Raw genomic sequence first — 56,310 nt, forward strand, 5'->3', positions numbered from 1 at the left:
CGGCATTCACCCCATCGTCGGGATGACGAAGGCGTTCGACCCATCGCCGCCGCCGTCGGGCCAGCGCTGGGTCACTGTCTTGACCTTGGTCCAGAACTTCAGCCCCTCGGTGCCGTACTGGTTGGTGTCGCCGAACGCGCTGCGCTTCCACCCTCCGAACGAGTGGTAGGCGACCGGCACCGGGATCGGCACGTTGATCCCGACCATGCCGACGTTGACGCGGCTTGCGAACTCGCGCGCAGCGTGCCCGTTGCGGGTGAAGATCGCCACGCCATTGCCGTACTGGTGTTCGCTCGGCAGGCGGACCGCCTCCTCGAAGTCCTTCGCGCGGACGATCTGGAGGACGGGACCGAAGATCTCTTCCTTGTAGCTTTCCATGTCGGGCGTCACGCGGTCGAGCAGCGTCGGGCCGACGAAGAAGCCCTTCTCGTGGCCCTGCAGGCTGAACCCGCGCCCGTCGATCACGACCTCGGCACCTTCCTTCTCGGCGGTATCGATCCACGCCTCGACGCGCGCCTTGTGCTCTGGCGTCACCACCGGACCGTAGTGCGCGTCCTTGTCGGTCGAGACGCCGACGCGCAGCGCGTTGATCGCCGGGATCAGCTTCTCGCGCAGCCGGTCGGCCGTGTCCTCGCCCACCGGCACCACAACGGGGAGCGCCATGCAGCGTTCGCCCGCCGAGCCGAACGCCGCGCCGGCGAGGTCGCCGACGACCTGGTCGAGATCGGCATCGGGCATCACGATGCCGTGGTTCTTGGCCCCGCCCATCGCCTGGACGCGCTTGCCCGCTGCGACGCCGCGTTTGTAGACATAATGCGCGATGTCCGACGAGCCGACGAAGCTGACCGCGGCGATGTCCGGATGGTCGAGGATCGCATCGACCATCTCCTTGTCGCCGTGGACCACCTGCAGCAGCCCTTCGGGCGCGCCCGCCTCGAGGAACAGTTCGGCGAGGCGCACCGGCACGCTGGGATCGCGCTCGCTCGGCTTGAGGATGAAAGCATTGCCCGCCGCAATGGCCATGCCGAACATCCACATCGGGATCATCGCCGGGAAGTTGAACGGGGTGATCCCCGCACCGATGCCGAGCGGCTGGCGCGCCGAATAGACGTCGATCCCCGGCCCCGCGCCGAGCGTGTATTCGCCTTTCAGCACCTGCGGGATGCCGCACGCGTATTCGATCACCTCGAGCCCGCGCTGCACGTCGCCGTGCGCGTCGTCGATGACCTTGCCGTGCTCGCTCGCGAGCAGGCGGGCGAGGTCGTCCTTGTTCGCCTCGACCAGCTGCTTGAAAGCGAACATGATCCGGGCGCGCCGCTGCGGATTGGTCGCCGCCCATTCGGGCTGGACCTTCTTCGCGGCTTCGACCGCCCGGTCGAGCAGCGCCGCATCGCCGAGCGCAACCTCGGCCTGGATCTCGCCGGTCGAAGGGTTCCAGATCTGGTGCCTGCGGCCCGACGAGCCGCCGGCGCCGCCGACGATGAAGTGATCGACCTGGCGCATCGGACATTCTCCCAATTTGTTTCCGCCTCTCTTGGGCGCAGATATTTTTGCAGACAACAGGCAATCTTGCAGATAACTCCTGCAATCATGCAGGATATGGACTGGAGCGACCTGCAGGTCTTCCTGGCGATCGCGCAGACCGGCGGGCTCGGCCGGGCGGGCGCCGCGCTGCGGGTCGACGCCACCACCGTCGGCCGCCGGCTGCGGCGGCTCGAGGCAAGGGTCGGCGCCAACCTGTTCGAGCAGACTCGCGAGGGCCAGGTCCTGACCGACGCCGGCGAAGCCCTGCTGCTGCGGGTCGAGCGAATGTCGCGTGCAGCAGCCGAAATCGGAGAGGGAACGCAAGGCCGGCCCGCCAAAGTTTCGGGTACCTTGCGCATCAGCGTGGCCGAAGGGTTCGGCAGCTGGGTTCTCGCGCGGCACCTGCCCGATTTCGCCCGCGCGCACCCGGGCCTGACCGTCGACCTCGTCGCCAACAGCGGTTTTCTCAGCATGTCGAAGCGCGAAGCCGACATCGCGGTCATGCTGTCGCGGCCCAAGGCCGGGCCGATCATCGCGGGCAAGCTGTCGGACTACGCGCTGGGCCTCTATGCGTCACAGACCTACCTGGCAGCTGCCGGCACGCCGCAACGCGGCGCCGACCTGCTCGCCGGCCACAGCCTGATCGGCTACATTCCCGACCTGCTCTACGCGCCCGAACTACGTTATCTTGACGAGATCCATCCCGGCCCCACGCCGCGACTGCGATCGTCGAGCATCAACGCGCAGCACCAGCTCATCGCCGGGGGCGCGGGGATCGGCGTGCTGCCGTGCTTCATCGGAAACGCCGATCCGTCATTGTCCCCCGTCCTTCCCGACAAGAGGATTTTCCGGGCCTTCTGGATGGTAACCCACAAGGACACCCACCAGCTGGCAAGGGTGCAAGCGGGCAAGGACTGGATCGTCGCGATGATCGATCGTTGCCGCGGCCTGCTCCTGCCGCGGTCATGACGTCCGCCGCGAGCGCGCGGATCAAGCCTGTTGTTCGAGCCGGAGCGCGTCTTCCAGCTCGCTGTCGGAAAACGGCTTAGCCAGCACCGAGACCGCCTGTGCCTGCAGTTCCTCGGGCACCGAGCCGCCGGATGCGATCACCAGCGTCATGTCGGGATACCGGGCCCTCATGTCGGCCAGGAACGGTGTCGCGTTCCCGTCCGGCAGCTTCAGGTCCGATATCACCGCGTCGAACACGTTCTCCTCGAGCAACGCTGCGGCTTCCTTCAGCGTGCTCGCTTCCCGCGTCAGGCAGCCGAGCGCCTCGATCGATGCCACCATCGACATCCGGATCAGCGGCTCGTCCTCGATCACAAGGACCCGAAGCGCCTTCGTGTCGCGGCCGTGCCTGGCGTCAGCGTCCGGTGCCGCCGCAGGCTCCGATGCCGCCTTTCCCGACCTGTTGCTGAGCACCTGCTTGATCTTCCTGCTCAGCTTCTCGACCGAATAGGGCTTGCTGATCAGCTCGATGTCGTCGTCGAGCTTGCCCGCGTGGACGATGGCGTTCTGCGTATAGCCTGACGTGAACAGGACCCCGATGTCGGGAATCCGCTCCTTCGCAAGACGCGCCAGTTCCGGGGAACGCAGCTTGCCGGGCATGACGACGTCGGTGAACAGGAGGTCGATCGGCATCCCGCACTGCAGGATCGCCAGCGCGCTATCGGCGTCCGATGCCTCGATGACCTTGTAGCCGAGGTTCGTCAGCAGCTCGACCGCGGTGGAACGCACGTCGGTATCGTCTTCGACCACGAGAATGACCTCGTCGTTCCCCTTCTCGGCGGCCCATCCACCTTGGGGCCGGCTGGCCATTTCCGCCTTTCGCGTACGGGGAAGGTAAATCCGGACCGTGGTCCCCTCCCCTTCCTCGCTGTAGATCGTGATGTGACCGCCCGACTGCTTGACGAACCCGAAGACCATCGACAGGCCAAGCCCGGTTCCTTCTCCTGGCGCCTTGGTGGTGAAGAACGGTTCGAACACCTTCGCCAGGTTTTCCTCGGGAATGCCGCAGCCCGTATCGGTCACCGCGAGCATGACGTACTGCCCGGTCGATGCACCGGGATGAGAGGCGACGTAATCCTCGTCGAGCGATGCATTCCCGGCCTCGAGCGTCAGCTTGCCCTCGCCCTTCATCGCGTCGCGCGCATTGATGGCGAGGTTCAGAAGCACGTTCTCCAGCTGGCGCGGATCCACCAGGCAGTTCCAAAGCCCGGCCGCGACGATCGTTTCGATCTCCACCGTTTCGCCGAGCGTCCGGCGGAACATGTCGTCCATGTCGCGCAGGATCCGGCCCGCGTTGATCGGCTTGGGCTTGAGCGGCTGCTGGCGCCCGAAGGCGAGCAGCTGTGCGGCAAGCTTCGCGCCGCGCTCGACGCCTGAGAGCGCGTTGTTGATCCGCCCGAGGCTGCGCCCGTCGAGCAGCGGGTCCTGCTTGATCAGCTGAAGGTTGCCGGCGATGACCTGGAGCAGGTTGTTGAAATCGTGCGCGACGCCCCCCGTCAGCTGGCCGATGGCTTCCATCTTCTGTGCCTGGACAAGCTGGGCTTCGAGCGCCTTGCGCTCCTCGATCGCCTCCTCCACCCGACGGCGCAGAGCCGCGTTGAACGAATCGAGCGCCTCGCGCGCCTTCAGTTCCTCGTCGATGTTGTGCGCCTCGATGACCGTGCCGACGGTCACGCCCTCGGCGTTCTTCATCGGCGAGGCGGTGAAGCCCACGTTGTAGAAATGACCGTCCTTGTGGACGAAGACCTCCTCGCCCTGGGTCTGGCTGTTTTCCGGGAAGGCGCGGTCGATCGCGCATTCCTCGATCGGAAACGGCCGGCCGTCGGGGTAGGTGTGATGGACCACGTCGTGGAGCGGCTTTCCCTGGGTCTCCGCGAAAGTGTAACCGGTCAGTTCCTCCGCGGCCCTGTTCATGAACGAACAGTGCTGCCGCTCGTCCATCATGAACACCGCCATGGTGGTGTTGTTCAGGATCGCGTCAAGACGGCCCGAAACCTCTTCCAGCGCCCGGCGGATTTGGCGCTGTTCGGTAATGTCCTGGATCGCCGCGTAGAATACCGGCAGGTCACCGGTCGAGATGAGCTGGAGCCGGACGCTCACGTCGTACGTCGATCCGTCCTTTCTCTGGTGGATCGTCTCGAAGTGAAGCTGCTTCACCTCGCCCTTGATGAGCGGCGCTACGAACGCCCTGAACTGATCTTCGGCGAATTCGGGCTTGAGGTCCCAAGGGTGAAGTCTGCTCAGCTCCTCCCTTGAATATCCGAGGTTTTCACGCGCGCCCTGGTTGACCAGCAGGAACCGGAAATCGTTCTGGCCGAAGATGAACACCTCGGCAGCAGCCTTTTCGACGATTTCGCCCAGGCGCTGGGTCGTCATCTGGTCCGCTGATGGCATGGTTTACCGACCCCCTGATGCCCTCAGACATGACCGCGAGGCGCACGTCCGATTGAAACGCGAAGAAAGGCAGATGGTTTCCGCGCATCGGCCGCAGCGGCAATCGCCGCAGATGCAGCCGTCACTCGACCGGGCATGGCAGGTCCGAGGCGAACGCGCGCGGGAGACTTCGGGAAAACTGGTAGCGGAGGAGGCGCTATAACTTTCGTCTCAGGCAATTTCAGAGCGTCTCCAACTACTCTGTAAAATCAGCGATTTATCTTGTAACGTGTTCGCGGTTGGTCGCCCTGAATCGCCTGAATTCCCGCTGAAATGTGGGAACGATTGTGGGACCAAATACCCCCGTTTTTGGTGGTATAACTCCCTGACAGGGACTCGAACCTGATGGCGCTGACAGTATTGAAAGTGAAGAACGCGAAGCCCGGTCGCCATGTCGATGGCAGGGGCTTGTGCTTGGTCGTAAAGCCCAGCGGCGCGCGCACCTGGGTGCTGCGGATGCAGTTGAAAGGCCACCGCCGCGACTATGGGCTGGGGTCGGCGCATGATGTTTCGCTATCCGATGCCAGAACAGCGGCAGCTGAATTGCGCCGCCGGGTTCGTGACGGCTTCGATCCTGTCGCCGAGCGGCGAAAGGCGCGCAAAGTTATTCCGACCTTCGAAGCGGCGACCCGAACCTGCCACGAAGCACTGGGTGACGGGTGGAAGGACGGGCATCATGCCCGATGGTTGTCCGGTTTTGAACGCCACCTCTTTCCACGTATCGGCAAGAAGCCGGTCGACAAGGTGGACAGCGCCTGCGTGGTCGACGCGTTGTCCCCGATGTGGCTGGAAATACCGGAAACAGCCCGGCGCTTGCTCCAGCGCATCGGCGTAGTGCTCGATTTCGCGCATGTGAAAGGCTGGGTGCCGGAAGAGGTTTCCTTGCGTTCTGTGCGCAAGGGCTTGCCCCGACAGAACGACAAGCGCGGGCATATGGAGGCCATGCCCTATGCCGATGTCCCGTCGCTGATGAAAAAGCTTGCCACCGCCGCACCGACGACCGGACGCGACGCCTTGCGCTTCACGATCTACAACGCCGTGCGGTCCAACGAGACGCGCCTTGCGGTATGGACCGAGTTCGATCTCGAAAAAGCGGTATGGACCATACCGGCTGAACGGATGAAGGCGGGCGAAACCCATGTGGTGCCGCTTTCGGCACCGGTTGTGGCAATGCTGCGCAAACGCTGGGATGAGCGGACCAGCGACACGGGTTTGGTCTTTTCGAATAATGGCAAGAAGCCGATCAGCGACATGACCATGACCAAACTGCTGCGCGACGATGGTTTCGCCAGCATCACGGTGCACGGCTTCCGATCTACCTTCACGGACTGGGCCGCCGAATGCACCGACTTCCCCAAAGAGGTTGCCGACAAGGCATTGGCCCACAAGCTGCCCAACAAGGTTGAAGCCGCTTACCGCCGAACCGATTTCTTCGAGAAGCGCCGCAGCCTGATGAAGCAATGGGCGGATTATCTGGGCAAAAGCGCCCCGACAGCCAAGAAGGCGGCAGTCGAGCCTAACTCGGCTCCCGCTGCCGCCTGACCAGTTTGTGCAGACTAGCAGTCGTGATGCGCGTCGATTTGCCAAGCTTGATGGCCTCAATCTCGCCCGACGCAATCAGCTCGTAAAGCTTGGTGCGACCGACGCCGATCATGCGCGCAGCTTCATTTACCTTCACGCAGATCGGCTCGACCGGCGGCGGCGTGGTCACTGCGTCGCGCCCTCATTCCGATACGATACCGGATCATCGATCCAGCGGTTCACGGCGGACTCCCGCCAGCCCGCGCCGTGAACGCTGATCTTCACTTGCGACGGGAAAGTCCCCTCGGCAATCTTGCGATACATGGTGGAGCGGGACAGACCGGTTCGGGCGAGAACGGTCTTGAGACGGATGATCTTGTCAGAGTTGGACATGGGACTTGCTTCCATTCGTTGGCAGTTACTGGTGCCCCCTGATCCAAGAATTTCGCCATGAGGCCTCAAGCGCAACAGAATTCGCGGTCCCTGGCATGGCCATCGCAAAAGCGGATAGAATAACTTGCGGAAGGGTAGAGACGGATACGGAAGAGTAGAGAAGCCAACGGACGCAAACACAGGACGACTAGCGGCGATCTTTGTCGCGCCAAATCCGGGCACATGCGAAGGCATGTCGGTGCAAGCGAGCCAGCACGACGGATATTTGCTACGCAATGAACGATATTTGCGCCTGAATCATTCGGATTCGGAAACCCTGCTCCACAACTGCCTCAGCAATTCGTGGAAAGCGCAAGGTCAGGCTGCTAAGCGGGCATCATGCTTTTGCCCGCCCTGCTCCTCCCCGCCGCATGACCCCCGCCCAATTCATCGCCAAGTGGCGCCATGTCGAACTCAAGGAGCGCTCCGCATCGCAGGAACACTTCCTTGATCTGTGCGAACTGCTCGACATTGAAAAGCCCGCCAGCGCCGACCCAAAGGGCGAATGGTTCACCTTCGAAAAGGGCGCATCGAAAACCGGCGGCGGTGAAGGCTGGGCCGATGTCTGGCGCAGGCATTGCTTCGCCTGGGAATACAAAGGCAAGAAGAAGGACCTCGACCGCGCCTTCGCCCAGCTCCAGCAATATGCCATCGCGCTGGATAACCCGCCGCTGCTGATCGTCAGCGACATGGACCGGTTCCGGATCCACACCAACTGGACCAACACGGTGCAGGAGGTGCGCGAGTTCGCGCTGGACGACCTGCTTGACGGTGCAACCCGCGATTTGCTGCGTGCCTGCTTCCTCGATCCAGAGCGGCTGAAGCCGGCCAAGACCCGCCAGATGCTGACCGAAGAGGCAGCGGAAGAGTTCTCGCAACTGGCGCAGCGCCTGCGCGCGCGCGGGCATGATCCCCATTCGGTCGCGCATTTCGTTAACCGGCTCGTGTTCTGCATGTTCGCCGAGGATGTCGGCCTGCTGCCCGATCACATGTTCACCAAGATGCTGAAGGCCAGCGCCAAGACCCCGGAGCGGTTCGAAGGCAACGCCGCCAAGCTGTTTGCCGCGATGCACAAGGGCGGCGATCTGGATTTCACCCCCATTGAATGGTTCAACGGCGGGCTGTTCGACGATGACAGCGCCCTGCCGCTGAAACGCGCGGACATCGACAATCTGCTCGCCGCCGCCGCGCTCGACTGGTCGGAGATTGACCCCTCGATCCTCGGCACGCTGTTCGAACGCGGGCTGGACCCGGACAAGCGCAGCCAGCTCGGCGCGCACTATACCGATCGCGACAAGATCATGCAAATCGTCGAGCCGGTCATCATCCGCCCGCTGACGACCGCGTGGGAGGCGGTGCGCGCAGAGATTGAAAGCCTGATCGCCAGCGCCCCCCGGCAGACGGCGGAAAAGCTGCTGAAAGGGGCCGAGCGGACGAGGCGTGACCGGGCCTTTGCCAAGGCGCAGGAACTGTTGCGCGGCTTTCTGGAGCGGCTGCGCAATTTCCGCGTGCTCGATCCCGCCTGCGGATCGGGCAATTTCCTCTACCTGTCGCTGCTCGCGCTCAAGGATATCGAGCACCGCGCCAATCTGGAGGCTGAGGCGCTGGGCTGCACGCGCGAGTTTCCCGCTGTCGGCCCAGAATGCGTGCTGGGGATCGAGCTCAACCCCTATGCCGCCGAACTGGCGCGCGTGTCGGTGTGGATCGGCGAAATCCAGTGGATGCGCCGCAACGGGTTTGAGGCGGCCAAGAACCCGATCCTGCGCAGCCTCGGCAATATCGCAAACCGCGATGCCGTGCTGGTGACGGACGGGCACGGCAATCCGGTGCTGGATGCCGAGGGCAAGCCGCAGCGCGCATCATGGCCCGATGCGGACGTGGTGGTGGGCAATCCGCCGTTCCTCGGCAACAAGAAGATGATCGGCGAACTGGGCGAGGATTACACCGTCGCGCTGCGCAAGGCATGGCCGCAGGTGCCAGGAGGGGCTGATCTTGTTTGCTACTGGTTCGCGGGCGCGTGGGACCGGATGGCGGCGGGCCGATTGCACCGCGCCGGGCTGGTCGCCACCAATTCCATTCGCGGCGGCGCGAACCGCGCAGTGCTCAAGCCCGTGGTGGAGCATGGCCGGATTTTCGAGGCGTGGAGCGACGAGGACTGGACCGTCGAGGGCGCGGCGGTGCGGGTGTCGCTGGTGTGCTTCGAGCGCGAGGCTGGCGCGGGAGCGGCGCTGCTGGATGGTCTCGAAGTTGCGCGGGTCCATGCTGACCTGTCTGGGGGCGGCTCTGGTGTTGATCTCACTAAATCAACGCGGCTACCGCAGAACCAGTCAGTCTGCTTTGAGGGGCTTAAGAAATACGGCGACTTTGAGGTTCCGGGCGAAGTAGCTCGCAGATGGTTGCAGCTTCCCCGCAATGTAAATGGCCTATCAAATTCCCATGTCCTAGCCCCTTGGGTCATCGCAATCGACATAGTCCGCCGTCCACTTGATCGTTGGGTGGTCGATTTTGAAGACGCCCTGAGCCTGGCTGAAGCGGCCTGCTTTGAAGCCCCTTTCGCCCACGTTGAAGCTAACGTGAAACCAACCCGCGCCAAGGATCGCAACACGCGAACGAGGGACTTCTGGTGGAGGTTCGAGCGAAGCCGTCCCGAGTTGCGGGTGCGTCTAACTGGTCTCAAGCGCTACATCGCGACACCGGTCGTGGCGAAACATCGCATATTTTCATGGGTGCCTAGTTCGGCTCTGCCCTCTAATCTGCTGGACGCCATCGCCCGCGACGACGACACCACCTTCGGCATCCTGCACAGCCACTTCCACGAGGTCTGGTCGCTGCGCATGGGCACCTCGCTGGAGGACCGACCGCGCTACACCCCTTCGACCACCTTCGAAACCTTCCCCTTCCCCGAAGGCCTGACGCCCGACATTCCCGCCGCCGACTATGCCGCTGACCCGCGCGCGCAGGCCATCGCCGCTGCCGCCGAGCGGCTCAACACCTTGCGCGAAAACTGGCTGAACCCGCCCGATCTGGTCGAGCGCGTGCCCGAAGTCGTCCCCGGCTATCCCGACCGCATCCTGCCACAGGACGAAGCCGCCGCGCAGGAACTGAAGAAGCGCACGCTCACCAACCTCTACAATGCCCGCCCCGCCTGGCTCGATCACGCCCACCGCGCATTGGATGAAGCGGTCGCCGATGCCTATGGCTGGGGCGAAGACTACCGCGCCGGCACCCTGACCGACGACGAAGTGCTCGCCCGGCTGTTCCGCCTCAACCAGCAGCGCGCGGGGCCAGCAAGATGATCGCCGCGCCGCCGAGGCACACCGCCCCGCCCAGCACATCCCACCGGTCTGGCCGTGCGCCTTCCGCCAGCCACTGCCAGCACAGCGCGGACAGGATATAGACCCCGCCATAGGCAGCATAGGCACGCCCGGCATAGTCGCTTTCCACCAGCGTCAGCAGCCAGGCAAACAGCGCCAGCGATGCCATGCCGGGGATCAGCCACCACACCGGCTTGTCAAGCCGCAGCCAGGCCCAGAAGGCAAAGCAGCCAGCAATCTCCGCCACGGCAGCACCAAGGTAGACCAGCAGGGAAAGAACGTTGGGCTGCAAGGCGATTCCAGACCGGATGACAAGTAGAGGCGTCTGCCGGTATGCCGACCCGCAGAGTTCGTGCAAGCATGATCGCCCTTGCCCCGGCGCACCCGATGCTGGAAGGCGCTGGGACTGGTGCTCGTGGTCGCGGGGTTGAAGATGATCGGTTTTTACTGATGCGAATGATAAGGCGCGGCATGCTGACACTGCCGTGTTACCGCTGCAATTGGACATGCTTGACGGGATGATGTCATGATCCGCCATACGCTCATTGTATTTCTGGGTGCAGGGCTTGGCGGTGCGCTCCGCCATCTGGCGAACTTCGCAATAACGCGCGCCCTTGGCTCGACTTTTCCGTCAGGCATCCTTGCGGTGAACATCGTCGGATGTTTCGCCATGGGGGCCATCATCGGCTGGTTCGCCCTGCGCCATGATCCGGGGCAAGACTGGCGATTGTTCCTGACGACGGGATTTCTGGGCGGTTTCACGACCTTTTCCGCTTTCGCGCTCGACAGCGCGACGCTGTGGGAACGTGGAGCCGAAGGCAGCGCGGCGGCCTATGTCCTTGTCTCGGTGATCGGCTCGCTCGTCGCCGTGGGCGCGGGGCTGGCGCTGGTGCGCAGCCTGTCGTGACGCTGGGTGGGCGGATATCGGCCGTACTGGCCCTTAAAGCCAGCCCCGCCGCTTGAAGTAGAAGAATGGCAGCAAGACCGAGATTACCATCAGCCCAAGCGCAAAAGGGTAGCCCATCGGCCACTTGAGTTCAGGCATGAATTCGAAGTTCATGCCGTAGATCGAGGCTACCAGTGTGGGTGGCAGAAAGACCACCGCGGCGACCGAGAAAATCTTGATGATGCCATTCTGTTCGATGTTGATCATGCCCAGCGTGGCGTCGAGCAGGAAGTTGATTTTCTGAGACAGAAAAGCATCGTGATCCGCCAGCGAGCGGATATCCCGTGCGATAGTCTTCATCCGCTCGCGGATGTCCTTGCGGCTCTTGCGCTGTAGCAGCAGCGTTGTGGCGAAGGTGCAAAGGCGCTCCAGCGAGACCAGGCTGTCGCGCACATTGGAGACGGCATTGGCGTGCCGGCCAAGATTGGCGAGGACCCTGCCAAAATCCTGCGGCACACGGGAATGGATATCGGTCTTGGCGAAAACCGTCTTGGACACGCCTTCGATTTCCTTGCCGTATCGTTCGAGGATATCAGCCAGGCGATCAACAATCGCTTCAAGCAACTGGACGAAAACCTCTTCACCATCGCTGGCGATTGCAAGGCCGCGATCGGAGCGCTGGAGCATCAGCGAGAAGACGCGTGGTTCGTGATGGCGCAAAGTGACCAGCGATTTGGCCGACAGGACAAAGGTAACGGGTGCCATCTCGGGCTCCTCCGAGTCACCGAAGGCAGGCAATATGGCGGTCATGAACGCCGTTGAACCCTCAAGATAGAGACGCGAGGAGATTTCGATCTCCTCCATCTCTTCCCGGTCAGGAATCTCGACGCCGAGCCAACGATTAATCTCCCGCTCTTCCTCTGCAGTCGGGCGCAGGAGGTCGATCCATGTCGCCTCGGTCTGGGGGTCCAGACTTGCCGCAACAGAGCGCAATCTGCCGCCTTGGCTTTCGAAAATATGCATTGCACTACCTATTCCGATTGAGTGCCCGAACAGCGTTGGGCAGGCCTATAGCCAGCCGGATTTCTTGAAGCGTACGAATAGCACGAGGCAGATCGCCGCAATCACGCCCAGCACCACGAAATAGGCGTATTCCATGCGCAGCTCCGGCATATTGTCGAAATTCATGCCGTAAATTCCTGCAATGGCTGTGGGAACGGCAAGGATTGCCGCCCACGAGGCCAGCTTGCGGGTGATGTCGCCTTGACGCTGCTGTTCGATAAGGGCGCTTGTTTCCATCACCGAGTTGAGCATTTCCCGATGGAGAGCCGCAAGCGAGGCAACCCGCCGCACGTGGTCAAGCACGTCACGGAAATAGGGGCGAACCTCGGCATCGATATTGGGCAAATCGAGGGTCGCAAGCTTGGCGCAAACATCCTCCATCGGGATCAGCATCCGCTGAAGCAGTAACAGGTCGCGGCGCAGATTGAACAATTCGCGCATCTCGGCCCGGGTCAACGCGGACTCCAGCGCGCTTTGTTCGAGCCTGCCGACGATTTCACCGGCCGCGTCGATGACCGGGAAGTAATTGTCAGCGATGAGATCGAGCACCGCGTGCAATACGTAGTCAACGCCATGCGCCAGTAGCGAAGGTCGGGACTCCAGCTTGGTGCGCAAGCCGGAATGGCCCTGATCGGAACCGTGCCGAACGGTCACGATATGGTTGGAACCCACGAATATGGCCGTCTCGCCATAAGCGATCTTCCCTTCCGCCATTTTCGCCGTGCGCACCACAATGAACAGCTGGTCGCCATAGATTTCCAGCTTCGGCAGCTGATGCGCGTGCAAGGCATCTTCGACCGCCAGCGGATGAAGGCTGAATGCGCTCGCGCAGGCGCTAAGTTCCTCGGCGGTGGGCTCGAACAGACCTACCCAGCTGAAAGCGTCCGGAGTCTCTTTGTGCGTTGCCTGGCCGATATTGTCAGGCAAGTCCCCGGCAGGGTGACCCGCCTTGTACTCACGCGCCGCAATGATTGCCATCGGCACTCCTCCTGCCCACCAGCAGCCCTTTGGCTCCCCCGCCCTCGAAAAGAAAATCGAAATCTTTCCATCTCTTGCGCCACCGCCGCGCAATAACCCGTTCTCCCGGCCGTGCGGCGTCATCGAGCATGATCGCGCCGCCGGGAGTGATCCGATCAAACAGGCGCTCGGCCATGCCCCTTGCAAAGGGATGCACCGCCCATGGCGGTCCATCGATCACCAGCAAATCGATCCGGGGGGGCAGATGGGAAAGCGCATACCAGAGACCCGGCCATGCGGCATCGCGGAGGGTGAGCGGGGCGTAATGAAACGCGGCTGACAACCCGTTCTCGTCAAGCCACGCATCCATCTGTCTCACGAAAGGCTCGTGCTGGTCGTAGCTGTGCAAACTGCCGCCGCCGTGCAGCAAGAGCGCCTTGGCGATGACCAGCGACGTCGCCCCCGAACCCAGTTCAACAACCACAGCTGGCTTGCGCGCCTCGATTTCATCGACAATCCGGTGAAGCAGATAGGTATCCGCCTTCCAGCTTCCGAGGTGCGGCAAGGCGTCGAGTTCCAGTTCGACCCGTTCGAGAAGGGCGCGCTTTTCAGCTTGCGTGCCGCCGTAAAGGCTCTTGAGCAACCAGGGCCACTGAACGAGCGCAAAACCGATTTGGAACAGCCTTTCACCGAACGTTCGTGTAGCGCTCCCATGGTCTGAAAGGTCTTTGGCCAGCAGGCCCGTGAGATGTTTTGAGGTCAACGTATATCAGCCTGATTGAATTGGGTGGTCGGCGTTGCGGTAGCGAAGCCTTGTTGCGATTGCGAACAGAAAAGGGTCGGCGGTCAGCAGGCGAATGCCGTTCATGCAAACGGATGGGATGTTACTCTATTGCCGGGTCACGGCTTGTGCACCATTGGGTAACATCGAGTCAGTCCTGCTGCGTTCGAACTTTTGCTTCCGCCTCAAACGCCCGCTTCCCCTTACGCTTCCACAGCACCAGCGCCTGTTCACGATCATCGCCGCGCATTTTGGCCGCGACGGTGAGGAACGCGCCGTAGAGCGTGGCGCGATCATCATCGGCCAGTTCGACCAGCCCGGCCTTCACCACCAAGCCGCCCAGTTCGATCAGTTGCCGCGTGCGTTCGCGGCGTTTGACCTGCCATTCGCGCATGTCGGTTCGCGCCTTTGCCGCCTCAAGCCGATGCCGCGCCGCCGTCAAGCGGGAGAGTGCCATCCGGCTAGCCTTGAGGTCCATCGCCACGCTTGCGCGCCTTGCTCTGAAAGAAGGCCGCGCCCCGCTTGCGCCACGCTTCCTTCCGTTGGGCTTCGCTGTTTTCCGCAATAACCAGCAGCGCACCGGCCAACGTTTCCGCATCGGTTGCATCGGCCCCTGTGGCGATCACCAGTTCGCCGAGTTGCTGCACGCGGCGTTCCTTCAGTTGCTTCGCCTTGTCGGCGAGCGCCTTCAGTTCCGAATCAAAGTCGCGGGGTTTGCGCATCGAAGTTCTCCATTGAGAGGTGATGCGCTGATGATAATATCGATGCTCCGCCAATGCTGTAGAGTCGTCGAGACGGCCTGATACTGGATAGTCCCGAGCAGGATTTTATCATGGGAGGGCGCGCTTATACGTCGTGCCGACGTGGCGCTCATGGCGTAGATGGATTGCCGTCATGGCGATCTTCCATCTCTCCGTCAAAGTCATCAGCCGGTCGAGCGGACGCAGCGCCGTGGCCGCCGCAGCCTATCGCACGGCCGAACGGCTGCACGATGACCGGCTCGACCGCGACCATGATTTCACCAACAAGGACGGTGTCGTCCATTCCGAGGTGATGTTGCCGGAAGGCGCGCCCGAAGAGTTCGCCGACCGCGAGAAGCTTTGGAATGCGGTCGAGGCCGCCGAGAAGCGCAAGGATGCGCAGCTTGCCCGCGAGGTCGAATTCGCCATTCCGCGCGAGCTGACCAAGGAACAGGGCATTGAACTGGCGCGGGAGTTTGCCGAGGCCGAGTTCGTCGAAAAGGGCATGATCGCCGACCTCAATGTCCACTGGGATATTGGCGCGGACGGCCAGCCCAAGCCCCACGCGCACGTCATGCTCACCATGCGCGAGGTGGGCAAAGATGGCTTCGGCCCGAAGGTGCGCGAGTGGAACAAGGCCGAACTGGTCGAGCAGTGGCGCGAACGCTGGGCCGATCATGTCAATCAACGCCTGGCCGAACTCGATATCGATGCGCGGATCGATCACCGCAGCCTGGAGGCGCAGGGCATTGCGCTGGAACCGCAGGACAAGATCGGCCCCGCCGCGTCGCGCATGGGGGTGCGCGGACTTGAGGCTGAACGGATCGAGGAACACCGCGCCGTCGCGCAACGCAATGGCGAGCGGATCATCGCAAATCCCGCGCTCGCCCTCGACGCGATCACGCACAGCCAGGCCACCTTCACGAACCGCGACCTTGCCATGTTCGTGCACCGGCACAGCGACGGGAAAGAGCAGTTCGATCTGGCGATGAGCGCGGTGCGCGGCTCGCCTGATATGATTGCGCTGGGCAAGGACGGACGCGGCGAGGACCGGTTCACCTCGCGCCAGATGATCGAGACCGAACAGCGGCTTGGCCGCGCATCGGAATTGCTCGCGGGGCGCGAGCGGCATGGCCTCGATCAACGAGGCCGGGAAGGTGCGCTGGCGCGCGCGGCGGAGCGCGGGCTGGCGCTATCCGGCGAGCAGCGCGCGGCGTTCGAGCATGTGACCGATAGTCGCGGCCTCAGCGTTGTTGTCGGCTATGCCGGGACCGGCAAAAGCGCGATGCTGGGCGTGGCGCGCGAAGCCTGGGAAAGCGCTGGCTATACCATTCGCGGTGCCGCCCTTTCCGGCATTGCCGCCGAGGGACTGGAGCACGGTTCGGGCATTGCCTCGCGCACCATTGCCAGCCTTGAACATCAGTGGGGCCAGGGCCGCGAATTGCTCACCTCGCGCGACGTGCTGGTCATCGACGAGGCAGGCATGGTCGGCACGCGCCAGATGGAGCGCGTCCTCTCCCATGCCGCCGATGCAGGCGCAAAAGTGGTGCTGGTTGGCGACTCGCAGCAGCTCCAGGCCATCGAAGCCGGGGCCGCCTTCCGCGCGATCCATGAACGGCACGGCGGCGTCGAAATCAGCGAAGTGCGCCGTCAGCACGAAGGCTGGCAGCAGGATGCCACACGGCACCTTGCCACCGGGCGCACCGGCCTTGCCATTCAGGCCTATGGCGAACGCGCCATGGTCCACACCGCCGAGACGCGGGAGGCAGCGCGTGGCGAGCTGATCGAGCGTTGGAATCGCGACCGCCAGGCCAGTCCCGGCGATACGCGGATCATCCTCACCCACATCAATGACGAGGTGCGCGAACTCAATGACGCGGCGCGTGGTAGGCTGCGCGCCAGTGGTGAACTAGGCAACGACGTGGCCATCCGTGCCGAGCGGGGCGAGCGTCATTTCGCCAGCGGCGACCGCATCATGTTCCTGCGCAATGAGCGGGGTATGGGCGTCAAGAATGGCACACTCGGTACTGTAGAACAGGTGACGCCGCAGCGCATGGTGGTCCGCACCGACGATGGTCGCAGTGTCGCCTTCGACACCAAGGATTATGCGCACATCGATCACGGCTATGCAGCGACGATCCACAAGGCGCAGGGGATGACGGTGGACCGCGCCCATGTGCTGGCGACGCCGGGCATGGACAGCCACGGTGCCTATGTGGCGATGTCCCGCCACCGTGACGGCCTTGCCCTGCATTATGGCCGCGACGACTTCGCCGATCAGTCGAAACTGGTCCGCACTCTAAGCCGCGAGCGCGGCAAGGACATGGCCGGCGACTACAAACCGGAGCAGCAGTTCGCCGAGCGGCGCGGCATTACCTTCCGCGAACGTATCGTGGAAATCGCCCGTCAGCTGCCGGAGCGCGCGAAGTCGATCTTCGCCGGTTTCCGCCCGCAGGCCAACCGGCTCGAAGCGCTGCCAAGAGATCAGGCTGGCCTTCCCGATCAGCGCCGGGCGGTCGAACGCTATGCCCGTGCCGCCGCAGACATCGGACAAATGCGCGAACAGGGATTGCCCGTCCTGCCCCACCAGCGCGACGCGCTGGAGAAGGCCGGGAAGGCGCTCGATGCGATAAGGCCCCATGGCGCAGCCGACCTCGCCAGCGCCTTGCAGCGCCAGCCCTCGCTGGCCCGCGAGGCCGCCGATGGTCGCAGTCAGGGTGCAATCCGCGCCATGCAGCTTGAAGCCGAAATCCGCGTCGATCCCGCGCAGCGTGCAGACCGCTTTGTCAGCGACTGGCAACGGCTCGGGCAGGCACGACAGGCCATGCAGCGCGATGGTGACACCAAGGGCGCGCAGAAGCTTACCAACCACATGACGGACATGGCGAAGGGGCTGGAGCGCGACGCGCAGGTTGAATCCCTTCTGCGCAGCCGCACCCGCGAGCTTGGCATCAAGACAGAACTCGGTCGCGATCTGGCCCGCGATCTTGGCGCTTCCATCTCAATGGAGCGGAGCCGGTCAATCGGCATGGGCCTGTAGGAGAAATGCGATGGATACCGATACGGATGACGTGGAACTGCCACTTGACCTTGAGCCGGAACCCGAACCCGAACCCGACCCAGCCACCCCGGATACCGCTGGCGATCCCGCCGCCGAGGCGTTTGCCCGCCTTGAGGGCGAGTTGGCCCTGATGCGCCGGGCGGTCCAGCACCTTGCCGCCGAGCGTGCAGACATTGTCATTCCCGACTACGGTGCGACCCTCACCGACATAACAAAGCGGATGGGCGCGATTAGCGAGAGCCTGCAGGCCATGGCTGGCCATCCGGCGATGCAGTTGACCCCCGACAGCATCGGCCAGCGGATTGCAGCCGCAGCCGAGGCAGCGCGGCGCTGCGATCAGGACAGGATCACTCAGGCCCGAAGTGACTTGAACCACGCCGCCCAGGAGATGCGCAGCGTCACGGCCCATGCGCGCACCGCCGCCGAACAGCGGCAGCAGCTCTACCAGTTAGCAGGCGGGGCTTTGCTGGCTGGCATCATGCTATGGTCCTTCCTTCCCGGCACCATTGCTCGCGCGATGCCGGAAAGCTGGCACTGGCCAGAGCGTATGGCGGCGCGGATCGTGAGCGCACCCTCACGCTGGGATGCAGGCGCGCGGCTGATGCAGAGCGACAACCCCGAAGCCTGGAATGCACTAGCGCAGGCGGCTGAGATCCAGCGCGACAACCGCGATACCATCGATGCTTGCCGCCAGAGCGCTGCATCTTCCAAGCGGCCGGTGCGATGCACCGTCAAGATTCGTCAAAGCAGTCAAGAAGGAGAAACAGCCGCAACGCCAGTGGGGGCCGCGCAACGATCCTACAGAGGAGCATAACAGCCCATTCCGACCCGCACAAAATGTGGGAACGAATGTGGTTTCGATTCTCCGAAAAAGTCATTTTATCCTTTGAAAACAAAGCGATAAATGACTTGAATGGTAGCGGAGGAGGGACTCGAACCCCCGACACGCGGATTATGATTCCGCTGCTCTAACCGGCTGAGCTACTCCGCCCCAAGGGCTGGCCTGGCGTCATTCGGGCGCGAGGCAGGCGGCGCCTTTAGGGCCGGCTCCGCGCCGGGTCAACCGGGCAAATGACCCGGCGAACCGGCCGAGCCACGGGTGGCCGCTGCCTCGTTCATCCGGCGGATCTTGGCGGCAAGGGCGCGGTTGAGCGCGCTGTCGAAAGCGGCGCCGATCTCGGGTGCGACCTCGGCCATCTGGGCGAGCGCGACCCGGTCGACCTCGGCGATGCGCATCGGGTTGGTCACCACGACGGCGGTCGACGCCGGCTCCCCGGTCGCCACGCTCATGTCGCCGAGAAAATCGCCTTCGCCCGCCACCCCCACCAGGCGTCCGTCGAGTTCGATCCCGGCCGCGCCCGACGCGATGTAGATCAGCGGCGGATGCGGCTGGCCCTGGCGGATCAGCACCTCTCCCGGCTCCGCATCGCGCCAGGTGAGCAGGCCGATCAGCCGCCGCTGGCGCGCCGGATCCTCGACGCGCAAGATGTCTTCCAGAAGTGCGCGCTCCTCGGCACGCATCGCGCCGATCCGCCGGCGCCGGGCCGCCAGCGCCAGCTGCGCCCCGTTCGCGGCAACGAACACCGCCGCCCAGGCCACCAGGGCGCCCGCGCCTCCGTTGACGAGCCCCCACCCGAGCGCGGCGATGCCCGCCGCGATCGCGAACAACCGCACGCCACGCAGCGAGCGCATCGCGGCCGAGCCGACGAGCAGCGCGGCGGCCAGGTGGAACAGCAGGTCGCCGGTTTCCATGTGCGAGCCCTCTTCTTAGCCCTTCGTGCGGTGACTACCCCGAAACGGCCAGCGATGCACGGCCTCCCACGGTCCCCCGCGATAGCGGTGCAGCGCAAGCCCGGCGAATGCAAATTCTCGCGGTTCGATCGCCGGCGCAAGCGCGGCCTGGAGCGCCTTGGCCACCGAGGGCGCGACCTTGTTCTGGATCGTCACGTGGAGCCGCGGAACCTGCTGGTCCTGCGGGGTCAGGAGTCCGTGAAACCGGCTCGCGAGGCGCTCGCGCAGGTCGAGCATCGCCGGGCTCGACAGCCGCAGCGCTGTGCCCCGGCCGAGGTTCATCAGGCCTTCGAGCCGAGCGCGAACGGGCGCCGCCCGCGCCTCGGCTGCAAGCGCGTCCCGAAGTTCGCCTTCCACCATCGGCGGGAGCGCGTGGAACAGGGTGACGTGGGCCTTCAGGTGATTGCGCTCGGGCGGGAAATGCGCCGCACGCAGCTGGTCGGCGCGCGATTGCAGCGCCTCGGGCAGTTCGGCGGTGACGATCAGCGGGGCGAGATCACCGCCGGGGTTCAATCGAGCTCCCCGCGCGCGCGGCGAATAGCGAACCACTTGCGCACGTTGGCGTTGTGCTCCGCGAGCGTTGTCGAGAAGACGTGCCCGCCTTTCCCGTCCGCGACCATGTAGAGGGCGTCGGTCCTGGCGGGGTCGAGCACGGCGGCGATCGATTCCCTGCCGGGATTGGTGATCGGACCATTGGGCAGCCCGCTCATGGTGTAGGTGTTGTACCCGTTGACCGCGGCGATCTCGGACTGGCGGATGCGCCGGCCGAGCGGCTTGCCCTTGGTGATCGGGTAGATGATCGTGGGATCGGCCTGCAGCGGCATCCCCTGCTTCACCCGGTTGGAATAGAGCCCGGCGACCATGCGCCTCTCGCTGGCGACACCGGTCTCCTTCTCGACGATCGAGGCGAGCGTCACTGCTTCCTGCGGACTCGAAACGGCGATGCCCGGCTTGCGGTTGGCCCAGGCCTCGGCGAGATAGGACTTCATCGCCGCCTGCATCCGCGCGAGAACCTTGGTACGGGCGTCGCCACGCTCGAAATCATAGGTGTCCGGCAGCACCGAGCCTTCCTCGGGCACCGGAATCGGGCCGGTCAGCAGCGGCTCGGCCATCAGGCGCTCGTAGACCATGATCGAAGGCAGCCCCTCGGGAACCGTCACGAAGCGGCGGATCGCCTGTCCGTGCTGAAGCGTATCGAGGATCGTCGCGGGGCTTGCGCCTTTCGGCAGCGCGAATTCGCCGCGCTGGACCGGATCGCCGCTGCCCAGAATCTTCGCGCGCAGCAGGAAGGCGTCCGACGAGCCGATCAGCCCTTCGTCTTCCAGCTTGCGCGCCACGCTCGTCAGGGTTGCACCATCGGGAACGGTGAACGCGGCCTCCTTCTCGACCGTGCTCGATCCGTACCAGCCGAACGCGAACCAGGCGAACGCCAGCGCGCCGACAAGCGCGGCGGCAAAGAGGAGGCGCTTCACCTCAGTCGACCTTCTTGAAGATCACGCTCGCGTTGGTTCCGCCGAAGCCGAAACTGTTCGACAGCGCCGCTTTAACCTCGCGCTTCCTCGCGTGGTGCGGCACGAGGTCGACGCCTTCGGTGCCCTCGTCCGGGTCGTCGAGGTTGAGGGTCGGCGGAACGACCTGGTCGCGGATCGCCAGCACGCAGAAGATCGCCTCGACCGCGCCGGCGCCGCCGAGCAGGTGCCCGATCGCGCTCTTCGTGCTCGACATCGACGCGCCCGAAAGGTCATCGCCCAGCACGCGCTTGGCGGCGGCGAGTTCGATTGTGTCGGCCATCGTCGAGGTGCCGTGGGCGTTGACGTAGTCGATGTCGCCCGGCTGCAGATCGGCCTTGCGCAGGGCCATCTTCATCGCGAGTTCGGCGCCCCTGCCTTCCGGGTGGGGGGCGGTGACGTGGTAGGCATCGCCCGACAGCCCGTAGCCGACGACCTCGGCATAGATCTTCGCGCCGCGCGCCTTGGCGTGCTCGTACTCCTCGAGCACGATGACGCCCGCGCCCTCGCCCATGACGAAGCCGTCGCGTCCCTTGTCGTAGGGACGGCTGGCCTTCTCTGGCTGGTCGTTCATGCTCATGTTGAGCGCCTTGGCCTGCGCGAAGCCGGCGATGCCGATCGGGTTGATCGTGCTTTCCGCTCCGCCCGCCAGCATCACGTCGGCGTCGCCGTCCTTGATCATCCGCGCCGCGTCGCCGATCGAGTGCGCGCCAGTGCTGCACGCGGTGACCACCGAATGGTTCGGCCCCATCAGCCCGTACTTGATCGAGACCTGCCCGCTGGTGAGGTTGATCAGGCGCCCGTGGACGAAGTGCGGGCTCACGCGGCCCGGGCCCTTCTCGGCCAGGACCAGCGATTCGCTCTCGATCCCCGGAAGGCCGCCGATGCCCGAACCGATCGAAACGCCCGCGCGTTCCTTTTCCTCGTCGGTCATGTTCTCGAGGCCTGCGTCCTCGATCGCCTGGCCGGCGGCGTCGATCGCGTAGACGATGAACGGGTCGACCTGGCGCTGGACCTTGAAATCGACGCGCTTGTTGGGGTCGAAGCCCCACGGATGATCGGCCGGCTTCACTTCGCCGGCGATCTTGGCCTTCTGGTCGCTGACGTCGAAGCGGGTGATCGGGCCGATCCCGCTCTTGCCCGCGATCAGGTTCGACCACGTCGTCTCGACGTCCGCCCCCAGCGGGGTGACGAGGCCCAGTCCGGTTACGACCACTCGGCGCATGCTACTCTCCGTAAACGCGACAGGCCCGAACCCCGCGAAGGGCCGAGCCTGTCGTTGCCCCGCCGACTGCCGTCAGGCGAGCACGGCGGGATGGGCGATCAGCCCTTGTGCTCTTCGATGTACTTGGTCGCATCGCCGACGGTGGCGATCTTTTCGGCCGCATCGTCGGGGATTTCGACGCCGAATTCCTCTTCGAACGCCATGACCAGTTCGACGATGTCGAGGCTGTCCGCGCCGAGATCGTCGATGAAGCTCGCGTCCTGGGTGACCTTGTCGGCCTCGACGCCGAGATGTTCGACGACGATCTTCTGCACGCGGTCGGCGGTATCGCTCATGAGTGTTCCCTCTGTGACTGGGGTTTTCGAATTGCCTGTCGCCCTAATGAACGCGGCTTGAGTGCGCAAGTGCCGGAGAGGTCCCGCTAGCCCGCGGCGGGATCGACCAGCTTGTCGGGATTGGCCGGAGCAGGTCCCTTCGGCGGGTCGATCAGGCGGATGTGGACGTCGCGCAGCTGCCGCGGGGACACCTGGCTCGGCGCGCCCATCATCAGGTCCTGCGCCCGCTGGTTGAGCGGGAAGGCGATGACTTCGCGGATGTTGGGTTCATCGGCCAGCAGCATGACGATGCGGTCGATTCCGGGGGCCGAGCCGCCGTGCGGCGGTGCGCCGAGCTTGAACGCCTCGATCATGCCCGAGAAGTTCGCGTCGACATCCTCGCGCGAATAACCCGCGATCTCGAACGCCTTGTACATGATGTCCGGGCGGTGATTCCGGATCGCGCCCGAAGACAGCTCGTAGCCGTTGCAGACGATGTCGTACTGCCAGGCGAGCACGTCGAGCGGGTCCTTTGTCTCCAGCGCCTCCATCTCGCCCTGCGGCATCGAGAACGGGTTGTGGCTGAAATCGACCTTCTTGGCGTCCTCGTCGTATTCGAACATCGGGAAGTCGACGATCCAGCAGAAGTCGAAGCGGTCGTCGGGAATCAGGCCCAGTTCCTCTCCCACGCGGGTACGCGCGGCCCCGGCAAGGCGGACGGCGTCCTTCTCCTTGCCCGCCGCGAAGAACAGCCCGTCGTTCGCGCCCAGGCCCAGATCGGCATAGAGCGCCTCCATGCCCTCGGTCCCGTGGTTCTTGGCGATCGGGCCGCCGAATTCGCCGCCCTTGCGGGTGACGTAGCCGAGTCCGGCAAAGCCTTCGCGGCGCGCCCAGTCGTTCATGTCGTCGAAGAACTTGCGGCTCTTCTCGTGCGTGGCCGGCGCGGGGATTGCGCGTACGACCCCGCCGGTGCCGACGATCTTCTCGAACAGGCCGAAGCCTGACTTCTCGAAATGGCCCGACACGTCGGAGATGATCAGCGGGTTGCGCAGGTCGGGCTTGTCGGTGCCGTACTTGAGCATCGCCTCGCGATAGGGAATGCGCGGGAAGCTGCCCGCCGGGGTCACGCGCTTCCCGTTCGCGAATTCCTCGAACACGCCCGCGAGCACCGGCTCGATCGCGTTGAACACGTCCTCCTGGGTGACGAAGCTCATCTCGAAGTCGAGCTGGTAGAACTCGGGGCTGCGGTCGGCGCGCAGGTCCTCGTCGCGGAAGCACGGCGCGATCTGAAAATAGCGGTCGAAACCGGCGACCATCAGCAGCTGCTTGAACATCTGCGGCGCCTGCGGAAGCGCGTAGAAGCGGCCCGGATGCAGGCGGCTGGGGACGAGATAGTCGCGCGCGCCCTCGGGGCTCGAGGCGCCGAGGATCGGGGTCTGGAACTCGGTGAACCCCTGCTCGATCATCCGCCACCGCAGCGAGGCGATAACGTTGGAACGCAGCATGATGTTGGCGTGCACGCGCTCGCGCCTGAGGTCGACGAAGCGGTACTTGAGGCGCGTCTCCTCCGGATAGTCTTCCGCCGAATTGACGATGAGCGGCAGCTCTTCGGCCCGGCTCTGCACGGTCACGTCGCGGGCGAAGACCTCGATTTCGCCGGTGGGCAGGTTCGGGTTCACCGCCGCCTCGGCGCGCGCCTTGACCGTGCCGTCGATGGTGACGACCGATTCGAGCTTCAGCTTCTCGAGCACGGGCAGCGCGGGGCTGTCGCTGTCGGCGACGACCTGCGTGATCCCGTAGTGATCGCGCAGATCGACGAACAGCACGCCGCCGTGATCGCGCTTGTTGTGCACCCAGCCCGACAGGCGGACGGTCTCGCCGACGTCGCCCTTGGTCAGGGCACCGCAACTGTGGGTACGATAGGCGTGCATCTAAATTCTTTCCATTTTCGGCTGTATGGCGCTAGGGGCGCGGCGCGCGCTGCCCATAGGCGGAAACGACGCGCGCTAACAGGGGAACGGGGTTGCTTTGTCAAGGCATCCAGGGCTCCCGAGGGCGGTACTCCGCCCGAGAGACAAGAAAAGTACGATGAAGATACACGACCTGATTACCACGACCGCCGCGCTCTCCGACCTTTGCGAGCGCCTTGCGAAATCCGATTTCGTCACGGTCGACACCGAATTCATGCGCGAGAACACCTACTGGCCGGAACTGTGCCTGGTGCAGATCGCCAACACCGAAGAGGCCGCGGCGATCGACCCGCTCGCCGACGGGATCGACCTCACTCCCCTGCTCGATCTCCTGTGCGAGAACGAGGACGTGCTCAAGGTCTTCCACGCGGGCGGACAGGACGTCGAGATCGTCTACAACCTCACGGGCAAGACCCCCCACCCGATCTTCGACACCCAGGTGGCGATGATGGCGATCAGCCAGTCGGAGCAGATCGGCTACGCCAACCTCGTCGAGAGCTGGCTCGGCTTCACGGTCGACAAGGGCGCGCGCTTCACCGACTGGAGCCGCCGCCCGCTGACCGACCGCCAGATCGAATACGCGATCGGCGACGTCACGCACCTGTCGGCAATCTTTCCCAAGATCCTGAAGAAGCTGTTCAAGACCGGCCGCGGCGCCTGGCTCGACGCCGAGATGGACAAGCTCGCCGACCCGGCGAACTATGCCAACGACGCAGAACAGGCCTGGCAGCGCATCCGCGCGCCGAGCCGCAACGCGACGGTCCTCGGCCGGCTCAAGGCGCTCGCCGCCTGGCGCGAGCAGGAGGCCCAGCACAAGAACATCCCGCGCGGCCGGATCATGCGCGACGAAACGCTCGCCGACCTCGCCAGCCATCCGCCCAGGCAGCAGTCCGACCTGGTCAAGGTGCGCGGGCTGTCGGCCGCATGGAAGGACAACGACATCGGCAAGCGGCTGATGAAGGTCCTCGAAAGGGCCGAACCGCTTCCTGCCAGCGAGATGCCCGACAAGCCCAAGAGGGGTGCGCCGCTCGGCAAGGAAGGCGCGCTGGTGGCCGACCTGCTCAAGCTCTTGCTCAAGATTCGCAGCCGCGAGATCGACGTCGCCGCCCGCCTTCTGACCCGCAGCGACGAGATGGAAGCGCTCGCCGCCGGCGTGCGCGACCTGCCGGTGCTCAAGGGCTGGCGCTACGAGGTGTTCGGCAAGGACGCGCTCGAACTGGTCGAGGGCAAGCTCGGCTTCGGAGTCGAGAACGGCCGCCTCAAGATGACCCGGATCGAAGTACCCGAGGCGCAGGCGCAAGCGGCGGAGTGACCACCTACCTGCCCACGATCAAGCAGCTCCAGTATCTCGTGGCGCTGCACGAACATGGCCACTTCGGCCGCGCGGCAGACGCCAGTTTCGTTTCGCAGTCGACCCTTTCGGCAGGCATTCGCGAGCTCGAATCGCTGCTCGGCGTGATGCTCGTCGAGCGCAGCCGCCGGGTGGTCCGGTTCACGCCGCTGGGCGAACAGGTTGTCGCCAAGGCGCACCGCTTGCTGCGCGAGGCGGAGGAACTGTCCGACTTGGTCCAGGCGAGCGGGAAACCGCTTTCGGGCGAATTGCGGATGAGCGTGATCCCGACGATCGCGCCGTTCCTGCTGCCGCGCATCCTGCCGCGGCTGCGCAAGGAGAGGCCGAACCTCAAGCTGTTCCTGCGCGAGGAGACGAGCGACCACGCGGTGGAAAGCCTCCATCACGGCCGCGCCGATTGCGTGCTGCTGGCGCTGCCCTTCGCCACCGGCGAGGTCGACAGCGCCCACATCGCCGATGACCGGCTGTTCGTCGCCTTTCCGAAGAACGACCCGCGCGATCCGCCCGCCGAAATCCCGGCCTCGATGATTGACACGATGAGTTCGGGGGGCCGGCTGCTGCTGCTCGAGGACGGGCACTGCCTCAAGGAGCACGCGCTCGCTGCCTGCAACCGGCCCGAATTGCGTGCCTCGGCGACGATGATCGGCACATCGCTGCACACCCTCGTGCAGATGGTCGACAACGGGCTCGGCCTTACCATGCTGCCGGAAATGGCGATCGACGCCGGGATCCTGCACGAAACCGACGTCGTCGCCCGCCCCCTCAAGGGCAAGGCGCCCAGTCGCGAGATCGCGCTGATCTGGCGCAAGAATTCTCCGCGCGCGGACGAGTTCAGGCTGCTCGCAGAAGAACTGCGCGCGGGCTGAACCGCTCAATCCGGTCGCGGGCCCTTGCGATGCGGCTTGCCCTTGGGCTTCCCGCGCGGGGGCGGTCCCGCGTGATCGCGGTGTCGCTTGAAAGGCGGCTTTCCGCCCGGTTTTCCGCCCTTGCGGTGTTCGCGCGCCATGTCGCGCGGGCTCTCGGCCGACGCCTCTATCAGGATGTCGCCGCCGTCCTCCGTTCCGGCGGTCCGCGCGACCGCGTCGGCGAAGCGGTCCGCGATCGTGCGCGGGACCTGGAAGAACGTTTCCGACGGGCCGATACGAATCGCCCCGATCTCGTTGCGGGTGATGTGGCCGCGGCGGCAGAGCAGCGGCAGGATCCACCGGGGGTCGGCGTTATGGCGCCGCCCGACGTTCATCCGGAACCAGACGACATCCTCGAATCCCGGACGATGGCGGTCCTGCTTGTCCGCCCGGCGTGCCTCGGGCGTATCCGGGATCAGTTCCTCGACCTGCGGGAGCGCCGAGCGGTGCATCCGGACGAGCGCGGCGGCGATGTCCTCTGCGCTGCGCTGTTCGAGCAGTTCGGCTGCCAGCGCCCGGTCCTCGTCGTCGAATTCCTGCGGCGCCAGCAGGCCTTCGAGCAGTCGCTTGCGGTCGTTGGCGCGGATATCGGACGCGGTCGGGGCGGAGATCCACGCGGCCTCGATCTTCGCGCCGCGCAGCATCGATTCGACCCGGCGGCGGCGGGGATAGGGGACGATCAGCACCGCGGTGCCCTTCTTGCCCGCCCGTCCCGTCCGGCCTGAGCGGTGCTGCAGCGTTTCCGCATCGCGCGGGATCTCGACGTGGATGACCAGGCTGAGCGCCGGCAGGTCGATCCCGCGCGCGGCAACATCGGTCGCCACGCAGACTCGCGCGCGCCGGTCGCGCAGGGCCTGGAGCGCGTGGTTGCGCTCGGACTGCGAGTGTTCACCCGACAGGGCGACGACGGCAAAGCCGCGCTCCTGCAAGGTGGCGTGGAGCCGGCGCACGTTTTCGCGCGTCGCGCAGAACAGCATCGCGGTTTCCGCCTCGTGGAAGCGCAGCAGGTTGACGACCGCGTGCTCGATCTCCGACGGACTGACGGTCACGGCCTGGTAGGCGATGTCGCCGTGCCCGCGCGCGTCGCCCACGGTCGAGATGCGCAGGGCATCCTTCTGGTAGCGGCGGGCCAGCGCCGCGATGGCGGCGGGGATCGTGGCCGAGAAAAGCAGCGTCCGGCGTCCCTGGGGCGTCGCATCGAGCAGTTCTTCCAGGTCCTCGCGGAAGCCCATGTCGAGCATCTCGTCCGCTTCGTCGAGCACCACGCAGCGAATCGCCGAAAGATCGAGAGCGCCCCGTTCGAGGTGGTCGCGCAGCCGCCCCGGCGTACCGACCACGATCTGCGGCCCCGCGCGCAACGCGCGGCGCTCCTTGGATGGATCCATCCCCCCGACGCAGGTCGCCACGCGCACCCCGGCGCCGGCATACAGCCAGATCAGTTCACGGCTGACCTGAAGCGCGAGTTCGCGGGTGGGCGCGACGACCAGCGCACGCGGGCATTCGGTCGGCAGCTGGACCGCGCCGTCTTCGAGGAGCTGGTCGGCCATCGCGAGCCCGAAGGCGACGGTCTTGCCCGAACCCGTCTGCGCGGAAACGAGCAGATCGCGGACGGCGGCCTCGGGCTGCAGCACTGCTGACTGAACGGGGGTCGGTTCGGCATAGCCGCGCTCGGCGAGCGCGCCCGCAAGGAAATCCGGCAATGGGGGAAAAGGCATCCGCCCCCTTAACAGCCCCTCGGCAAAACGCACGCATTATTGTGCAAGTGCGAAAGGAGGCGATGCCTCAGTCCATGTGCCTGAGGCCCACCCGCAGGTAATCCCAGCCGGTGATCAGGGTCAGCACCGCGGCGGCCCACAAGCTGCCCAGCCCGACGAGATGGATCCACTGGCCCGCCAGCGGCCCGCAGTCGCCCCGCACGACGCACGGGGCGCCGTGGACCGCGCCGCCGAGGATCAGCGCGCCGAGGCTGACGAGCTGGAACGTCGTCTTCCACTTGGCGAGTTTGGAAACCGGGACCGAAACCTGCAGCGGACCGAGGAATTCGCGCAGGCCCGAAACGGCGATCTCGCGGATGAGGATGATGAGGCCGGCGATAACGTGGAGATCACCCACGTACGGACCGCGCATGTACCCCTGGGCCGCAAGCACGAGGATCACGGCCGCGACCATGATCTTGTCGGCGATCGGGTCGAGAAACTGTCCGAGCTTGCTCACCGTGCCTTGTGCCCGGGCGAGGTATCCGTCGAGATAATCGGTAAAGCCGATCACGCAGTAGAGCACGAAGCCGATTGCGTAGCCCATTCGCCATTCGGGCCACCACAGCATGAACGCCAGCAGCGGGACGGCGAAGATGCGGCTCAATGTGAGCAGGTTGGGCAGCGTGAGCATCGACGCTGGCCCTAGCGCACCCGCAGCCGTGGCAAAAGCGCCGTTAACGCTTGTCCCGTGCGCGCGAGCCGCTAGACCCGGCGCTCCGAGAGGCTGGCGACAGGACCTGCATGACCGTTTCCACGCACATGCTGCGCCGCCGGCGATTTCTTCCGCTGTTCGTCACCCAGCTTCTCAACGCCTTCAACGACAATCTCTACAAGACCGCGATGGTGCTGTTCGTGGTCTACAGCGTCTACAATTCGGAGGCCGCCGAAGGAACCTTCAGCGCGATCGCCAGCGGGGTCTTCATCCTTCCGTTCTTCCTCCTGTCCGCGCTCGCCGGCCAGCTCGCCGACATGCGCGACAAGGCGCGGATCATCCGCATCGTCAAGGCCGCCGAGATCGTCATCATGAGCGTGGGCGCGGCCGGCCTGTTCCTGGCCTGGAAGGGCATCGCGGTCCACCTACTCGCCATTCCGCTCCTGATGCTCGCGCTGTTCGCGATGGGCGTGCATTCCACCTTCTTCGGCCCCATCAAGTACGCAATCCTGCCGCAGCACCTGCGCGAGGACGAGGTTCTGGCGGGGACCGGCCTGGTCGAGGCGGGCACCTACGTCGCGATCCTGTTCGGTACCATCCTTGCGGGCTGGATACCGGTCGAGATCGCAGCGATCGGCGTCATCGGCACGGCGGTGATCGGCTATCTCGTGGCCCGCCAGGTCCCCGAGGCGCCTGCCCAGGGCGAAGTCGAACCGCTCGACTTTCACTTCGTGCGCAGCTCGATCGCGCTGGTGCGCAACACGAGCCACGATCGCCGCGTGTTTCTCGCGATCATGGCGATCAGCTTCTTCTGGACGATCGGCGCGGTCCTGTTCATCCAGTTCCCCCCGCTGGCGAAAAACGTCCTGACCGCAAGCAAGGAAGTGGCGAGCCTGTTCCTGGTGATCTTCTCGGTCGGCGTCGCGATCGGCTCGGTCTCGGTCAACGCCCTGCTGAAGGGGACCGTGTCTGCCCGTTATTCCCCGGTGTCCGTGATCGCGATGGGCCTGTTCGTGCTGGCCTTCTATTACGTCTGCCGGGCATGGCCGGGCGAGCCGCAAGGCACCCTGCTGAACGTCGCCGAATTCATCGCCCACCCGATGGCCATCCCGCTGCTGCTTTGCCTGCTGGGAATAGCGATCGCGGGGGGGATGTTCGTCGTCCCCCTCTACGCCTTCCTGACGACCTTCGTGCCGAAGACCCAGACGGCGCGAACGATCGCGGCGAACAACATCGTCAACTCGGGCGCGATGGTCGTGGGTTCGCTGATCGCGACCGGCCTGTCGGCGGTCGGCCTCGACATCGTCCATCACCTGCTGCTGAGCGCGGCAATGTGCCTCGTGTCGGCGTGGCTGGGCGTTTTGCTGCTGCGCGCCGAGCGCGCCGCGCGCACAGCCTAGAGGATGAAGATCGCGACTGCCGCGAGACAGGCGAAATAGGCGCCGGCAAAACCGTATAGATCATCGCGCGAGACGCCCCACCTGCGGGCGGGAATCACGCGTCCACCGCGGCAGACGTGCGGTGGTTGCTGGGCGCGGAAGGGGTGCCGGGACTGTTCGTCCGTAACTACGAGAGAGCGTCGCATCATGGTGCGCTTAACGATTTCGTAACCAATGCGCTCCGGCGGATTCAAGCCTGTCGCGCGACGGGACATTAATCCTGTTCGTTGACCAGGCGGAACACCCGCAAAAGAAAAGGGCCGCCCGCGTGGGACGGCCCTTCATCCGGCGTGGACGGGATCAGATCTTGTCGCCGAGGTCGCCCTTTATCTCGCCCGAAAGGTTCTGCGCTTCGCCCTTGCGTTCCTGCGCTTCGCCTTCTGCATCGAGCGAGGGATCGTCGGTCGCTTCGCCAGCCATCTGTTTGGCATTCCCGGCGATCTCGTTGCTCACGCCCTTTGTCTTGTCCTTGAGTTCACCCATGGTGCGTCTCCTTGATGGGACGGCGGCGAGATTGCCGCCAGCTACCCCTACCCAACGGCCGACAGCACCGGTCGTTCCGATCCTAACTTCTTGCAAGTCCTAGGATATATTCCCACTCGGCTGGCCTGATTTCGGCCACGGACAGACGCGACTGCCGGATCAGTTCGATATCCTCGAGCGCCTTGTCGGCCTTGATTTCGGCGAGCGTGACCGGCCTTTTCAATTTCTCCACCGGCCGCACCCTGACGGCCGCCCACTTGCCGCTGTCGTCGGTAGGATCGTTCAGCCCGGCAACGCTGATCTCGACGATGCCGACGATCTCCTTGCCGATGTTCGAATGGTAGAAGAAGGCCCTGTCCCCCACCTCCATCGCCGCGAGGTTGTTGCGCGCGCGATAGTTGCGGACCCCGTCCCAGGTGCCCTCGCCCTCAGCGACGAGATCGTCCCAGCTGTAGGCGTCGGGTTCCGATTTCATCAGCCAGAAACGCGGCAATTCGAGATCTCCCGTTCAGTGTGAATGTACATATTTTCGCCTTAACGCGATTTTCAGGCTCATAGGCGATAGCCGGCTCATCGCAACAGCGGGGGCCAAGTTGCCAAGCGGTGATGCACATAACAGCGTGAGCGTGTCCGATGACCCGACGATGGGGCGGGCGGAGCGCGACCTCGTCGCGCTCGGCATCGCGGTGGCGGCGATCTTCCTGTTCGTCGGGACCGGGGGCATGGTCCTGCCGCAAGTGGTCCGATCGTGGATGGGCCTCGGCGTCGCGCCCGACCCGGTCCTCGTCAGCGTCCTCCTGCTCAACATCGCGCTCGTGATCTTCGGCTGGCGGCGCTACGCCGAGCTGACCGAGGAGATCGCGGTGCGCCGCCGCGCCGAGGAGCTTGCCCGGCGCCTCGCGGAGACAGACCCGCTGACCGGCAGCCTCAACCGGCGCAGCGTCCGGGCGGCGGCGGATGACCTGCTCGCCCAGGCCGAAGCCGATGGGCTGGCGGTCGCCTTCGTGATGGTCGATCTCGACAACTTCAAGTCGATCAACGACCTCAACGGGCACCAGGCGGGCGACAGCCTGCTGTGCGTAACCGCGGACCGGATCCGGGCGATCTTGCCGCGCGATTCGCTGCTCGCCCGTCTCGGCGGGGACGAGTTCGCCTGCGTGGTGCCGTTCGACCCCCGCTTTCCGGACCGCATCGACCAGTTTGCCAGCACCCTCATCGAACGGGTCGGAGAGCCTTCGGAACACGACGGGCTTTCGTTCGAGATCACCGTTTCGGTGGGCATCACCGGCAACGTCGACGTCAGCGGGCAGCGGGTTGCCACCAACGACGTGCTGACGCTGATCCATCGCGCGGACATCGCGATGTACCACGCCAAGAAGCAGGGCAAGAACCGCTACTTCTGGTTCGAGGAGGCAATGGAAAGCGAGCTGCGCTTCCGCAGCGAGCTGGAGACGGGCATCCGCCGTGGCATCCCGCGCGGTGAGTTCGTGCCGTTCTACGAGCAGCAGATCGACCTCGACACCGGCGAGATTGCCGGTTTCGAGATGCTGGCACGCTGGCAATCGCCCACCCTCGGCCTTGTCGGGCCCGATGTCTTCATTCCCGTCGCCGAGGACATCGGCGTGATCGCCGAACTTAGCGAAAACCTGATCGACCAGGCACTGGCACACGCCCGCGACTGGGACCCGGCGCTGTCACTCTCGGTCAACATCTCGCCGATCCAGCTGCGCGACCCGTGGTTCGCGCAGAAGATCCTCAAGCTGCTCGTCAAGCACAACTTCCCGCCCAACCGGCTGGACATCGAGATCACCGAAAGCTGCCTGCACGACAACATCGGCGTGGTCCGGTCGATCATCACCAGCCTGAAGAACCAGGGCGTGACAATCAGCCTCGACGATTTCGGAACCGGTTTCTCCAGCCTTGCCCAGCTGCGCACGCTTCCGTTCGACCGGCTGAAGATCGATCGCAGCTTCGTGTCGGAACTCGCAACCGAAGAGCATAGCGACAAGCTGGTGCGGGCGATCGTCTCGCTCGGCGACGGGCTCGACCTGCCGATCACCGCCGAAGGGATCGAGGATACCGCGATTCTCGACAAGCTGCGCTCGATGGGCCGGCTGAAGGGCCAGGGCTATTTCTACGGCCGGCCGGAAAGCATCGCGGAGGTGCGCGCCCGTCTCTCGGCCGCGGGCAAGCTGAACGGTCTCGGCACCGTGCCCCGTCCAGTCCGCGACGAAGGCACCGAGACGGCTGCGGACCAGCGCAAGACCGGCTGAACCGCGCCCGCCACTGGACGCGCGGCCCGCCCCCGCATAGAGCCCGATCCCAAGATGCGGGTTCCTTTCATCAAGATGCACGGCCTGGGCAACGACTTCGTCGTGCTCGACGCGCGGACCGAGGCGTTGCCGCCGATCGGGCCGGCCGCGGTCGCTGCGCTGGCGGAGCGCCGCACGGGGATCGGCTGCGACCAGCTGATCCTGCTCGAGCCCGCCGATGATGCCGATTTCCGGATGCGCATCTTCAACGCCGACGGCAGCGAAGTGGAAGCCTGCGGCAATGCGAGCCGGGCAGTCGCCCTGCTCCACGGCAAGCCGGCCCGGGTCCAAACCGCCGGCGGTACGATCGCCGTCGAGCCGACCGGTCAGGGTGCGCGGATCGACATGGGCGCGCCGCGCTTCGAATGGGACCAGTTGCCGCTCGCCTACGCGATGGACACCATGTCGATGCCCGTCGGATGGGACGGGCTGGAAGCACCGGCCGCGGTCAACGTGGGCAACCCGCACGTGGTGTTCTTCGTGGCCGACGTACAGGGCGTGCCCCTCGAACGGCTCGGCCCCGAGATCGAGCGGGACCCGCTGTTTCCCGAGCGGGTCAACGTCAACGTCGCGCAAGTGACCGGTCCAGCCTCGATCGACCTCAGGGTCTGGGAACGCGGCGCGGGCCTGACCCGGGCCTGCGGCACTGGAGCCTGCGCGACGACGGTCGCGGCGATCCGGCGCGGCCTGATCGCGGGGCGCACGGCGACGGTCCACCTGCCCGGCGGCCCGCTCGAGATCGAGTGGGACAGCGACGGACGCGTGCTGATGACCGGCCCCGCCGCCGAGTCCTTTCGCGGCACCTTCGACTGGGGCGACTTCGCTTGACGGTCCAGGTCGTGACGCTGGGATGCCGGATGAACCTGTCCGAAAGCGAGCGCATTCGTACCATGCTCGCCGGTGAGACTGACGTGGTCGTCGTCAACTCCTGCGCGGTCACTGCCGAAGCGGTGCGCCAGACCCGCCAGGCGATCCGGCGGGCGCGGCGCGATGCACCCGGCGCACGGCTCGTGGTGACGGGATGCGCCGCCGAGGTCGAGCGTGCGTCCATCGTCGCCATGCCCGAAGTCGACGGCCTTGTCGCCAATGCCGAGAAGCTCGACCCGCGGGCCTGGAACGTACCTCCCGCTCCGCTCGCCGGGGCGGCGGAGCACTCGCGCGCGTTCGTCGCCGTGCAGAACGGTTGCGACCACGCCTGCACCTTCTGCGTCATCCCGCAGGGACGCGGCCCCAGCCGCTCGCTCAGCGTGCAAGACGTCCTCCGCGCAGTCGAGACCGACCTGGCGCGCGGCGCGGCGGAGGTCGTGCTGACCGGCATCGACCTGACGAGCTGGGGCGCCGACCTGACGGGGGCGCCCAGGCTTGGTACCCTGGCGGCAGCGATACTCGACGCGTTTCCCGCCCTCGGGCGGCTCCGGCTGTCATCGGTGGACGGCATCGAGATCGACCCGCTCCTCGAAGAACTGATCGCGGGCGAGCCGCGGGTGATGCCGCACCTCCACCTTTCCCTGCAGCACGGACACGACCTGATCCTCAAGCGGATGAAGCGGCGCCACCTGCGCGCCGACGCCACCGCGCTGGTCGAGCGGCTGCGCGTGCGCCGACCCGACATCGCGATCGGCGCCGACCTGATCGCGGGCTTTCCGACCGAAAGCGACCCGCACCACGAGGCGAACCTTTCGATCATCCGCGACTTGCGGATCGTCCACGGCCACGTGTTTCCCTATTCCCCCCGCCCCGGCACCCCCGCCGCGCGTATGCCGCAGGTCGACCGCCAGATCGTGCGCGCCCGGGCCGCCGAACTGCGGGCCGCGGTGGCTGAAGCCCGCACCCGATGGCTCGAGACCCACCTCGGCCAGCCGCTTGTCGTCCTTGCCGAGCGCGATGGAACTGGCCACGCGGCCGATTTCGCGCGCGTCCGCCTGCCCGCCGGCGCACGGGCCGGCGAAATCCTGACCATGACCCCCACATCGATAGAAGAAGGCCTGCTGGCATGAGCGAAACGCAGGAGCGTTCCTGGGCGGAACGGCTGTTCGGCGGCTTTCGCAAGACCTCCGAACGATTGAGCGAGAACCTGACCGGGGTGGTCGGGACCGCCAAGCTGGACGACGCGACGCTCGACGACGTCGAGGACGCGCTGATCATCTCGGACCTCGGACCGGCGGCCGCGAAGCGTATCCGCGACAAGCTCGCCGAAAAGCGATTCGGCCTCGGCATTACCGAACGCGAGCTCAAGGAAGCGGTCGCCGAGGAGATCGCCGCGATCCTGCGCCCTGTGGCGAAACCGCTCGAGATCACCGCCTTTCCCCGCCCGCAGGTGATCCTCGTCATCGGGGTCAACGGCAGCGGCAAGACGACCACCATCGCCAAGCTCGCGCACTGGCTGACCGAGGACGACTATGGCGTGATGCTGGCAGCCGGCGATACCTTCCGCGCGGCTGCGATCGGCCAGCTCGCCACCTGGGCCGAGCGGGTCGGCGTGCCGATCGTCAAGGGGCCAGAGGGCGGCGACCCCGCATCGATCGTGTTCGATGCGGTCAAGGAAGCGACCGCCACGGGCATCGACGCGCTGGTCGTCGACACCGCCGGGCGCCTCCAGAACAAGCGCGAGCTGATGGAGGAACTGGCGAAGATCCGCCGCGTGCTCGGTCGGCTCAACCCGGAAGCCCCGCACGACGTGATCCTCGTGCTCGACGCGACCAACGGGCAGAACGCGCTATCGCAGATCGAGATATTCAAGGAAGTCGCCGGGGTGACGGGCCTCGTCATGACCAAGCTCGACGGTACCGCGCGCGGCGGGGTGCTGGTCGCCGCGGCCGAGCAGTTCGGACTGCCGATCCACGCCATCGGGGTGGGCGAGAAGCTCGACGACCTGCGCCCGTTCGACCCCGACCTGGTCGCGCGCGTCATTGCGGGAGTGGCATGATGGCGGATGCCCCGCAGAAGAAGCCCTCGGGGTGGCTGAACATCGCCATCGACTACGGGCCGATCCTCGTTTTCTTTCTGGTCTATCGCTGGTCGAAGCCCGAGGAGACATCGCCCGCGGCGGAAATCCTGGCAGTCGTCCAGAGCACCGGTGCGTTTATCGTCGCAGCGATCGCCGCACTCATTTTCTCGAAGTGGAAGCTGGGCCGCGTCTCGCCGATGCTGATGCTCTCGACCGCGCTGATCGTCGGGTTTGGCGCCCTCACCATCTGGCTGCGCGACGAGCGGTTCATCCAGATCAAGCCGACCGCGATCTATGCGCTGTTCGCGGTGCTGCTGATCGGCGGATGGCTGCGCGGCAAGGCGCTGCTTCAGATATTGCTCGAAGCCGCCTTCGAAGGGCTGGACCGCGAAGGGTGGCTCAAGCTCAGCCGCAACTGGGGTTTCTTCTTCGTCTTTCTCGCGATTCTCAACGAGGTGCTGCGCGCCCAGCTCGACTTCGGTGACTGGCTGTGGGCTAAACTGTGGGTGTTCATGCCGCTGTCGTTCATCTTCACTTTCGCGCAGATCCCCATGCTCATGCGCCACGGGCTCGCGGGCGAGGGGTTGCAGGAAGAGGAAAAGACCCCGCCTCCGACGGGCTGAGGCTTACAGCTCGACCTGGCTGCCGAGCTCGACCACGCGGTTCGTCGGCAGGCGGAAGAACTCCATCGCGGTCGCCGAATTGCGCAGCATCCAGCTGAACAGCTTCTCGCGCCAGACAGACATCGCCGGTCGCTTGCTGGCGATGAGCGTCTGGCGGCTGAGGAAGAAGCTGGTCTGCATCATGTCGAACATGCCGCCGCACTCGCCCATGCCCTTGAGCGCGGCGGGCACGTCGGTTTCCTCCATGAAGCCGTAGTGCAGCACGACGCGGAACAGGCCGTCGCCGACTTCGTGAATCTCGAACCGCTCCTCGGCATCGACATAGGGCACGTCGGCGATCTGGACCGTGAGGATGACCACCCGTTCGTGCAGCACCTTGTTGTGCTTGATGTTGTGCAGCAGCGCGCTCGGCACGCCGCCGCTGGTCGAGGCCATGAAGATCGCGGTCCCCGGCACCCGGGTCGCGGAGTTGCGGGCGCTCTTGGCGAATATCGCGATCGGCAGGGCGACCTCGCTCATCCGGTCGCGCATGAGCTTGCGTCCGCGCGCCCAGGTCGTGAGCAGGGTAAAGGCGATCGCGCCGACGAGCAGCGGGAACCAGCCGCCCGCGGGAACCTTGGGCACGTTCGCTCCGAAGAATGCCCCGTCGACGAGGAAGAACACGCCGGCCACAGGCAGCGCCATCCACAGCCTCCAGCGCCAGACGGCAACGAACAGCACCGCCATCAGGCAGGTGTCGATCAGCATCGCCCCGGTCACCGCGATGCCATAGGCGCTCGCCAGGTTCGACGAGTTGCGGAAGGTCAACACAAGCAGGATCACCGCGATCATCAGCACCCAGTTCACGAACGGGATGTAGATCTGCCCGTGCTCGGTCTCGCTGGTGTGCAGGATCGACAGGCGGGGAACGAAGCCGAGCTGGATGGCCTGCTGGGTGACCGAGAACGCACCAGAGATCACTGCCTGGCTGGCGATGAAGGTCGCGCAGGTGGCGAGCAGCACCAGCGGCAAGCGGAAGGTTTCGCTCGCCATCACGAAGAACGGGTTCTGGATCGCTTCCGCCGCGGCGGCGGCCTCGAGATTGAGGATCATCGCCGCCTGGCCGAAATAGTTGAGCAGGAGGCACGGCATCACGAAGCCGAACCAGCTCATCCGCAAGGGACCGCGCCCGAAATGGCCCATGTCGGTATAGAGCGCCTCGGCCCCGGTGACCGCCAGCACGACCGATCCCAGCGCGAGAAATCCGAGCAGCTTGTCGGTCATGAAGAACTGCACCGCGTACCACGGGTTGAGCGCCGCCAGCACGCCCGGATTGTCGACGATGTGAATGATGCCGAGCACGGCCAGGGTGGTGAAATAGACGACCATGATCGGTGCGAAGAGGCGGCCGATCGTCCCCGTTCCGCGCTTCTGGAGCAGGAACAGCGCGATGAGCAGCGTCAAGGCGATGGGTATGACGAACGGGGCAAGCCCCTTCTCGACGGTGGTCAGGCCCTCGACCGCCGACAGCACGGATACCGCCGGCGTGATCATGCTGTCGCCGTAGAACAGCGAGGTCGCAAAGACCCCCAGCATGACCGCGATCCAGCCGCGGTTCGTCCCGCCGATCTTCTGCGAAATCAGCGCGACCAGCGCCAGCGTGCCGCCCTGCCCCTTGTTGTCGGCGCGCATCAGGATGGTGACGTATTGCAGCGACACGACGATCGTCATCGCCCAGAAGATCAGGCTGACGACGCCCATCAGGTGCAGCGTGTCGAGCGTCAGCGGATGGTGGCCGACGAAGGTTTCGCGAAAGGCGTAGATCGGACTCGTGCCGATGTCGCCGAAGACGATGCCGATCGCGCCGACGGCAAGCTTCGCCTTGGCACTGGCGGTCTTCTCGCCGCCCGCGCCACCGAGGGTTGCCTGGCTCATCGAGGCTTTGTCCATGCCATGAAGGGGGCGGCGCTTAGCACCGCGGCTCGGCCCCCGCAATCGCGCGCATGTGCCCCTCTACTGGTTGCCGGCTTGCGCGATGAGAACGTCGAGGCGGTCCAGCCGTTCCTTCAAACCGTCTCGCCACGCCGCATCCGGGGGCGCCTTTTCGAGCATCTCGGCCCACAGCGCGCGCGCCTGCACCAACCGCCCGCTGCGGATCAATGCCACGCCAAGGAAGAAACCGGGGCCCGGCTGGTCCGGCTGGACCCGCCCGGCCTGTTCGTACGCATAGACTGCGGCAGGCGTAAGCTGGCCTTCGGCGTGCTCGGTGAGCGCGTTGGCGAGCGCGAGCCAGGCTTCCGGATCGTCGGGCTGCCTGGCGAGGGAACCACGCAGGATGCCCGCCGCATCGGCGAACTGGCCGCGACGGGCGAACCCGTCCGAAACCGTCACGTAGCGGCTCGGCGGCGCGGGTCCGTAGATCGCGCGGCGGGCCTCGACCAGCTCGGCTCCTTCGCTTCCCAAATCGCTCGCCGCAGACTTCGGCGCACCGGCCTGGCCCGGCGATCCCTGCAGCGCATAGCCGGCAAGTCCGAACATCAGCGTCGCACCCAGCAAAGCCCAGGCCGGCCGCGGCAGGCGAAGCGCGATCGCGGCAAAGGCGAAGGCCGCGATGGCCAGCAGCAGGATCGGTACGAAGGTCATGCGCTCCTCCGGAAACGGCGCCAGATCAGCAGCGCGGCGATTCCGAGCAGGACGAGCGGACCGGCGAACAGCGGCCAGGTCGTGCGACTGACGACGGGGGCATAGCTGACGTAGTCGCCGTAACGCTCCATCATCCATTCGCGGATCGCTTCGGGATCCTCGCCCGCGGCGATGCGGGTGCGGACCTGGTGACGCATGTCGCCGGCCATCGGCGCGTCGCTGTCGGCGATCGACTGGCTCTGGCACTTGAGGCAGCGCAGCGTTTCCATGAGGCCCTGCGCCCGCGCCTCGAGCGCCGGGTCCTCGAGCTGGCGGTACGCGTAGGGCGCGGGAGGCATAGCGTCCTGCGCGGCAAGCGGCAGCGCGGCGAGTACAAGCAACAGACCGGCGAGTGCCCTCATCGCCCTGCCTCCCGCAGCTTTTCCATCAGCATCGGCACGTCGCTCGCACGGATATCCCCGATGTGCTGATAGCGGATGATCCCGTCGCCATCGATCACGAACGTCTCGGGCACCCCCGAGCTGCCGATAGCGAGCTGCAGCTCGCTCAGGTCGTCGGCGCCGATCCGGTCGAACGGGTTGCCGTAGCGGGCGAGGAAGGCCGCCACGTCCTCGGGCCGGTCGCGGATTGCGACCCCGACGATCGGGGCACCCTGCGCCTTGAGCGCGGCGAGCTGGGGCGCCTCGGCGGCGCAGGGAATGCACCAGCTGGCCCAGATGTTGAGCAGCTTGGGCGTGCCGTCCTTCAGGTCAGCCAGCGACAGGCCCGGCCGATCCGGACTGGCAGGGCGCATCGCGAACTCCGGCATGGGCCTGCCGATCATCGTCGAATGGACGAAATCGTCCTTGGGCTGCGTCAGCTGGTACCCGGCGATGCCGAGAAAGAGCGCGAAGATGCCGAGCGGCAGAAAGAAGCGCCAGCCCCTCATGCCGCTGCTTCCCTGCGCTCGGCGGCCTTGCGGGTGACGTAACGCCGCCGCAGGTCGTCCCGCACGCGGCCGAGCAGGGCGAGCAGCCCGCCGAGTGCGACCAGCAGGCCGCCGTACCAGATCAGCGTCACGAACGGCTTCCACCACAGGCGCACCTGCCACCGCTCGCCATCCGCCGCCTTGCCGAGCACCGCGTAGAGCTGGCCGTTCCAGCGCGTGGCGAGCGCGCTCTCGGTGGTCTCCTGCGGCGGCGACCAGAAACTGCGCGCCTGCGGATGCAGCTCGATCGGGGCGCCGCCGTCATAGCTTGCGAGCATCACCCCCTCGAGCGCGGTCCAGTTCGGCCCCGCGACCGGGTCGACCGCCGCAAGGGTGACCTGCCACGGACCGACCGACGCCTGCTGACCGACCTTGATCGCCGCCAGCCGTTCCTCGCTGAAGGCGCTCTCGCTGGCCATGCCGAGCAAGGCCACGGCGATGCCCAGGTGCGCGGTCACCATGCCCCGGGTGGCCAGCGGAACACGGCGCAACCGGCGACCCTTCAGCGGCAGGACGCTCGCGACGGCCAAACCGGCGCCCAGCGCGATGCCGAGGGTGGGGAGCACGCCGGCTCCCAGCGCGATTGCCAGCAACAGACCGGCAAGAACGGCGACCATCCCGATGATCGCACTCCGCCGGACCCGCGCAAGCCGGTCCTGCCGCCAGCGTAACAGCGGGCCCACCAGCATGACCAGCAGCATCGGGACCACGAAGATCGCGCCGACCGGGTCGAAATAGGGCGGGCCGACCGATACCCGCACGCCCATCGCCTCGGTCAGCAGGGGATAGAGCGTCCCGAGCAGCACCACGCCGAGAATGGCCGACAGGAGCACGTTGTTGATGACCAGCGCGCCTTCGCGGCTCACAGCCTCGAACTTCCCGCCCTCGGCCACCGAACCCGCGCGCAAGCCGAAAACCGCGAGCGCGCCGCCGATGTAGATCGCCAGCAGGACGAGGATAAAGGTGCCCCGTTCGGGATCGACCGCGAAGGCATGGACGCTGGTCAGGATGCCCGAGCGCACGAGAAAGGTGCCGACCATGCTCATGGAAAAAGCGACGACGCCCAGCATGATGGTCCACGCCCGCAGGGCGTCGCGCGCGGCGAGCACGCTCGCCGAATGGAGCAGCGCGGTCGCCGCGAGCCACGGCATGAGCGAGGCGTTCTCGACCGGGTCCCAGAACCACCAGCCGCCCCAGCCCAGCTCGTAATAGGCCCAGTACGAGCCCGCGGTGATGCCGACGGTCAGGAATATCCACGCGCCGAGCACCCACGGGCGCATGGCGCGGGCGAAGTCGGGCGTCACCTGGCGCGTCAAGAGCGCGCCGACTGCGAAGCTGAATGCCACGGAAAGCCCGACGTAGCCGAGGTAGAGCGTGGGTGGATGGAAGGCGAGGCCGATGTCCTGCAGCAGTGGGTTGAGGCCGTTGCCCTCGAGCGCGGGGATCGGCAGCCGCTCGAACGGGTTCGAGCTGAACAGCAGGAAGGCATAAAAACCGAGCGCGACGAAGCCCTGCGCGGCGAGCGTCGCTTGCATGGTGCGGTCGGGCAGGCGCCGCTCGACCAGCGCGATCAGCGCGCCCGCCGCGCTCATCACCGTCACCCACAGCAGCATCGAGCCCTCGTGATTGCCCCAGGCCCCGGCGAGCTTGAAGACGAGCGGCTTGTCGGAGTGGGAATTCATCGCGACAAGCTTCACCGACAGGTCGGTCCGCGCGAACAGCCAGACCAGCATGGCGAATGCAAAGGCGCACAGCACCCCCTGCACGACCGCTGCCGGGCGCACGAGGATCGCGATCTCGGCGTCGTCCTGCCGCGCCGCGAGGAACCCGGCTGCAAGCTGCAGCGCGGCAAGCGCCGCGGCCATCCACAGGGCCGCCAGTCCGAGTTCTGCGATCATTGGGTGGTTTCGGCCACGGCGGCCTTCTTCTGCGCGGCGGTCATCGCCTGAAGCTCGCGCGGCACGTAGTTCTCGTCGTGCTTGGCGAGCAGCTTGTCGGCAAGGAAGGTGCCGTTCGCCTGCATCCGCCCTTCGGCGACGACGCCCGAATCTTCTATGAACAGGTCGGGCACGATCCCCGAATAGCGGACGGGGACCCGCGCATCGCCGTCGCCGACGACGAAGTTGATCGTCACCCCGTCGTTCTCGGTCACGATCGACCCTTTCTCGACCATGCCGCCCAGCCGCACCGCCCGGCCGGGCGCCGGGGGGTCCTTCACGATCTGGCTGGGGACATAGAAATAGCTTGCCTGGTTGCGCAGTGCCCAGGTCGCGATCACCGCCGCAGCGACGAGGGCGACGATCGCGAGGACGACCAGCGCGAGGCGCTGGTGCTTGGCCTTGGGCCGCCTGGCGGTCTTGTCGTTCACTTGCGCGTTTCCTCGCGTCGCCGTTCGGCCCGGCGCATCGCCAGCCAGCTCCAGCCGACCAGAACCAGCGTCACGCCGATCACCAGCGTATAGGCGGCAATCACGAACGGCCAAGGGTCAAGCGTCTCGCGCACGTCAGCCCTCGCGCGCCCTGCGGCGCAGTCGCGCCTCCAGCTGGGCCTCGGCCAGCAGCGCCCTCATGCGCATCAGCACGACCGCGGCGAACAGCAGCGAGAAGCCGAGCGTCGCGACCAGCAGCGGCCACAGGAACGCCGGGGCCATCGCCGATCCCCCCGTCGTGATGCTGGGCGGCTGGTGGATCGAGGACCACCAGAGCACCGAATAATGGATCACCGGCACGTTGATCACGCCGACGATGCCGAAGATCGCCGGTATCCGCGAAGGCGCCCCGTCGCGCGCCGCAGCCCCGGCGAGTGCCATGTAGCCGAAATAGAGGAACAGCAGGACCAGCATGCTGGTCAGGCGGCCATCCCATTCCCACCAGGTGCCCCACGCCGGCCGGCCCCAGAGCGATCCGGTGGCCAGGCACAGCGCGGTGAACACAGCGCCGGGAAGCGCCGCGGCGCGGCCGGCAATTGCGGCCAGCGGATGCCGCCAGACCAGTTCCGCCACGCTGGCGCCCGCGACGGCGGTCCACCCCGCCATGCCGAGCCACGCTGTCGGAACGTGAATGAACAGGATGCGCACGGTTTCTCCCTGCAGGCGCTCTGCCGGGGCCGCGAGGATTCCCCACGCCAGCGCCCCTCCCGCAAGCACCAGACCCAGGCCAAGAAGCCAGGGGGTCAGCGGGCGAGCAATGCTCAGGAAGCGCGTGGGATTGGCAAAGCCGTGCATCGGATAACCGTCGTCGCCGCTTTGGCAGCCCCCGGCGAGTGCGGCAAGGGGCCGGTGAGGCTATTCACCGGCGCGGCATCAACGCCCGATCAGTTTCTGCGCCATGCGGTCGGCGACCTGGTCCGACGAAACGCCGGTGCGGTCGCTCTCTTCCCAGATCGCGTTCAACCGGTCCGGGATGTGCGCGATGCGCTTGCGCACCTCGTTGATGTCGCACGGCTCGCCGTTCGTGCGGGCGAGATATTCCAGCGTCACGGAGATGATGCCGCCTGCATTGATCACATAGTCAGGGGCGTAGAGGATTCCGCGTTCGGCCAGCAGCTTGCCATGCTCGGCGCGGGCAAGCTGGTTGTTCGCGCCGCCAGCAACGATCGCGCAGTCGAGCCGGGCGATGCCCCCCTCGTCGAGGATCGCGCCGAGCGCGTTCGGGCTGAACACGTCGCAGGCGACGGACATGATCTGCTCGGGAGCGACCGCCTCACCGCCGACTTCCTTGGCGAGCGCCCCGGCGCGCGCCTCGTCGACATCGGCGACCACCAGCCGGGCGCCGTCCTTGGCGAGCAGCCGCGCGACGCCGCCGCCGACGCTCCCGGTGCCCTGCAGGGCGATCGTGACGCCGGCAAGGCTGTTCTTGCCGAGCTTGTGCGCGACCGCTGCCTTGATCCCGTGGTAGATGCCCATCGCGGTAAAAGGCCCGGGATCGCCGCCCGCCTGACCCTCTCCGACGGGCAAGCCCGAAACATAGCCAGTGCGCTGCGAAACGGCGACCATGTCGGCTTCGCTTATGCCCACGTCCTCGGCGGTCACGTACTTGCCGCCAAGGGCCTCGACCGCATCGCCGAACGCGGCCAGCATCTCGGGCGTCTTGGCCCGGTTCCGGTCGGCCAGGATGACCGCCTTGCCCCCGCCCATCGGCAGGCCGGCCATGGCGTTCTTGTAGCTCATCCCCCGGCTCAGGCGGAGCGCATCGCGCATCGCGTCGGCAGGCTCGGCATAGTGCCAGAAACGCGTGCCGCCGGCGCCGGGCCCGAGGTGGGTCGAGTGCAGCGCGATGATCGCGGTGAGGCCCGACCTCGCGTCGCGAACCAGCTGAACCAGTTCATGGTCGTCGAAATCCGCGTGGGTCCAGAAAGCGGTCATGAAAGTCCCCGAATGGCGCTCGGCTATCGCGCTGGAATCGCTTGACAACGCATGGGGAGAATGGGGCGATCGAGGGGTCTCGAACCCCCGACCTCCGGTACCACAAACCGGCGCTCTAACCAACTGAGCTACGATCGCCACACGCCCCCGGCATGCCGTGATGGGGGGCCATGATAGCCGCGAAAGGAACCGTCAAGGCGGTTACCGCGCGGGCGAGGGCCTGTTGCACAAGGCCGCCGGTTTGGGAAGCGAAAACTGCGCTGTCCTGCCGGGTGCGCAAGATTGTTTCGCGCGCATGTTTGACCTACCATCGCCCGATGGTCGCTCCCGGCGAATCTTCGGCCCAAGTCCTGATGGAAACGCCCGGAATGCGGCGCGCGCCGTTCCCCAAGCTGGAGCTGTTCCAGCTGCGCGGATTCCTCCCTCCACCCTTGTGCGAAGACCTGATCGCCCTGATCGACGCCAACCGGCGCCCGTCAACCATCGCCGATCCCAACGGCGACCACTATTTCCGCACCAGCGAAACCTGCGACCTCGACCCGGCAGAGTCCTCGGTCAGCGAGCTCGAGGCACGGCTCATGGCCCTCAACGGGATCGACCCGGCCCACGGCGAACCGGTGCAGGGCCAGCGGTATGCCGTGGGGCAGGAATTCAAGCCGCACACCGACTACTTCGAGCCGGGGGGCGCGGACTACGCTCGCTACTGCGCGATTGCCGGCCAGCGGACCTGGACCTTCATGATCTACCTCAACGCGGTCGAGGCGGGCGGCGGCACCCGCTTCGGCGTGCCGAAAAAGATCATCCACCCCGAACCGGGCAAGCTCCTGGCCTGGAACAACCGTCGAGCCGACGGGCAGCCGAATCCCAACACGCTCCACCACGGCATGAAGGTCCGCCAGGGCGTCAAATACGTGATCACGAAGTGGTATCGCGAGAAGCCTTGGGGATGAAACGACAAAGGGCGGCCCCGCGGGACCGCCCTTTCGAAAACTACAATCGCAGACCGGCTTACTTCTTGAGGGTGAGCCCGCCGAAGCGCTGGTTGAACTTGGCCACGCGGCCGCCTTCGGACACCTGCTGCTTGCCGCCGGTCCAGGCGGGGTGGCTCGTCGGGTCGATGTCGAGCGCGAGCACGTCGCCCTCGGCGCCCCAGGTCGAGCGGGTCTGGAACTCGGTACCGTCGGTCATCTTGACGGTGATCATGTGGTAGTCGGGGTGACCTTCGGTCTTCATCGCGTGTCTCCGTAGCCTCGGAACGGTTCCGACCGGTCCAGCTGTTGGTGGGAAAGGCGCGCCCCTAGCGACGGGGACGCGATTTGGCAAGCGGCGATCAGTCCTTCGGCGGATCGGCGATCATCGCGGTGAACTCGACCTCGCAGGTCGTGTTGCCCTCGACGCTCGCACGGCCTTTGAACTTGCACACCCGGCTCGACTTGCGGGTGAACTCGACCTCGAGGTCGAGCAGACAGCCGGGCTCCACCGGCGCGCGGAACTTGGCGTTCTCGATCGCCATGAAGATGACGAGCTTGCCCGATCCCGCCAGCTCGAAGCTCTCGATCCCGAGAACGCCCGCGGCCTGCGCGAGCGCCTCGATCTGGAGCACGCCCGGCATGATCGGGCGTCCGGGAAAATGGCCCTGGAAGAACTGCTCGTTGAAGGAAACCGCCTTCACCGCGTGGATCCGGGTCCCCAGCTCGATCGACCTGACGCGGTCGACCAGCAGAAGCGGATAGCGGTGCGGCAGGGCCTTGAGCACCTTGAGGATGTCGTACGCACCCGTATCCGGGCTGCCTGCTGTGTCCTCGCTCATCGGCCCTGCCCCCTGCTTGCGGATCAGCGGCCGCCGGCGGCCGGCGGGTTGGTCGCCGGGGTCTGGCCCTGGGCAGCGGCCTGCGCCGCCTGCTGCTCGCGCACCTGGCGCGGCACCCAGCCCTGCGGAGGGACGAGCTGTGCGGTCGGCAGCAGCGCATTGAGCTCGTTAAGCACGTCCTGCGTCATGTTGTAGGCCGCGTCGGCGTACAGCACCGCGCCCTGCGTCGGATCGAGGATCAGCTGCACGTTCTTCTTCTTGGCGGCGGCCTGCACCGCGGCGTCGAGCTTGTCCTCGATCTGCTCGGTCACATAGGCCTCGCTCAGCGCGACCGGCTGGATCAGCTGCTGGAGTTCCTGCTGGCCCGACTGCTGGATCTGCTGGATCGCCGCCGCCTGCTGCTGCAGCGCCGGGTTGTTCGGGTTGGCCTGGCGGTCCTTGTTGAACTTGTCGACCAGCGGCTGGAGCTGCGCCGAAATGGCGGCACGGCGCGCTTCGGCCTGGTCGATCTGCGGCTTGTAGGTGACCGGACGCTGCTGCTGCGCGACCTTGTAGGCGTTGGAATTGGCGACCACCGCCGGAAGGCTGACGACGCCGATGCCCTTGACGACCTGCGCGGCGGCAGGCGCCGCGGCGATCGGCGAAAGGGTGGCGAAGGCGACGCTTGCTGCGAGCAGGCTCTTCGAGAAATTGGTCATCAGAATTGGGTTCCTACGTTGAACGTGAAGCGCTTGGTGTCATCACCGGGCTGCTTCAACAGGACTTGGGCAAAATCGATCCTGAACGGACCGAAGGGTGAATTCCAGTTGACCCCGATGCCCACCGAAACGCGCGGGCTGGGGCTGTCGCCCAGATAGACTTCCTGGAAGGGCGGAACGTTGCTGATCAGCGCCGTGTTGGCCGAACCGTCAGGCGCGGTCGGGGACGTGACCAGGGTGGTGGTGGTGCTGCCGTCGGGGTTTATGACGGTCTGGGTAAACAGCGGATCGCCGTTCGCGTCGCGCTGTGGGAAGTCGATTCCGCCGGGGAACGGGCTGTTCGACAGCACCGGCCTGCGGCCGCCCCACAACGCGCCGACGTCGACGAACATCGAGGGGCGCAGACCCAGCTCCTTGACCCCGCTGCCAAGTGGAATCTCGAGCTCGGCGCGGCCGAGATAGTAGAACTTTCCGCCCAGCGCATCATCCGACACCCGGTTGCGATCGGTGATGACAAGCGGATCGGGGTTCGTCGCGTCCGCGCTGTCGGGATCCGGGACGATCGGCTGGCGCAGGACGCGCGGGCCGACGCCGCGGATGTCGAAGCCGCGGATCTGCGGTTCGCCGAGGAAGAAGCGATCGGTCAGCTGGACGTTGCCGCCGCTGAGCGCCTCGATCACGCCACCTTCGGCCTGCAGCGAGAAGATGAAGCCCTTGCCGAGCGGGAAATACTGGGCCGCCCTGCCGCGCAGGCGGGCGTATTTCACCGAACCGCCGAGACCCGCGAATTCGCCGGTGATCGAGGCCGAACGACCGCGCGTGGGACGCAGCCGGCTGTCGAGCGAATCGTAGGCGAAGGTCAGCCCGAGGATCGAGCTCGTGCGGTCGCCCACCGCCTCGCACAGGTAACGCCCGGCCAGCAGCGGATCGCAGGTCAGGTTCGGCGGGTCGAGACGGTTCGAGAAGAACTGGTTCTTGTCGAGCGTGACCTCGTCGAAGTTCAGCGTGTAGCTGCCGATCAGCGAGGTGTACTCGGTCAGCGGCACGCCCAGCCGGAGCTGGCCGCCCGTGGTGGTCTGCTGGAAGGTCGTGTTGCGATTGCTGTTGAGGTAGTTGAAGCTGTTGAGGTCGCGCCGGTAGATGTCGATCCCGGCCGAGATGTTGCGATCAAAGACGTAGGGCTCCGAGAAGCTCAGGTTCGCGCTCTTCGAATAGCGCGAATAGTTCACGCCCGCGCCCACGGTCTGGCCGCGGCCGCGGAAGTTGCGCTGCTGGATCGAGGCAGCGAGGATGAAGCTTTCGATCGACGAGAAGCCGGCGGAAAGCTGGAGCTGGCCGGTCGCCTGCTCCTCGACGTTGGCCTCGAGCGCGATGCGGTCGGGAGTCGTGCCTTCCTTCTGCGAGATCTCGAAGTTCTCCTGGAAGAACCCGAGCGACTTGATGCGATTTTCCGACCGCTTGACCTGCAGCGTGTTGAACGCATCGCCCTCGACAAGGCGGAACTCGCGCCGGATGACCTTGTCCTGCGTCAGCGTGTTGCCGTTCACGTCGACCCGCTCGACGTAGACCCGCGGGGCCTCGCGCAGGACGAACGAGACGTTCATCGTCAGGCTGTCCTTGTCGCGGCGGAAGCGCGGCTCGACCTCGGCGAAGGCATACCCGAACGTGCCGGCCAGTTCCTTGAACTGTTCCGACGTGTCCTCGACCAGCTTGGCGTCGTACCAGTCGCCCTGCTTCATCGGGAGGTTGCGGGTCAGCGCATCGCTCGAAAAATCGCGCAGCTCGCTCTGAACCTCGACGTCGCCGAACTTGTAGCGCGGGCCTTCCTCGACGACGTAGGTGATGATGAAATCGCGCTTGTCGGGGGTAAGCTCCGCCACCGCCGACACGACCCGGAAATCGGCATAGCCCTGGGTCAGGTAGAACTGGCGCAGCTTCTGCTGGTCGAATGCCAGGCGATCGGGATCGTAGCTGGTGCGGGACGACAGGAAGCTCGACAGGCGGGCCTGCTTGGTCAGCATCTCGCCGCGCAGCTCGCCGTCGGAAAACGCCTCGTTGCCGATGATGTTGATCTGGCGAACCTTGGACTTGGGTCCCTCGTTGATCTCGAACACCACGTCGACGCGGTTCTGCGACAGCTCGACCATCTTCGGCTCGACCGTCGCGGCGAAGCGGCCCTGCCGCTTGTAGAGTTCGACGATGCGGGCAACGTCGGCACGAACCTTCGAGCGGGTGAAGATCTGCCGCGGTGCGAGCTTGATCTCGGGCAGGATCTTGTCGTTCTTGATCCGCTTGTTGCCTTCCAGCACGATGCGGTTGATCACCGGGTTCTCGACCACGGTGATGACGACGTCGCCGTTGTTGTTGACGATGCTGGCACTGGCGAACAGTTCGGTCGCGTAGAGGTCCTTGAGCGCCTGGTCGGCCGCGGCCTGGGTATAGACCTGGCCGGTCCGCAGGCGGATGTACGACACGATGGTCTGCGGCTCTAGGCGTTCGGCCCCGGCGACGGCGATCGTGCGGATCACGTCGGCCTGGGGCGCGGCGCCGTTCGCCGCAGGGGCGGCTGGCGCAGGCGCATCCTGGGCCATCGCGGCCACAGGCATGCCCGCAAGCATCGTTCCGCACAGAAGCGACAGGCCCAGCTTCGCTGGCCCCGGCCGGCCCTTGTTACCGGCTGTATCGCGTGCCTTCATCGACGTGGGACTCCCGTCCAAAAAACAATCCATGTGCTCAGGTATGCTCCGTGTCGCCTGCTGCGGCACGGGCGGACGAGCGAGTGGCCGCCCTTGCCCGATACCCGGTCCCCGATCAAGCGGTGGAAGGCCTCTTGTGCCCTGCGAACTCCCGTGGCGCGCCCGATCCCTCGACTGAGCCCGCTATCGCCCGAAGACGGGCAATGACAGCAGGTCGTTGACCGTGACGAACAGCATCAGCGCGAGGATTACGGCCACGCCGGCACGGAACGCCAATTCCTGACCGCGCGGGCCGACCGGCTTTCGACGGACCGCTTCGGCCGCGTAGAAAGCCAGGTGCCCGCCGTCGAGGGCGGGAATTGGCAAGAGGTTGATGAACGCCAAGTTAAGCGAGATCAGCGCAGCGAAGCCGACGAAGGCTATCGGGCCGAGGCTGAGCTGCTCGCCCGAGAACTTGGCGATCTTGATCGGTCCGCCGAGTTCCTTGACCGACCGCTCGCCGGTGACGATCTGGCCGATCCCGGTGACCATCATCCGCACCAGGTCGGCGCACTCCTTGAAGCCCAGTCCGATGGATTCGAGCAGCCCGACCGGTTCATAGCGGATCGGGCTCGACCACACGCCCAGGCGACCGACGCGCGACTCGTTGCCGAAACGGTCGGTCTCGACCGCGCTGCCGATCGTGAGCGGAACGCGCAGTCGTTCGCCTTCGCGCTCGACCGCGATGACCACCGCCTTGCCAGGGTGCATCAGCACGCGCTCGGTGATGTCGCGGAACTCGGTCACCGGCGCCCCGTCGATGGCCACGATCCGGTCGCCCACCTGCATCCCGGCCGCTTCGGCAACCGATCCGGCCGCGAAGCGCTGGACCACGTTCGTCTCGGCCGGATCGACCTGGACCGGCTTGCCGATCGTCATGAAGAACGCCGCAAAGATCGCGACCGCCACGACGAGATTGGTGATCGGCCCGGCCGCCACGATCAGCGCGCGCTTCCACAGCGCGGCATGGTGAAAGCTGCCGTCACGCTCATCGGCGGGCATGGCAGCGATGGCGTCGGCATTGGGTATCGACGCCGGGTTCATGTCGCCCTTGAACTGGCAGTAGCCACCAAGCGGCAGCGCCGAGAGCTTCCAGCGCGTACCGCGCCGGTCGGTAAAGCCAGCGAGTTCCTTGCCGAAGCCGACCGAAAACGCCTCTACCCCGACGCCGAACAGCCGGCCCATCAGATAGTGGCCAAATTCATGGACAGTCACCAATGGACCGAGCAGCAGCACGAAACCGACGAGGTAGAACCAGAAGGGCGGCGATTCGATCAATTCAGGCAAGCTCCAGCAATTCTTCGGCGCGGGCCCGCGCCTCGCGATCGACCGCCAGCACTTCGTCGAGCGAGGCGGGCGGCGGCGGCAGGTCGCGAGACAGCACCCGCTCCACCGTTAGCGCAATCCGTGTGAACGCGATCTTTCCAGCCAGAAAGGCCGCGACGGCGGATTCGTTCGCCGCGTTCAGCACGGCAGGGGCAGCGCCGCCCGCCTGCGCCGCCTCGCGCGCAAGCCGGGTGGCAGGGAAGCGCGTTTCATCGGGCGCCTCAAAGGTCAGGCTGCCGAGCGCGACGAGGTCGAGCGGCGCCATCGGCGTCTCCATCCGCCGCGGCCATGCAAGGCACGAGGCGATGGGTACCCGCATGTCGCTCGGGCCAAGCTGGGCCAGCGTCGATCCATCGCGATATTCGACCATCGAGTGGATGACGCTCTGCGGATGGACGACGATGGCGATCTTCTCGAGCCCGACGGGAAAGAGATGATGCGCCTCGATGAATTCGAGCCCCTTGTTCATCATCGTCGCCGAATCGACGCTGATCTTGGCGCCCATGTCCCAGTTGGGATGCGCAACCGCCTGCCCGGGCGTGGCGGTTTCGATCCGCTCGCGCGACCAGGTCCGGAACGGCCCGCCACTAGCGGTCAGGGTGATCCGGCGGACGTCCTCGATCCGGTTGCCCGCAAGGCACTGGAAAATCGCGTTGTGCTCGCTGTCGACGGGCAGCAGGGTCGCGCCGTGCTTCACCACCGCGGCGGTCATCACCTCGCCGGCGGAAACGAGGGCTTCCTTGTTGGCGAGCGCGATGCTGCCGCCCTGCTCGATCGCCGCCATCGTGGGGGCGAGGCCGGCGCAGCCGACGATCGCCGCCACCGTCACGTCCGCACCGCGCGCGGCCGCGTCGATCAGCGCCGCCGGTCCGCCGGCCGCCTCGATCTGTGTCCCCCCCAGCGCCTCGCGCAGTGCGGGCAGCCGCGCCTCGTCCGCAACGACGGCGATTTCGGCGGAAAACTCGCGTGCCAGTGCCGCTAGCGCGTCGGCGTTGCCGTTCGCGGTCAGCGCGACCACCCGCCACGCCCCGCGATCGCGGCGCACGAGATCGAGGGTCGATGCCCCCACCGAGCCAGTCGCCCCGAGGATCGAGATCGATCGCATCAGGTTGCCATCGCCGCGGCGATCGCGCCGACGGCGATCGCCACCGGCAGCATCCCGTCGACCCGGTCGAACACGCCGCCGTGGCCCGGGATCAGCTTCGAGCTGTCCTTCACCCCCGCCCGGCGCTTGAGCCAGCTCTCGAAAAAATCACCCGCCTGTGCGAGCACGGCCAGGCCAGCGCCCAGCAGCGCGGCCGCGCCGAGGTTGCCGGGCGAGAGGGCAAGACCCAGTTCGAACCGCGGACCGGCGATGCCCCCATCGATCGCCACGACCCACAGCACGACCCACAGCGCCGCCCCCGCCATCCCGCCGACGAGGCCGGCCCAGGTCTTCGAGGGGCTGATCGACGGCGCGATCTTCGGGCCGCCGATCGCGCGGCCGGCGAAGTAGGCAAAGGTATCGGTGAACACGACCGTGCCCACGACCAGCACGATCAGGAAATCTCCGGCACCCGCAAGCACCGCGGCGGCCAGGCCGAAGTAGAGTGCGCCCGCGATGATCGCCGCCAGCCGGTACGGTACGTGCGCTGTCGCTCCCACCACGAGCAGCACGAACTCGGCGAACGCAACAAGGCTGACAAGGACGACGAACGTGTCAAACACCGTGCCCCCGGCGATCAGCGCGCCGATAGCCAGCGCCAGCATGACCACCGCCGACGCCAGCCGGACCGGCAGGTCGCTCTGCCTGGGCTTCGGCGCGGCGTCAGCGTCCGCCATAGCGTCTCTCCCTGCGCGCGAACGCGTCGAGCGCATCGTGCAGGTGCGCGGGCGTGAAGTCCGGCCACAGCACCTCGGTGAACATCATCTCCGCATAGGCGCACTGCCATAGCAGGAAATTCGACAGCCGTACCTCGCCGCTCGTGCGGATGAGCAGGTCAAGCGGGGGTAGCGGCGCGGTGTCGAGATGCCGCTCGATGGCCTCGGGCGTGATCTCGCCCTCCGCCGCGGCGCGTGCCGCCGCACGGGCGATCTCGCCTTGCGCGCCATAGTTCAGCGCGACCGCAAGCGTGCGCGAACCGCCCGCGGTTTTTGCGAGGGCATCCTCGAGCATCTCGACAATGTCGGGGGCCAGGGCTCGCCAGTCGCCCAGGATGTGCAGCTTCACATCATTGGCGATGAATTCGGGCAGGTCCGATTTCACGAACTTGCGCATGAGGTTCATGAGATCACCGACCTCGTCCTGGGGCCGGCGCCAGTTCTCGGTGCTGAAAGCGTACAGCGTCAGGCACTCCACGCTGGTGTCCTTGAGACCGCGGACCAGCTTGCGCACCGCCTCGACCCCGCGCTGGTGGCCGACCGCGCGCGGCAGGTGCCGGGCCTTCGCCCAGCGCCCGTTGCCGTCCATGATGATCGCGACGTGACGAGCCACTGCGTCAGCGTTCGCCATCAGGCCACTCCGGTCAACCGCCCGGTCACTGGGAAAGGATTTCCTTCTCCTTCGCCGCCGCCGCCTCGTCGGCGAGGCCGACGTACCTGTCGGTCAGCTTCTGGACCTCGTCCTCGCCGCGCTTGCGGTCGTCCTCGGAGATGTCCTTCTTCTTCTCGTCTTCCTTGAGCGCTTCCATCCCGTCGCGGCGGACGTTGCGAATGGCGATCTTGGCGTTCTCGGCATACTTGCCGGCGAGCTTGGCAAGTTCCTTGCGTCGTTCCTCGGTCAGGTCGGGGATCGGGAGGCGGATGGTCTGGCCGTCGATCATCGGGTTGAGGCCGAGGTTGGCGTGCGCGATGCCCTTTTCGACCGCAGTCAGGTTCGACTTGTCCCACACCTGCACGCTGAGCATCCGCGGCTCGGGCGCCGAGACGGTCGCCACCTGGTTCAGCGGCATCATCGCGCCGTAGACCTCGCACACGACGGGATCGAGCAGGCTGGTGTTGGCCCGGCCCGTGCGCAGGCCCTGCAGATCGCTTTTCAGCGAGTCCACCGCGCCCTGCATCCGCCGCTCGATGTCGGCCTTGTCGTACTTTGCCATGATCTAGCTTCCCTGCACTATCGTCTGGACGCCCTGCCCCTCCAGCACCTTCGCCAGGTTGCCCTGTTCGCGGATCGAGAAGACCACGATCGGGATGCCGTTGTCGCGGCACAGCGCGACGGCGGACGCGTCCATCACCTTGAGATTATCGGCCAGCACCTTGTCGTAGGTTACTGTATCGAAACGTTTTGCACTCGGATTTTTCTTCGGGTCGCTGTCGTAGACCCCGTCGACGCTGGTACCCTTGAGCAGTGCGTCGCACTTCATCTCGGCCGCGCGCAGCGCCGCGCCGCTGTCGGTCGTGAAATAGGGTGCGCCGACGCCGGCCGCGAAGATCACCACCCGGCCCTTTTCGAGGTGGCGTTCGGCGCGGCGGCGGATCACCGGCTCGCAGACCTTGTCCATCTCGATCGCCGACTGCACGCGCGTCGCCACGCCGAGCTGCTCGAGCGCGCTTTGCATCGCAAGCGCGTTCATCACCGTGGCGAGCATCCCCATGTAGTCGGCCTGCGCGCGGTCCATGCCCTGTGCCGCGCCCGCCATGCCGCGAAAGATGTTGCCGCCGCCGATGACGAGGCAGACCTCGAGCCCGGTGTCCTTTGCGGCCTTCACCTCTTTGGCCAGTTCCATGACGAACGACGGATCGATGCCGAACTGCTGGCCACCCATGAGCACTTCGCCCGAGAGCTTCAGCAGGACGCGTTTGTATCTCGGTGTAGCCACGGGAGGGCGAAATCCTTACGGTCGGCGGGAATGGAGGCTCCCTTAGCGAGCAACCGTCAGGGGCGCAAAGGGAAAGCCTGTCGGAAGGGGGAAGCACCGATGCGCCGTTGGATGATCGCGCTGGCCGCGGCTGCGCTCGTGCTGGTGGTGGCCGTCTTCCTGCTCCAGAAGGACATCGGCGAATGGCTGTACGATCGCGCGGTCGGCGAGCGCATCGCCGCTGCGCCGCTGGCCGCCGCGACGGGACTCACCGTGGGCCTGTGCGGGACCGGATCGCCGATGCCGGGGACGGATCGCGCGGGGGCCTGCACCGTGGTCCTGGCAGGCGACCAGGTGATCCTCGTCGATGCGGGCGAAGGGGCTGCGCGGAACCTCGCCCGCATGGGCGTCGATCCCGGCCGCGTGAGCGCGGTTTTCCTGACCCATTTCCATTCCGACCACATCGATGGCCTCGGACCGCTGAACCTGCTGCACTGGACCGGCAAGCGCGACCGCGTGCCCCTGCCGCTGATCGGCCCACCGGGAGTCGAGACGGTCGCGGCCGGTTTCAACGGGGCCTATGCCCTCGATCACGGATACCGGGTGGCGCACCATGGCGATCGAATCGCCCCCGCGACCGGCGGGACACTGCTGGCACAGCCGTTCGCCCTGCCCGCCCGCCCCCAGGTCGTCTTCGAGCGCGCGGGCCTGCGCGTCACCGCGTTCGCCGTCGATCATCGTCCCGTCGCGCCCGCCGTCGGCTATCGGATCGACCACCGGGGACGCTCGGTCGTCGTCAGCGGCGACACCGCGCAATCCGCCTCCCTCGAGCGGGTCGCAAGCGGCGCGGACCTGCTCGTCCACGAGGCGCTCCAGCCCCGCATGGTCGCCAGCCTGACCCGTGCGCTCGAGAAAGCCGGACGTGTCCACACGGCGCAGATCACGCGCGACATCCTGACGTATCATGCGACGCCCGCCAAAGCTGCCGAAAGCGCGCAGCGCGCTCGGGTGCGCCAG

General features: G+C 66.0%; 55 protein-coding genes and 2 tRNA genes (1 of these 57 only partly in view). 16 read left to right on the plus strand and 41 right to left on the minus strand.

Features of this window, described 5'->3' with window-relative positions; all coding sequences use genetic code 11:
* Positions 1–6 precede the first annotated feature (6 nt).
* On the minus strand, positions 7–1,503 hold the full coding sequence (locus tag N0B51_RS12000) for a CoA-acylating methylmalonate-semialdehyde dehydrogenase (protein WP_259962621.1): 1,497 nt from the start codon (positions 1,501–1,503) through the stop codon (positions 7–9).
* A gap of 87 nt (positions 1,504–1,590) precedes the next feature.
* Here N0B51_RS12000 and N0B51_RS12005 point away from each other — a divergent pair, with 87 nt between their 5' ends.
* Complete coding sequence (locus N0B51_RS12005; RefSeq protein ID WP_259962622.1) at positions 1,591–2,493, plus strand: LysR family transcriptional regulator; 903 nt, start codon at positions 1,591–1,593, stop codon at positions 2,491–2,493.
* Between the two features lie 21 nt (positions 2,494–2,514).
* Here the strand turns inward: N0B51_RS12005 and N0B51_RS12010 are convergent, their stop codons facing one another.
* Positions 2,515–4,908 (minus strand): PAS domain S-box protein, encoded by a 2,394-nt coding sequence (locus tag N0B51_RS12010; protein ID WP_259962623.1) that lies wholly within the window; start codon positions 4,906–4,908, stop codon positions 2,515–2,517.
* Positions 4,909–5,310: 402 nt separating this feature from the next.
* Here N0B51_RS12010 and N0B51_RS12015 point away from each other — a divergent pair, with 402 nt between their 5' ends.
* Positions 5,311–6,507: a tyrosine-type recombinase/integrase gene (locus N0B51_RS12015; RefSeq protein ID WP_259962624.1), complete on the plus strand. Its 1,197-nt coding sequence runs from the start codon at positions 5,311–5,313 to the stop codon at positions 6,505–6,507.
* On the opposite strand, the gene N0B51_RS12020 is transcribed toward N0B51_RS12015, so the two are convergent.
* Complete coding sequence (locus tag N0B51_RS12020) at positions 6,482–6,676, minus strand: helix-turn-helix domain-containing protein (protein ID WP_259962625.1); 195 nt, start codon at positions 6,674–6,676, stop codon at positions 6,482–6,484. The genes N0B51_RS12015 and N0B51_RS12020 overlap by 26 nt on opposite strands.
* Positions 6,673–6,879 carry a helix-turn-helix transcriptional regulator gene (locus N0B51_RS12025; RefSeq protein WP_259962626.1) on the minus strand — a complete coding sequence of 69 codons (207 nt, stop codon included), beginning with the start codon at positions 6,877–6,879 and terminating at the stop codon, positions 6,673–6,675. The genes N0B51_RS12020 and N0B51_RS12025 overlap by 4 nt, the downstream gene beginning before the upstream one ends.
* Positions 6,880–7,289: 410 nt before the next feature.
* Between N0B51_RS12025 and N0B51_RS12030 the strand changes: the two genes are divergently transcribed.
* Entirely contained in the window at positions 7,290–10,214 is a 2,925-nt protein-coding gene (locus tag N0B51_RS12030; protein WP_259962627.1) for a class I SAM-dependent DNA methyltransferase, read from the plus strand.
* Here the strand turns inward: N0B51_RS12030 and N0B51_RS12035 are convergent.
* Positions 10,183–10,524 carry a YnfA family protein gene (locus tag N0B51_RS12035; RefSeq protein ID WP_259962628.1) on the minus strand — a complete coding sequence of 114 codons (342 nt, stop codon included), beginning with the start codon at positions 10,522–10,524 and terminating at the stop codon, positions 10,183–10,185. The genes N0B51_RS12030 and N0B51_RS12035 overlap by 32 nt on opposite strands.
* Before the next feature lie 234 nt (positions 10,525–10,758).
* On the opposite strand from N0B51_RS12035, the gene crcB reads away from it, so the two are divergent.
* Entirely contained in the window at positions 10,759–11,139 is a 381-nt protein-coding gene (crcB, locus tag N0B51_RS12040; RefSeq protein WP_259962629.1) for a fluoride efflux transporter CrcB, read from the plus strand.
* A gap of 33 nt (positions 11,140–11,172) precedes the next feature.
* Here the strand turns inward: crcB and corA are convergent, their stop codons facing one another.
* The 5 genes from corA to N0B51_RS12065 form a co-directional block, all read right to left on the minus strand.
* On the minus strand, positions 11,173–12,141 hold the full coding sequence (corA, locus tag N0B51_RS12045) for a magnesium/cobalt transporter CorA (protein WP_259962630.1): 969 nt from the start codon (positions 12,139–12,141) through the stop codon (positions 11,173–11,175).
* Between the two features lie 45 nt (positions 12,142–12,186).
* Positions 12,187–13,158: a magnesium and cobalt transport protein CorA gene (locus N0B51_RS12050; RefSeq protein WP_259962631.1), complete on the minus strand. Its 972-nt coding sequence runs from the start codon at positions 13,156–13,158 to the stop codon at positions 12,187–12,189.
* Positions 13,136–13,900 carry a class I SAM-dependent methyltransferase gene (locus tag N0B51_RS12055; RefSeq protein WP_259962632.1) on the minus strand — a complete coding sequence of 255 codons (765 nt, stop codon included), beginning with the start codon at positions 13,898–13,900 and terminating at the stop codon, positions 13,136–13,138. Before N0B51_RS12055 ends, N0B51_RS12050 begins: the two co-directional genes overlap by 23 nt.
* Before the next feature lie 169 nt (positions 13,901–14,069).
* Positions 14,070–14,312, minus strand: coding sequence for a conjugal transfer protein TraD (locus N0B51_RS12060; protein WP_259962880.1), 243 nt, complete (start codon positions 14,310–14,312; stop codon positions 14,070–14,072).
* A gap of 67 nt (positions 14,313–14,379) precedes the next feature.
* The gene (locus tag N0B51_RS12065; protein ID WP_259962633.1) at positions 14,380–14,640 is read right to left on the minus strand and encodes a conjugal transfer protein TraD; all 261 of its coding nucleotides are present in this window, start codon (positions 14,638–14,640) and stop codon (positions 14,380–14,382) included.
* Positions 14,641–14,812: 172 nt separating this feature from the next.
* On the opposite strand from N0B51_RS12065, the gene traA reads away from it, so the two are divergent.
* Both traA and N0B51_RS12075 read left to right on the plus strand, forming a co-directional pair.
* On the plus strand, positions 14,813–17,698 hold the full coding sequence (gene traA, locus N0B51_RS12070) for a Ti-type conjugative transfer relaxase TraA (protein WP_259962634.1): 2,886 nt from the start codon (positions 14,813–14,815) through the stop codon (positions 17,696–17,698).
* A gap of 10 nt (positions 17,699–17,708) precedes the next feature.
* Entirely contained in the window at positions 17,709–18,533 is an 825-nt protein-coding gene (locus N0B51_RS12075; protein WP_259962635.1) for a DUF6118 family protein, read from the plus strand.
* 100 nt (positions 18,534–18,633) lie between these two features.
* Here the strand turns inward: N0B51_RS12075 and N0B51_RS12080 are convergent.
* From N0B51_RS12080 to aspS, 7 genes are all read right to left on the minus strand, one after another.
* Positions 18,634–18,710: transfer RNA gene (locus tag N0B51_RS12080), tRNA-Met, on the minus strand.
* Between the two features lie 68 nt (positions 18,711–18,778).
* The gene (locus tag N0B51_RS12085) at positions 18,779–19,471 is read right to left on the minus strand and encodes a Crp/Fnr family transcriptional regulator (RefSeq protein WP_259962636.1); all 693 of its coding nucleotides are present in this window, start codon (positions 19,469–19,471) and stop codon (positions 18,779–18,781) included.
* Positions 19,472–19,486: 15 nt separating this feature from the next.
* Positions 19,487–20,023 carry a 2'-5' RNA ligase family protein gene (locus N0B51_RS12090; RefSeq protein ID WP_259962637.1) on the minus strand — a complete coding sequence of 179 codons (537 nt, stop codon included), beginning with the start codon at positions 20,021–20,023 and terminating at the stop codon, positions 19,487–19,489.
* A complete protein-coding gene (gene mltG, locus N0B51_RS12095; RefSeq protein WP_259962638.1) occupies positions 20,020–20,982 on the minus strand; it encodes an endolytic transglycosylase MltG in 963 nt (320 codons plus the stop codon). Before mltG ends, N0B51_RS12090 begins: the two co-directional genes overlap by 4 nt.
* Position 20,983: 1 nt before the next feature.
* On the minus strand, positions 20,984–22,243 hold the full coding sequence (fabF, locus tag N0B51_RS12100; protein ID WP_259962639.1) for a beta-ketoacyl-ACP synthase II: 1,260 nt from the start codon (positions 22,241–22,243) through the stop codon (positions 20,984–20,986).
* Positions 22,244–22,341: 98 nt separating this feature from the next.
* Entirely contained in the window at positions 22,342–22,578 is a 237-nt protein-coding gene (locus N0B51_RS12105; RefSeq protein ID WP_067680685.1) for an acyl carrier protein, read from the minus strand.
* 86 nt (positions 22,579–22,664) lie between these two features.
* A complete protein-coding gene (aspS, locus tag N0B51_RS12110; protein WP_259962641.1) occupies positions 22,665–24,488 on the minus strand; it encodes an aspartate--tRNA ligase in 1,824 nt (607 codons plus the stop codon).
* Positions 24,489–24,645: 157 nt separating this feature from the next.
* Here aspS and rnd point away from each other — a divergent pair, with 157 nt between their 5' ends.
* Together rnd and N0B51_RS12120 are read left to right on the plus strand one after the other, a co-directional pair.
* Entirely contained in the window at positions 24,646–25,839 is a 1,194-nt protein-coding gene (rnd, locus tag N0B51_RS12115) for a ribonuclease D (RefSeq protein WP_259962643.1), read from the plus strand.
* Positions 25,836–26,744 (plus strand): hydrogen peroxide-inducible genes activator, encoded by a 909-nt coding sequence (locus N0B51_RS12120; RefSeq protein ID WP_259962645.1) that lies wholly within the window; start codon positions 25,836–25,838, stop codon positions 26,742–26,744. Before rnd ends, N0B51_RS12120 begins: the two co-directional genes overlap by 4 nt.
* Before the next feature lie 5 nt (positions 26,745–26,749).
* Here N0B51_RS12120 and N0B51_RS12125 read toward each other — a convergent pair whose 3' ends face one another.
* The gene (locus N0B51_RS12125; protein ID WP_259962659.1) at positions 26,750–28,498 is read right to left on the minus strand and encodes a DEAD/DEAH box helicase; all 1,749 of its coding nucleotides are present in this window, start codon (positions 28,496–28,498) and stop codon (positions 26,750–26,752) included.
* A gap of 67 nt (positions 28,499–28,565) precedes the next feature.
* Positions 28,566–29,171 carry a CDP-diacylglycerol--glycerol-3-phosphate 3-phosphatidyltransferase gene (gene pgsA, locus N0B51_RS12130; RefSeq protein WP_259962660.1) on the minus strand — a complete coding sequence of 202 codons (606 nt, stop codon included), beginning with the start codon at positions 29,169–29,171 and terminating at the stop codon, positions 28,566–28,568.
* Positions 29,172–29,281: 110 nt separating this feature from the next.
* Here pgsA and N0B51_RS12135 point away from each other — a divergent pair, with 110 nt between their 5' ends.
* Complete coding sequence (locus tag N0B51_RS12135) at positions 29,282–30,592, plus strand: MFS transporter (RefSeq protein ID WP_259962661.1); 1,311 nt, start codon at positions 29,282–29,284, stop codon at positions 30,590–30,592.
* Between the two features lie 339 nt (positions 30,593–30,931).
* Here the strand turns inward: N0B51_RS12135 and N0B51_RS12140 are convergent, their stop codons facing one another.
* A complete protein-coding gene (locus N0B51_RS12140) occupies positions 30,932–31,114 on the minus strand; it encodes a CsbD family protein (RefSeq protein WP_259962663.1) in 183 nt (60 codons plus the stop codon).
* Positions 31,115–31,196: 82 nt separating this feature from the next.
* A complete protein-coding gene (locus tag N0B51_RS12145; protein WP_259962665.1) occupies positions 31,197–31,589 on the minus strand; it encodes an EVE domain-containing protein in 393 nt (130 codons plus the stop codon).
* Positions 31,590–31,734: 145 nt separating this feature from the next.
* On the opposite strand from N0B51_RS12145, the gene N0B51_RS12150 reads away from it, so the two are divergent.
* From N0B51_RS12150 to N0B51_RS12170, 5 genes are read left to right on the plus strand one after another with little or no spacing between them, the layout of a single operon-like run.
* Complete coding sequence (locus N0B51_RS12150; protein ID WP_259962667.1) at positions 31,735–33,387, plus strand: putative bifunctional diguanylate cyclase/phosphodiesterase; 1,653 nt, start codon at positions 31,735–31,737, stop codon at positions 33,385–33,387.
* A gap of 54 nt (positions 33,388–33,441) precedes the next feature.
* Positions 33,442–34,254: a diaminopimelate epimerase gene (gene dapF, locus N0B51_RS12155; RefSeq protein ID WP_259962668.1), complete on the plus strand. Its 813-nt coding sequence runs from the start codon at positions 33,442–33,444 to the stop codon at positions 34,252–34,254.
* A complete protein-coding gene (locus tag N0B51_RS12160) occupies positions 34,251–35,423 on the plus strand; it encodes a MiaB/RimO family radical SAM methylthiotransferase (protein ID WP_259962670.1) in 1,173 nt (390 codons plus the stop codon). Before dapF ends, N0B51_RS12160 begins: the two co-directional genes overlap by 4 nt.
* A complete protein-coding gene (gene ftsY / locus N0B51_RS12165) occupies positions 35,420–36,352 on the plus strand; it encodes a signal recognition particle-docking protein FtsY (RefSeq protein WP_259962672.1) in 933 nt (310 codons plus the stop codon). Before N0B51_RS12160 ends, ftsY begins: the two co-directional genes overlap by 4 nt.
* Positions 36,349–36,996, plus strand: coding sequence for an inner membrane-spanning protein YciB (locus N0B51_RS12170; RefSeq protein WP_259962674.1), 648 nt, complete (start codon positions 36,349–36,351; stop codon positions 36,994–36,996). The genes ftsY and N0B51_RS12170 overlap by 4 nt, the downstream gene beginning before the upstream one ends.
* A 3-nt stretch (positions 36,997–36,999) precedes the next feature.
* Here the strand turns inward: N0B51_RS12170 and N0B51_RS12175 are convergent, their stop codons facing one another.
* From N0B51_RS12175 to N0B51_RS12220, 10 genes are all read right to left on the minus strand, one after another.
* Positions 37,000–38,910, minus strand: a complete 1,911-nt coding sequence (locus tag N0B51_RS12175; RefSeq protein WP_259962676.1) for a potassium transporter Kup — start codon at positions 38,908–38,910, stop codon at positions 37,000–37,002.
* A 78-nt stretch (positions 38,911–38,988) separates the two neighbouring features.
* The gene (locus N0B51_RS12180) at positions 38,989–39,618 is read right to left on the minus strand and encodes a tetratricopeptide repeat protein (RefSeq protein ID WP_259962677.1); all 630 of its coding nucleotides are present in this window, start codon (positions 39,616–39,618) and stop codon (positions 38,989–38,991) included.
* Positions 39,615–40,019, minus strand: a complete 405-nt coding sequence (locus N0B51_RS12185; RefSeq protein ID WP_259962679.1) for a cytochrome c-type biogenesis protein — start codon at positions 40,017–40,019, stop codon at positions 39,615–39,617. Before N0B51_RS12185 ends, N0B51_RS12180 begins: the two co-directional genes overlap by 4 nt.
* Positions 40,016–40,546: a DsbE family thiol:disulfide interchange protein gene (locus tag N0B51_RS12190; RefSeq protein ID WP_259962680.1), complete on the minus strand. Its 531-nt coding sequence runs from the start codon at positions 40,544–40,546 to the stop codon at positions 40,016–40,018. Before N0B51_RS12190 ends, N0B51_RS12185 begins: the two co-directional genes overlap by 4 nt.
* Positions 40,543–42,483: a heme lyase CcmF/NrfE family subunit gene (locus tag N0B51_RS12195; protein ID WP_259962682.1), complete on the minus strand. Its 1,941-nt coding sequence runs from the start codon at positions 42,481–42,483 to the stop codon at positions 40,543–40,545. Before N0B51_RS12195 ends, N0B51_RS12190 begins: the two co-directional genes overlap by 4 nt.
* On the minus strand, positions 42,480–42,953 hold the full coding sequence (ccmE, locus tag N0B51_RS12200) for a cytochrome c maturation protein CcmE (protein ID WP_259962683.1): 474 nt from the start codon (positions 42,951–42,953) through the stop codon (positions 42,480–42,482). The genes N0B51_RS12195 and ccmE overlap by 4 nt, the downstream gene beginning before the upstream one ends.
* Entirely contained in the window at positions 42,950–43,087 is a 138-nt protein-coding gene (locus N0B51_RS12205) for a hypothetical protein (protein WP_259962684.1), read from the minus strand. The genes ccmE and N0B51_RS12205 overlap by 4 nt, the downstream gene beginning before the upstream one ends.
* A 1-nt stretch (position 43,088) precedes the next feature.
* Positions 43,089–43,808 carry a heme ABC transporter permease CcmC gene (gene ccmC / locus N0B51_RS12210; protein ID WP_259962685.1) on the minus strand — a complete coding sequence of 240 codons (720 nt, stop codon included), beginning with the start codon at positions 43,806–43,808 and terminating at the stop codon, positions 43,089–43,091.
* A gap of 78 nt (positions 43,809–43,886) precedes the next feature.
* Entirely contained in the window at positions 43,887–44,948 is a 1,062-nt protein-coding gene (locus tag N0B51_RS12215; protein WP_259962686.1) for a Glu/Leu/Phe/Val family dehydrogenase, read from the minus strand.
* A 61-nt stretch (positions 44,949–45,009) separates the two neighbouring features.
* Positions 45,010–45,086: transfer RNA gene (locus tag N0B51_RS12220), tRNA-His, on the minus strand.
* A 179-nt stretch (positions 45,087–45,265) separates the two neighbouring features.
* Between N0B51_RS12220 and N0B51_RS12225 the strand changes: the two genes are divergently transcribed.
* Positions 45,266–45,898 carry a prolyl hydroxylase family protein gene (locus N0B51_RS12225; protein WP_259962687.1) on the plus strand — a complete coding sequence of 211 codons (633 nt, stop codon included), beginning with the start codon at positions 45,266–45,268 and terminating at the stop codon, positions 45,896–45,898.
* 58 nt (positions 45,899–45,956) lie between these two features.
* On the opposite strand, the gene rpmE is transcribed toward N0B51_RS12225, so the two are convergent.
* The 10 genes from rpmE to pyrH form a co-directional block, all read right to left on the minus strand.
* Positions 45,957–46,181 (minus strand): 50S ribosomal protein L31, encoded by a 225-nt coding sequence (gene rpmE / locus N0B51_RS12230; RefSeq protein WP_259962688.1) that lies wholly within the window; start codon positions 46,179–46,181, stop codon positions 45,957–45,959.
* Positions 46,182–46,278: 97 nt separating this feature from the next.
* Complete coding sequence (fabZ, locus tag N0B51_RS12235) at positions 46,279–46,758, minus strand: 3-hydroxyacyl-ACP dehydratase FabZ (protein ID WP_259962690.1); 480 nt, start codon at positions 46,756–46,758, stop codon at positions 46,279–46,281.
* Positions 46,759–46,781: 23 nt separating this feature from the next.
* Positions 46,782–47,456, minus strand: a complete 675-nt coding sequence (locus N0B51_RS12240) for an OmpH family outer membrane protein (protein ID WP_259962691.1) — start codon at positions 47,454–47,456, stop codon at positions 46,782–46,784.
* A complete protein-coding gene (gene bamA, locus N0B51_RS12245) occupies positions 47,456–50,152 on the minus strand; it encodes an outer membrane protein assembly factor BamA (RefSeq protein WP_259962693.1) in 2,697 nt (898 codons plus the stop codon). The genes N0B51_RS12240 and bamA overlap by 1 nt, the downstream gene beginning before the upstream one ends.
* A 183-nt stretch (positions 50,153–50,335) precedes the next feature.
* Complete coding sequence (gene rseP / locus N0B51_RS12250) at positions 50,336–51,469, minus strand: RIP metalloprotease RseP (RefSeq protein WP_259962883.1); 1,134 nt, start codon at positions 51,467–51,469, stop codon at positions 50,336–50,338.
* A 1-nt stretch (position 51,470) separates the two neighbouring features.
* Positions 51,471–52,622 (minus strand): 1-deoxy-D-xylulose-5-phosphate reductoisomerase, encoded by a 1,152-nt coding sequence (locus N0B51_RS12255; protein ID WP_259962695.1) that lies wholly within the window; start codon positions 52,620–52,622, stop codon positions 51,471–51,473.
* A complete protein-coding gene (locus tag N0B51_RS12260; RefSeq protein WP_259962696.1) occupies positions 52,622–53,338 on the minus strand; it encodes a phosphatidate cytidylyltransferase in 717 nt (238 codons plus the stop codon). The genes N0B51_RS12255 and N0B51_RS12260 overlap by 1 nt, the downstream gene beginning before the upstream one ends.
* Positions 53,325–54,008: a polyprenyl diphosphate synthase gene (uppS, locus tag N0B51_RS12265; protein WP_259962697.1), complete on the minus strand. Its 684-nt coding sequence runs from the start codon at positions 54,006–54,008 to the stop codon at positions 53,325–53,327. The genes N0B51_RS12260 and uppS overlap by 14 nt, the downstream gene beginning before the upstream one ends.
* Positions 54,009–54,033: 25 nt before the next feature.
* Positions 54,034–54,591, minus strand: a complete 558-nt coding sequence (gene frr, locus N0B51_RS12270) for a ribosome recycling factor (RefSeq protein WP_259962698.1) — start codon at positions 54,589–54,591, stop codon at positions 54,034–54,036.
* 3 nt (positions 54,592–54,594) lie between these two features.
* Positions 54,595–55,314 (minus strand): UMP kinase, encoded by a 720-nt coding sequence (pyrH, locus tag N0B51_RS12275; protein ID WP_259962699.1) that lies wholly within the window; start codon positions 55,312–55,314, stop codon positions 54,595–54,597.
* A 99-nt stretch (positions 55,315–55,413) separates the two neighbouring features.
* Here pyrH and N0B51_RS12280 point away from each other — a divergent pair, with 99 nt between their 5' ends.
* Positions 55,414–56,310 carry the 5' portion of an MBL fold metallo-hydrolase gene (locus N0B51_RS12280; RefSeq protein WP_259962700.1) on the plus strand. 168 nt of this gene lie beyond the right edge of the window, so only the first 897 of its 1,065 coding nucleotides appear in the window; its start codon is at positions 55,414–55,416; its stop codon lies beyond the right edge, outside the window.

Origin of the sequence: Tsuneonella litorea (assembly GCF_025154015.1) — a bacterium.
GTDB lineage: Bacteria > Pseudomonadota > Alphaproteobacteria > Sphingomonadales > Sphingomonadaceae > Tsuneonella > Tsuneonella litorea.

Coding starts and splice junctions, on each gene's coding strand:
- N0B51_RS12225 (WP_259962687.1), top strand. CDS start 45,266: ATGGTCGCTCCCGGCGAATCTTCGGCCCAAGTCCTGATGGAAACGCCC.
- rnd (WP_259962643.1), top strand. CDS start 24,646: ATGAAGATACACGACCTGATTACCACGACCGCCGCGCTCTCCGACCTT.
- N0B51_RS12190 (WP_259962680.1), bottom strand. CDS start 40,546: ATGAGGGGCTGGCGCTTCTTTCTGCCGCTCGGCATCTTCGCGCTCTTT.
- N0B51_RS12105 (WP_067680685.1), bottom strand. CDS start 22,578: ATGAGCGATACCGCCGACCGCGTGCAGAAGATCGTCGTCGAACATCTC.
- ccmC (WP_259962685.1), bottom strand. CDS start 43,808: ATGCACGGCTTTGCCAATCCCACGCGCTTCCTGAGCATTGCTCGCCCG.
- crcB (WP_259962629.1), top strand. CDS start 10,759: ATGATCCGCCATACGCTCATTGTATTTCTGGGTGCAGGGCTTGGCGGT.
- N0B51_RS12195 (WP_259962682.1), bottom strand. CDS start 42,483: ATGATCGCAGAACTCGGACTGGCGGCCCTGTGGATGGCCGCGGCGCTT.
- uppS (WP_259962697.1), bottom strand. CDS start 54,008: ATGGCGAACGCTGACGCAGTGGCTCGTCACGTCGCGATCATCATGGAC.
- N0B51_RS12060 (WP_259962880.1), bottom strand. CDS start 14,312: ATGCGCGAATGGCAGGTCAAACGCCGCGAACGCACGCGGCAACTGATC.
- N0B51_RS12140 (WP_259962663.1), bottom strand. CDS start 31,114: ATGGGTGAACTCAAGGACAAGACAAAGGGCGTGAGCAACGAGATCGCC.
- N0B51_RS12075 (WP_259962635.1), top strand. CDS start 17,709: ATGGATACCGATACGGATGACGTGGAACTGCCACTTGACCTTGAGCCG.
- N0B51_RS12050 (WP_259962631.1), bottom strand. CDS start 13,158: ATGGCAATCATTGCGGCGCGTGAGTACAAGGCGGGTCACCCTGCCGGG.
- fabF (WP_259962639.1), bottom strand. CDS start 22,243: ATGCGCCGAGTGGTCGTAACCGGACTGGGCCTCGTCACCCCGCTGGGG.
- N0B51_RS12145 (WP_259962665.1), bottom strand. CDS start 31,589: ATGAAATCGGAACCCGACGCCTACAGCTGGGACGATCTCGTCGCTGAG.
- pgsA (WP_259962660.1), bottom strand. CDS start 29,171: ATGCTCACGCTGCCCAACCTGCTCACATTGAGCCGCATCTTCGCCGTC.
- N0B51_RS12065 (WP_259962633.1), bottom strand. CDS start 14,640: ATGCGCAAACCCCGCGACTTTGATTCGGAACTGAAGGCGCTCGCCGAC.
- aspS (WP_259962641.1), bottom strand. CDS start 24,488: ATGCACGCCTATCGTACCCACAGTTGCGGTGCCCTGACCAAGGGCGAC.
- N0B51_RS12015 (WP_259962624.1), top strand. CDS start 5,311: ATGGCGCTGACAGTATTGAAAGTGAAGAACGCGAAGCCCGGTCGCCAT.
- N0B51_RS12085 (WP_259962636.1), bottom strand. CDS start 19,471: ATGGAAACCGGCGACCTGCTGTTCCACCTGGCCGCCGCGCTGCTCGTC.
- ftsY (WP_259962672.1), top strand. CDS start 35,420: ATGAGCGAAACGCAGGAGCGTTCCTGGGCGGAACGGCTGTTCGGCGGC.
- traA (WP_259962634.1), top strand. CDS start 14,813: ATGGCGATCTTCCATCTCTCCGTCAAAGTCATCAGCCGGTCGAGCGGA.
- N0B51_RS12260 (WP_259962696.1), bottom strand. CDS start 53,338: ATGGCGGACGCTGACGCCGCGCCGAAGCCCAGGCAGAGCGACCTGCCG.
- N0B51_RS12005 (WP_259962622.1), top strand. CDS start 1,591: ATGCAGGATATGGACTGGAGCGACCTGCAGGTCTTCCTGGCGATCGCG.
- N0B51_RS12185 (WP_259962679.1), bottom strand. CDS start 40,019: ATGAGGGCACTCGCCGGTCTGTTGCTTGTACTCGCCGCGCTGCCGCTT.
- corA (WP_259962630.1), bottom strand. CDS start 12,141: ATGCATATTTTCGAAAGCCAAGGCGGCAGATTGCGCTCTGTTGCGGCA.
- N0B51_RS12180 (WP_259962677.1), bottom strand. CDS start 39,618: ATGACCTTCGTACCGATCCTGCTGCTGGCCATCGCGGCCTTCGCCTTT.
- N0B51_RS12175 (WP_259962676.1), bottom strand. CDS start 38,910: ATGAGCCAGGCAACCCTCGGTGGCGCGGGCGGCGAGAAGACCGCCAGT.
- N0B51_RS12215 (WP_259962686.1), bottom strand. CDS start 44,948: ATGACCGCTTTCTGGACCCACGCGGATTTCGACGACCATGAACTGGTT.
- rpmE (WP_259962688.1), bottom strand. CDS start 46,181: ATGAAGACCGAAGGTCACCCCGACTACCACATGATCACCGTCAAGATG.
- N0B51_RS12170 (WP_259962674.1), top strand. CDS start 36,349: ATGATGGCGGATGCCCCGCAGAAGAAGCCCTCGGGGTGGCTGAACATC.
- frr (WP_259962698.1), bottom strand. CDS start 54,591: ATGGCAAAGTACGACAAGGCCGACATCGAGCGGCGGATGCAGGGCGCG.
- N0B51_RS12240 (WP_259962691.1), bottom strand. CDS start 47,456: ATGACCAATTTCTCGAAGAGCCTGCTCGCAGCAAGCGTCGCCTTCGCC.
- fabZ (WP_259962690.1), bottom strand. CDS start 46,758: ATGAGCGAGGACACAGCAGGCAGCCCGGATACGGGTGCGTACGACATC.
- N0B51_RS12255 (WP_259962695.1), bottom strand. CDS start 52,622: ATGCGATCGATCTCGATCCTCGGGGCGACTGGCTCGGTGGGGGCATCG.
- dapF (WP_259962668.1), top strand. CDS start 33,442: ATGCGGGTTCCTTTCATCAAGATGCACGGCCTGGGCAACGACTTCGTC.
- N0B51_RS12125 (WP_259962659.1), bottom strand. CDS start 28,498: ATGCCTTTTCCCCCATTGCCGGATTTCCTTGCGGGCGCGCTCGCCGAG.
- N0B51_RS12000 (WP_259962621.1), bottom strand. CDS start 1,503: ATGCGCCAGGTCGATCACTTCATCGTCGGCGGCGCCGGCGGCTCGTCG.
- N0B51_RS12135 (WP_259962661.1), top strand. CDS start 29,282: ATGACCGTTTCCACGCACATGCTGCGCCGCCGGCGATTTCTTCCGCTG.
- bamA (WP_259962693.1), bottom strand. CDS start 50,152: ATGAAGGCACGCGATACAGCCGGTAACAAGGGCCGGCCGGGGCCAGCG.
- N0B51_RS12025 (WP_259962626.1), bottom strand. CDS start 6,879: ATGTCCAACTCTGACAAGATCATCCGTCTCAAGACCGTTCTCGCCCGA.
- N0B51_RS12010 (WP_259962623.1), bottom strand. CDS start 4,908: ATGACGACCCAGCGCCTGGGCGAAATCGTCGAAAAGGCTGCTGCCGAG.
- N0B51_RS12030 (WP_259962627.1), top strand. CDS start 7,290: ATGACCCCCGCCCAATTCATCGCCAAGTGGCGCCATGTCGAACTCAAG.